Genomic DNA, 56372 nt, shown 5'->3' with positions numbered 1-56372 from the left:
ATCGGTTTGTTGCGCACCGAGTTTCTCTACATGGCGGAAGGGGGCTGGCCCGACAGCGAGCGCCAGCTGATCATGTACCGGGCCATCGCCGAGCAGCTCGACGGCAAGCCTTTGGTGATCCGCACCTTCGATTTTGGTGCCGACAAGAACCTGCCGGGCCTGGCGCAAGAGGAGCCCAACCCGGCCCTCGGCCTTCGGGCCATCCGGCTGGGACTGCAGCAGCCTGAGCGACTGCGCCAGCAGCTTCGTGCCATTGTCCGGTTAGCCGACGAGTTCCCGGTGCGATTGCTGCTGCCGATGATCAGCCTGCCGGAAGAGGTGGAGATGGTCCGCTCACTGCTGGACCAGGTCCAAAACGAGTGCCGGCTGGCCCCCCGCTTACCGGTGGGGGTGATGATCGAAACCCCGGCGGCGGCGATGAGCCTGGATCTGCTGGCACCGCTGGTGGACTTTGCCAGCATCGGCAGCAACGACCTGGCCCAGTATTGTCTGGCCGCCGACCGACTGCACGCCCGACTGACCCCCCACTACCCGGCTCTCAGCCCGCCGGTGTTGCGATTGCTGCAACACATCTGCCAGCAGGCCCAGGTCCATAAACTGCCGCTGTCCATCTGCGGCGAGCTCGGCGCCGATCTCAAGGCGATCGATCTGCTGTTGGCGATGGGGCTGCGCAGCTTCAGCATTCCCGCCCGCCAGTGTGGACCGGTGAAGCACCGGATGGCCCAATACCGTGACCAGTGGGGTCAGATCCTGCTGGACCAGGCCCTGGCCTGTGCCAGTAATGATGCCCTGAGCACGCTGTTAAACGATTGTGTTAACAATGGATTATCAGCTACCATTGAGGCTATCTCCAGTCCCCCAGCTCACCGCTCCGACTAGCACGTTACTAAGGGTATTTCATGGGTTTTCTCAGCCGCTTACGTCGCATCATCGCCAATCGTGATCTCCCCGCCGAAGGGGTCGAGATCCTGGCACCGGTCTCCGGCGAGCTGGTGCCGCTGGAGCAGGTGCCCGACGTGGTATTTTCCGAGAAGATCATCGGCGACGGCGTAGCCATCAACCCCCAGGGTGACACCGTGGTGGCCCCCATCGATGGCACCATCGGCCGTCTGTTCGACGCCAACCACGCCTTTTCGCTGGAATCGCCGCTGGGCCTGGAGCTGTTTGTCCACTTTGGCATCGACACCGTGGAGCTGGGTGGCGCGGGCTTTAAGCGCCTGGCGGAAGAGGGGCAGCAGGTGCGCGCCGGCGATCCCATCTTCCAGTTCGACCTGCCCTACCTGCAAGAGCACGCCCGCAGCGTGCTGACCCCGGTGATCATCGCCAACATGGAAGACGTGGAGACCCTGCAAAAACGCAGTGGCACCGTGGTGGCCGGCACCACGCCCATCTTCCAGGTCTCCATGCGCTCCTAACCCACGCCCTCAACGGGTCGCCAACTGTGGCGTGCCCTGTCGAACCTTCCGCTCTTCCCGTCGCGTCAGGTACAAACTGGCGCCAATCATCACCGCGGCACCCAGCCAAAGCTGACCCGGTGGCACCGTACCCATCACCCAGAACCCCACCAACACGTTAAACGGCAGCTTGGCCAGGTCGAACGGCTGGATGTAGGACGCCTCGGCGCTCTGGTAGGCCTTGGTCAGCGACAGCTGGGCCAGGCCAGTGAGCACCCCAGAAAGCAGCAACAGCGGCCACATCTGGGCTTCAGGCCAGGCCAACACCGGCGCCGCTACCATCAGGTTGAACGGCAGGGTCAGCACAAACAGGTAGAACACCACGGTGGTGGGCGATTCGCCCTGGCGCAGCTGCGACTTGGTGATCAGGGAATACACCGCCCAGCAGACGGCAGCCACCACCGGCAACAGCGCCGAGGGGTGAAAGTCCTCGCTCCAGGGCGCCAAAATCAGCATCGCCCCGGCAAAGCCAAACAAGGTGGCCAGGCCCCGTGGCGCATCCACCCGCTCCTTAAGGAACAGGGCAGAACCGACGGTGACAAACAGCGGCGAGGTCATCAGCAGTGCAATCGCCTGCCAGATGGGCACTGGGTAGGCCAGGGCCCAGAGCCAGAACTGGATGCCGGCCACAGCAACGGCCACCCGGAGTACATGCACCCCGGGTTGGCGGGTTTTGAGGCTGCGCAGCAGGCCCTGACGAGCCATCCAGGGCAACAACACCAGGGTGGCGATGCTGTACTGCACCAGGGCGACATTGGAAAACTGGTAGCCCATCACAAAGGCGATCCACTGGTTGGTGCTGTTGATGACGGCAAAGGCCAGGCCACTGAGCAACATCCAGAAGGCACCCCAGAGAGGGGAATGGGAAGACTGATCCATACAAACTCCACGTTGGATCAGGACAGACGCGGGCCTCGGCCGAATACTCGACCAAGGTGGTTGCCGCGTTCTCTTTCATCCGGACTGTCACCGTCGGCTCCGGAGTCACACCGGATCTGCTGTCCCCGGCCAGGCCGGGCGCTCGCGGGCTGCCCCTAAGGGATCACCGCCGGTAGGGAATTGCACCCTGCCCTGAGAATTCGACATGCCCACGAGGGGCTTGGCCATTCTACGCCCCCTGCCAAGGCGCAAACAAGCCAGGCCGGTCACATTTAGCCCGGCCATGGCCCCGCGTCTTGCGGCCCTGCCAAAGGCAATGCCACAATGCCAGCCAATCAGACCGTTAATTGGAGAGCACAGGGATGATCCTGTACGGAATCAAGTCCTGCGACACCGTTCGCAAGGCGCGCAAACATCTGGACCAACAAGGCTGCCAGCACAACTTCCACGACTTTCGCGAAGCCGGCCTGGACAGCGACACCCTGGCGCGCTGGCTAACCCAGGTGGAGTACACCACCTTGCTGAATACCCGCTCCACCAGCTGGCGTGCACTGGACGACAGCGACAAGCAGGATCTCGATCAGGCCAAGGCAGTGCGCCTGATGCTTGCCAACCCCACCCTGGTCAAGCGCCCGGTGCTGGAAGCCAGCGGTGCCGTATTGGTAGGCTTTAAGGCCGCCGACTACGACGCCTGGATCGCTCAGCATGGCTGAGTCCGAGGTACTACAGCTGGCCAAAGCGCTGATCGCTCGGCGCTCGGTCACCCCGGAGGACGCCGGCTGCCAGCAGATGATGGCCGAGTACCTGGCACCGCTGGGCTTTGATATTGAGTCGATGGTGTTTCACGACACCACCAACCTGTGGGCCCGCCGTGGTCAGGCCCGGCCGCTGTTCTGCTTCGCCGGCCACACCGACGTGGTGCCGCCGGGGGACGAACGCCAGTGGCACACGCCGCCGTTTGAGCCGGTGGTGAAGGACGGCATCTTGTACGGTCGCGGCGCGGCCGATATGAAGGGCTCGCTGGCCGCCGCTCTGGTGGCCACCCGACGCTTCGTCGAGGCCCACCCGGAGCATGCCGGTGCCATCGCCTTTCTCATCACCTCCGACGAAGAGGGGCCGTTCATCAACGGCACCATCAAGGTGGTGGAGACCCTGGAAGCGCGCAACGAGAAGATCGACTGGTGTATCGTCGGCGAGCCCTCCAGCACCAACAAGCTGGGGGACGTGGTCAAGAACGGTCGCCGTGGCAGTCTCACCGGCCAGCTGACCGTCAAAGGCGTGCAGGGCCACGTGGCCTACCCTCACCTGGCGGCCAACCCGGTGCACCTGGCGGCTCCAGCCCTGGCAGAGCTGGCCGACACCGTCTGGGATCAGGGCAACGCCTTCTTCCCACCCACCAGCTTCCAGATCGCCAACATCGCCGCCGGAACCGGTGCGCCTAATGTGATCCCCGGTGATCTGTCAGTCCAGTTCAACTTCCGTTTCTGCACCGAGAGCCGGGCCGACAACCTTAAGGTGCGGGTGATGGAGATCCTCGACCGCCACGGCCTGGAGTATGACCTGGACTGGGTGCTCAACGGTGAGCCCTTCCTGACCGACCACGGTGCCCTGCTACAGGCCACCGCCGAGGCGATCGAGGAGATCACCGGCTCCCCCACCGATCCCCAGACCACCGGCGGCACCTCCGACGGTCGCTTTATCGCCCCCACCGGGGCACAAGTGGTGGAGCTGGGCCCCTGCAACGCCACTATCCACAAGGTCAACGAGTGTGTCTCAGTGGACGACCTGGATGAGCTGGCGCTGTGTTACCAAAGGATCATGGAGAAGCTATTGTGCTGACCCCCTCGCAACTGCTGGGCCTGGATGATGAACACCTGGTGGACTGCCAGGGCCAGCGGCTGGAGCGGCGCACCGCCCGCGCCTTTGAGGCGATGGCCAAAGGCGCCAACGAAGCGGGCTTTGCCCTTAACATCTGCTCCGGCTGGCGCTCGTTTGAGCGTCAGCAGCGGATCTTCAACGGCAAGGCGCGGGGCGAACGCCCGCTGCAGGATGGTCAGGGACGTGCCTGTCAGGTGGAGCAGATGAGCGAGGCGGACATCCTCGACGCCATCCTGGCCTGGTCGGCACTGCCGGGCACCTCTCGTCATCATTGGGGCACGGATCTGGATGTCTACGACGGCAACCGGATCGAGGCCAGTGCACTGAAACTCGAGCCTTGGGAATACCAGGAAGGTGGGCCCTGCCACGAGCTGAGCCAGTGGCTGGAGCAGAACATGGCGGACTACGGCTTCTTTCGCCCCTACCGGGAGGATCTCGGTGGTGTGCGGCCCGAGCCCTGGCACCTGAGCTACCAGCCCTTAGCCGTGCCGGCGCTGAAGCAGTTTGATGCCCAGGCCCTGGCCGAGCTGCTGGAAGGCAGCGATCTGGCGCTCAAACAGAGCGTGCTGGCGCAGCTGCCGGGACTGATCGACCGCTACTGCTTTCGCATCGCCGAGGCCTGACGGGCCGCCAAGTCCGACAACACCCCCTGGTGCCGTGCTACCGCCTCGGCAACGGCCTCAGGCAACCACATCAGCTTGCGCGTGACCGGGTCCTCCAGCAGCCGCGCCGCCTGCGCCATCAACTCATCGACCTGCTGCTTCGATGCCTGGCTATCGGCTTTGTCCCTGAGTATCTCTGCCACTTTCGGCAGGCTGTCGGTCAGCTCCTCATGCGCCTGAGCCCCAGCCCAGATGCGATAGTGCGACATTACTGCATCGCCCCGTTGATTGAACCCGGCGCTGCCACCAAACTCCCGCTCGATACACTCGGCCGGCCCCAGCCCTGCCGTGCGGTGCTGACGCACCTGCTGATAGCACGCCACCCACTGGTCAATCTGGGCAGCACTGAGCTGCTGAGCAGCTTGAGTTGCCCAAGCCATGGACACCAGCATCAGGCTGAAAAGGCACAAACACAGACGCAGGCTCATTTGACCAAGGCCAGCACCGACTTGAACACCGGATCGTCACAACGCTCGGTCAGCTCAAACAGCGCCATCTCGATGCCGGTCAGGCTGGCGCCCAGTTGCTGCATCTTATCCAGCCCCAGCTGTCGGTTGGCCTCGGTGCGAGACGCCACGGCATCGATCACCACCTCCACCTGGAAGCCCTGCTCCAGCAGTTGCCGGGCGGACTGATAGACGCAGACGTGGGTTTCGATGCCGCACAGCAGCAACTGATTTCGGCCCAACTGGTTGATGGCGGCCAGCAGCTCCGGTTCGGCGCCGCAGCCAAAGGCCATCTTGTGGTAACAGGGCAAGCCCTCAAGCTCGGCCTGTAGCGTCGGATGGGTGGGCCCAAGCCCCTTGGGGTTTTGCTCAACCCACACCACAGGGAGATCCAATAGCCTGGCCCCGCGGATCAACACCGCCAACCGCTGGATCAGGCCCTCAGCATCCACCATCAGGCTGGCCAACTTGCCCTGCACATCGATCACCACCAGGGCACACTGTTCTCGTTTCAACATGATCAAACTCCCTCTGATCTCACTGATCCCATCCTCGCCAAGTTACTCGGATCGGCCAATTGCACCAAGGTAGTAGGCTAAAAACCCCGGTTCACTCGATAACCAAAGCTTTTTTTCACTCGAAACCGACTGGTCGAGCCAAATAATTACTCACTCTGCGCAAGGTTCTGATACTATGGGCGAGTGGCTGCGCACTGAAGCCTTGTCTCTGTATACGCCCCTACGCGGACTCTGCTGTAGATTTGCTCCAAAGCGCATGTGTTAAAGCCTTACCAGGCGCACTCGCCAGCCACGCTCCGCGCACGTTGCGCTTAATATTGATGTTATAGGAATATCCCCATGTCCCAGACTACCGGCACCGTTAAGTGGTTTAACGAAGAGAAAGGTTTTGGTTTTATCACTCCGGACAACGGCGGTGCTGACGTATTCGTACACTTCCGCGCTATCCAGTCCGACGGTTTCAAGACCCTGGCTGAAGGCCAAAAGGTTGCTTTCGACGTTGAGCAAGGCCAGAAAGGTCCTCAAGCGGCGAACGTTACCAAGGTGTAAGCACCCTGATTGAGAAAAAAGCCGGCATCTGCCGGCTTTTTTTCTGCCCGAAATTCCCTCGGCGGTATTGTCATCCCCCTGACAATAAGCTGTCACCGGATTGCAACCTGGCCGAGCCAAACTGCGCAGCGTATTCCATAGCAGCCGAGCGGCCGCTGTGAGTCAGCCTTATCTTCACTGCCTAGTTTGCCCCATGCCTTGCCTGGGGCTTTTTTCTGCCTGGTCCCAGGACGCCATCGACCGGTATCCCGGCCACTGGCCAATACGAGCCAACCACGCCTGGATCGCCGGATAGGCCTGCAACGCGAAACCGCCCTCGTCGGCCACGTGGGTATAAGCGTAAAGACTGATGTCCGCCAAACTGGGTTGCTGACCACACAGATAGGGCTGCTGGCTCAGCGCCTGCTCCATCACTGCCAGGGCCTTATGCCCACCCGCCTGCTTGGCCTGATGCTCCGCCTGTCGTTCTGGGGGCAGTCCCAAAAAACGCTGAATGTAGCGAGCTACTGCGATGTAGGGCTCGTGACTGTACTGCTCAAAGAACTGCCACTGCAGCATCCGGGCACGTGTCAGGGCATCGCCGGGCAACCACTGGGTGTCCTCGGCCAGGTAGTGAAGAATGGCGTTGGACTCCCACAAGGTCTCCGCAGCACCGTCGGCGTTTTGCCACTTGAGGATCGGCACCTTGGCGTTGGGGTTGAGCTTGATCAGCTCCTTAACTTCCCCTCCGACCACATCCACCCGTACCAGGGTCAGAGGCCGCTGTAGCAGCGATGCCAGCAGCAGCACCTTGTAGCAGTTACCGGAGTAGGGATCGCCGTACAGTGTCATCATCCTGATTCTTCCTTAACACGGGGTTTGGCCCAGCTTAACGCAACCCAAGGGCTGGGCGGTTTGACTTTCTCCAGTCAGCAACTATCCGTTAATCATGGAATAAACCAAGGGAATACCCCATCAATGAGCCAGCCTGGAGCGGCCGACACCTTTTGCGAGGAGTGTAATCAGCACTACCGGCTGGGCCGTGCCCGTGCCGGCCAGTCGTTGAAGTGTCGCCGTTGCGGCCACGCTCTGCGCCATGTGCCGCGCCAACCGCTGCAGGCACCTCTGGCCTTGGCCATCGCCGCCCTGTCACTGTTTCCCCTCATCTTCTGCTTCTCCTTCTTGGGAATCAGCCAGGGGGGCAACACCACCGCCATCGAGTTTTGGCAGACCACCAGTGGCCTGACCGAGGGTTACTACTACCTGGTGGCCACCCTGCTGGTGTTGGGGCTGATGCTGTTCCCGCTGATTGACCTGGTTATCATCGCCTACCTTTATGGACAGCTGGCGCTGGGACACAAACCGGAGCACGCCAAGCCTCTGCTGTTGGTGCATCATCAACTGCGCATGTGGCTGATGGTGGATGTGTTCCTGATCGGCGTGCTGGTGGCGCTGGTGAAGATCACCGCCTACGCCGATATCCAGTTTGGTCTCTCCTTCTGGGCCTTTTGCCTGTTCGTCTGCCTCTACCTGGCGACCCTGACCAGCGTCGACCGCCACTACCTGTACCAGCAGTGCCTGGGGCCATTGCAGACAGTCAATCCCGCGCCCAATCAGCCGCTTTGGCCCTGCAGCCACTGCCACCAGCTCAACCTGGAGCCCGGGCGATGCCGCCGCTGCCAGGCTTCCCTGCAGCAACGCAAGGCCGGTGGTTTGGAGCGGCCCCTGGCGTTCTTGCTGGCGGCGGTGGTGCTCTACATCCCCGCCAATGTGCACCCCATCATGACCACCTCCACCTTGGGGGTCGCCGAGCCCTCCACTATCCTCGGTGGCGTGGTGCTGCTATGGCAGTTGGAGGATTACCCCATCGCCCTGGTGATCTTCATTGCCAGCGTCTTTGTGCCTATTGCCAAGATGATCGCCATCGCCTGGTTGTGCTGGACGGTGTACCGGCGCCAGCCCCACTCACCGCAGGAGATGACCCGGATGTACCGCATTACCGAGTTCATTGGTCGCTGGTCGATGATCGATGTCTTTGTGGTGGCCCTACTGGCGGCGCTGATCCAGATCCAGGGGCTGGCCAACGTCACCCCGGGACCCGCCGCCGTCTCCTTCGCTGCCGTGGTGGTTTTGACCATGCTCGCCGCCGCCAGCTTTGACCCTCGCCTAATTTGGGACCACTGTGCCGATGCAAGCCATGGATAGCAAAAGCGTCAAACGAAACCGCATCGCCACCATCTGGCTGATCCCGGTGATCGCGGTATTGATAGGCCTGTGGATGGTGCTGAGCTTCTGGCTGCGCCAGGGGCCGATGATCGAACTGACGGTGGCCAACGCCGAAGGGCTGGAGGCGGGTAAAACCAAGATCCGCCTCCAGAGCGTGGAGATCGGCACCATCAAGACCATTGCCCTGGACAAAGAGCTGCGCGGTGCCGTGATCCAGGCTCGGATCAACAAGGAAGCCAGGGAGGCCCTGGTGGAGGATTCACTGTTCTGGGTGGTGAAACCCCGGGTTGGCCGCAGCGGTGTGAGCGGTCTGTCGACCCTGTTCTCCGGCGCCTACATCGAGCTCAAGCCCGGTACCAGCCGCAGGGAAAGGCGTAACTTCGAGCTGCAGGAGACACCGCCAGTGGCCGGCCCCGATACCCCAGGCACCCGCATTGAACTGATGAGCTTTCGCCGCCTGTCGGTCGGCGAAGGCACCAGCATCCGTTACCGCGGTTTCGAGGTGGGCAAGATAGAGAGTGTCACCTATCTGCCAGACCAGGACCAGGTGCGCTCCCAGGCCTTTATCTTCTCCCCCTTCGACGACCTGATCAATCAGCAAAGCCGTTTCTGGCAGGTGCCGGGGCTGGAGGTCAGCCTCTCGTCGGCGGGCCTGAATATGAGCATGGAATCACTGGATTCGCTGATTAACGGCAGCATCACCTTTGGTCTGCCAGAAGGCGTTAAAGCCGGCGGGCCGATCCAGGATGAGCACTCTTTTACCCTTTTTGCTGATCGCCAAGCGATGGAAGACAGTCGACTGGAGCATGACCTGGAGTACGTGCTGCTGTTCAACCAGTCGGTGGCCGGGCTGATGCAGGGCTCACCCGTCACCTATCGCGGCATTCAGATTGGAGAGGTGGAAGAGGTCCCCTGCCGCGCGCTCACAGAGATTGACGCGGTAACCGACTCTGGTGCTATCCCGGTGCTCATCGTTATCCAGTTGGATCGATTTGAGAGCGATCTGGATGCCAGCTTCAGCGAGGCCTGGCGCAGCAAGTTCGATAAGTGGGTGCAGAATGGCCTAAGAGCCACCCTCGGCACCAGCAACCTGCTGACCGGCGCTAAAGCGATCACCTTTGCCTTCGAAGACGAGCCCACCGACGTTTCAGAGCAAGTCGCCCTGGGGGAAATTCTGCCGTATCCAATCATCCCCACGGTAGAAAACGACTTTGGCGCCCTGGCCAGCAACCTCAATGCGGTCTTGGAGAAGATCGCCGAGCTGCCGATGGAGCCATTGCTGCTCAACACCAACCAACTGGTGGCAGACCTGGATAAGACAGTGAATGCCCTGACGGTGACCGCCGGAGAGGTCAATGGTTTGCTCTCCGAGACCCAGCAAGAGCAACTGATCCCCGAGCTGCGCAACACCCTGACCCAGCTCAACGAAACCCTTGCAGGGCTGGAACCCAATGCCCCCATCTACCACCAGCTGGAGCAAAGCCTGGCGGAGCTGAACCGGCTGATGAACCAGATGGAGCCACTGATGCACAGCCTGGGCCGCAAGCCTGACGCCCTGGTCTGGGGCGAGGACGCCCTGCCCGACCCTGAGATTGAGGTATCCCCATGAACCGGCTGCTAATCCTGATCGGCCTCTCTGCACTGCTGTGCGTCGGTTGCAGCAGCAACCCCTCGCCCAGTTACCACTCCCTCAGCGATCGGCCGCTCACTATGGCGTCGGTCAGCGACCGTCCCGGCGAGTTGTGGATCGAGCCGGTTCGGCTGGACAGCCAGGTGCGCCACGTGGGGCCGGTGTTGATGATGCCAGAGGGTCACCTGCACCTCAGTCGTCACCAGCTCTGGGCGGCCCCGCTGCAGGATCAGCTGCAGCGACTGACCCAGGAGAGCTTGCAAGCGGCGCTGCCGCAATGGCAGCAACACACCTCCCCATCTGCCTGGCGCCTGCGCATCGAGGTCAGTCGGTTGTTTGGCAGCCCCAATGGCGAGGTGTTTCTGACCGGGCAGTACAGCCTGTTTCAGGGTGACCAGTTGCAGTGGCAACAGAGCTTTCAGCACCAGGCCCAACAGGACCAGGCAGGCTACGTAGCGATGACCGAACAGATGAGGGCGTTGTGGCAGCAGCAGATGACCGTCATCGCCCAGCAACTGGCTTCCGCTCCGATTCAACCCTAGCCCGGCCCTGGCACCATCCGACCTAGGCCCCGCGATTAAACCGGAGCCTCCCCGCGAAGCCGCTATGCTTGAGTCTTCATCTGGACCTAAGGAGCGGCACCATGAATTGGCGCAAGCTATTCAAACCCAGCAGCAGGTACTCGGTTTCCACCCTGGTGGCGGTGGGGGTGGTGATCGGTGTGGTCGGCTATTTCGCCATGCAGCAGACCCTGCACGCCACCAGTACTGACGAGTTCTGCATGACCTGCCATAGCAATCATTCGCTTAAGGATGAGGTGCTGGCCTCGGCCCACGGCAACAACCGGGCCGGAGTGGTGGTGCAGTGTCAGCAGTGCCACATTGCCCAGGAGCCGTTCAACTACCTGGTGAAGAAGATCGTAGTGTCGAAGGATATCTGGGGCTATCTCACCATTGATGGCTTTAACACCCAGGAGTGGCTGGAGGCCAATCGGAAGGAGCAGGCGGATCTGGCGCTGGCCTACCTGAAGCGGATCGACTCCTCCACCTGCCAGAATTGCCACAACCAGGTGACCCAGGAGGCACCGGAGGCGATGAAGACCATGGCGGCGCGGATGCACGCCGCCAACTATAAAAAGGAACCGGACCAGCGCCGAACCTGCGTGGATTGCCACAAAGGGGTGGCGCACCCCTATCCCAAGGGGTGAGGCTACTCCGGAACTAACCACTCCACCTTGAAGTTGGCCTGGGGAGACTGGGCCAGGCGCTCGGTCAGCCAGGGCAGCAGATCGCGCATCTGCTGTTCCAGCTTCCAGGGGGGATTGATCACTATCATACCCGAGCCGGTCATGCCGCGCTCGCCGGTATCCGCCATCACGTTCATCTCGATCTGCAGGATCTTGCGCACCCCGCTGGCCTGCAGCTGCTTTTGTACCTGCTCGATGTCACGGCGATACACCACCGGATACCACAGGGCAAAGGTGCCGGTGGCCCAGCGCTTGATGCCCGCCAGAACGCCTTTGACCAGGTCGTTGTACTCGCCCTTGAGCTCGTACGGCGGGTCAATCAACACCACACCACGACGCTCCTTGGGCGGCAGGGCTGCCTTGAGCCGCTGGTAGCCATCCTCCTGGTAGACCCGGGCCCGGCGATCACCGGCAAACTCCTGCACCAGGCGCGGGTGGTCGGTGGGGTGCAATTCGGTCATCACCAGCCGATCCTGCTCTCTGAGCAGCTTGGCCGCCAGTAGCGGGCTGCCGGGGTAGTAGCGCAGGTTGCCACTGGGATTGAGGGCCTTCACTGCCGCCAGGTAAGGGTGCAGTGCTTCCGGGCAGTCTTGCTGCCATAGCCGGCCAATGCCATCGATGTACTCGCCGGTCTTCTCGGCATGCTCGGCACTGAGGTCATAGCGACCGGCCCCGGAGTGGGTATCGTGGTACACGAAGGGTTTCTCTTTGCCCTTCAGGGCTTCCAGGATCAGAGCCTGAACGCAGTGTTTGAGCACATCTGCATGGTTGCCAGCGTGGTAGCTGTGACGGTAGGAGAGCATGGGTCGCCTCAATTGCCGCAGGAAAGTGGGCGTATACTACTGCTTTTGCCACTGTCTCGCTTGCTTTTGCCGCCCATCCGGACGGCGATGAGCATAAAAACAGCCAGGGGCACCCGATTGGGTGCCCCTGGCGTGTGCAACACAAGTTTACTTCCGACGACGCAGGCGCAATGCCCCAGCGATACCCAGGAACATCGCCCCGAGGCTGCCTACCAATGGCCAAACCGAAGCGGTAGAGGGCAGATAGGCGATCTCTTCGATGACCACCTCTTCCACCGGCATCTGGCTCACCGCATGCACAACCTCAAAACGGTCGTTGGGGATAAAGAACTGCATCTCGTAACCACGAGGCAAGGTATCAAAGGCCACCTCATCGTTCACCTTGATGCGGTTATCCACCTTGACCGTCACCTCTTTCTTGGTGCCATCGTTGGCATGAACCAAGAGATCGGCCCGGTTATTGGGGCGCATCCGCACAAACTCGGCGATCATCTCGACATGCACCTCACCGTCGCGCATCACTACCGATTGACAGGCTTCCGCCGCATTCGGGAACTTGTCCAACACATCCTGGTGCCACTCGATGTCACTGCAATCCACCGCATGGGCAGAAAAGCTCATCACAGATAACAGGGCCGCCGCAGTCAGGCCTTGCTTGAACCATTTCATAATTCACTCCTAAATTCAGAAGGTTCTAAGACCCATCGAGGCGACGGGCCTGGACGATATACCGCTGTGGCGCATGACCTACGTAGTAAAACGGGTAACACGTAATCAAGGTTATTGAAGGTACTTCCATTGGCGCCATTACATGCACATCCTTGGGCTCGACTATCAACACATCAGAGATCTCAAACTGATGCGATTCCCCTGTCACGGTGGCGAGCTGGATCCGGTCACCCAGTTCCAACTCCCCTAACCGACGAAAAAAGCTGTCTCGGTGGGCGGCCAGCGACAGGTTATGGGTCCCATCCCACTGGCCACGGGTGGGCACCCGCCCTACCCCTTTGTTCAATATTCGCTCCTCGACCCCTTCGAACACCGCCACCGTCAAGTCGATACGTTCGATGGTGAGTAGCGCCATCGGGCTGTCGCTGCCCTGTTCCAGCGCTTGCTGGTAGTGAGTTTTACGACCGGCGGACCAGAGTGACTGATCGGGCTCTGGCACTGCCAACGCCGGTGTTTCGTCCTCGGCTGCCGAAGCCACGGGTTCACTGACAGCATCAACGCCCTGCTGGGCCTCGCTTTGCTCTGCCACCGCCGTCGCCGCCAGGGCCTGACGCATCTGCTCAAACTCTGCGATGCCCTCGCTCGCCCCAACCTGGGCATGAAGCCTGGACAGCAAAAAGGCCAGCATCGCCGCAGAGCCGATGCCCCAGCACACCCATTCCAGCCATCGCCCTAGCCGATTCGACACGCCATCCCGCCAACGCATTTTGTTTCAATATGTGTAAGGTTTAGTACACCACACCAGAATGGCGAGCCATTACAGAGCATTTATCCAACATGGAGCAGAAAGGCGGCAAGATACGGCAGGGTAAGGTAAAGGCGGGCCAAAGCGGCTGGCTCGACAGCCCAGCAGGGGCCGCGTAGGTTAGCTGTTGTACAGCAGGCGCTGCCAATGACGATGGCAGGTATCAGATCCTAGGTGCCAAAGCGGCTCTGAACCTCGCTGACATGGCTTTTTTCCATGTTGTGCCGACAACAAGGGTCAGTGGCGCAAAACCGATAGTCCAGCAGGAGGCTGGTAGATGACAGCAGACAGCCCGATTGTGGTCTCGGAGCGCAGTTGTGACGGCCCCTAAGGCAGAGTCCCGCTGGGACCAGGGCTGGTTGGTGCGCCTGACCGATCGCCTTCCCCACCCGTTTTGGCTATTCCTGCTGCTGTGGGCCAGCGTAGCCCTGCTCTCAACCTTGCTGGCCGGGCGAGGCGGCGTGGCCCACCCCAGCAGCGGCGAGTGGGTCACCATCCAGCCGTTGCTGTCCCAGTCCGGCCTGAGCTACACCCTGACCCACTTGATCAGCAACTTCGTCGAGTTTCGGCCCCTTGGCCTGGTACTGACCATGATGCTGGCACTGGGGGTGGTACAGCAAACCGGCCTGGCCGAGGCGGCGATGATCGCACTGCTGCGCCGCAGCGCCCGCGGCTGGATCACCCCCATGGTGGTGCTGGTCGGGATCATCGGCAACCTGGCATCGGATGCCGCCATCGTGCTGGTACCTCCCATCGCCGCAATGATGTTCCACTCGGTGGGCCGCTCACCCTTGGTGGGGGTGCTGGTTGGCTTCGTCTCCGTGTTCGCTGGCTTTACCGCCAATCTCTTTATCTCCGGCACCGATCTGCTGATCTCGGGGATCTCCACCGAGGTGGCGCAAAGCCTTGATCCCTCCGCGGTAGTGGCCCCCACCGCCAACTGGTACTTCATGTGCGCGTCGGTGCCATTGATTGTGCTGGTGATCACCTTGGTGACCCACAAGGTGGTGGAGCCGAGGATCGTCCCCATTCCGATAGAATCCATCGCCCCCAAGGGCCAGCAACCGACCCTGACCCCTGCCCAACGGCAGGGGCTGCGCAGCGCGGCCCTGGTGGCGATGCTCTACTTGGTTGGCTTAGTCGTGTTGGCGTTGTGGCCCGAGTCGGGCCTGCGAAATCCGCAGGGGGGCTGGCTGCCTTCGCCGGCACTGCGGGGCGTGGTACCCCTGCTGATGGGGTTCTTTCTGGCCACCGCCTGCGCCTACGGTCGACGCAGCGGAACCCTGGCCCATTGGGCGGATCTGCCGCGGATGATGGAGCAGGCAATCCGGGAGATGGCCCCCTTCCTGGTGCTGCTGTTCGTGGTGGCACAATTCATCGCCAGCTTCGAATGGACCAACCTGGCGGTGGTACTGGCGGTGCAGGGGGCCGAGGCGCTGTCGAGCTGGGCCATTGCACCGGAAACCACGCTGCTTCTGTTCATCCTGCTGACCGCCAGCCTCAACCTGCTGGTGTTTAGCGGTTCCGCTCAATGGTCACTGATGGCCCCGGTGTTCCTGCCGATGCTGATGCTCAGCGGCATAGAACCTGCCACCATTCAGGCTGCGTTTCGGCTGGCGGACTCCTCCACCAATGTGATCAGCCCGGTGAATCCCTACCTGCCGATGATCCTGCTCTACCTGCACCGCTACCAGCCCCGCTTCAGCCTGGGCTTGTTGCTCAGCAGTGCCCTGCCCTACAGCCTGGCCCTGTTGCTGTGCTGGACCGGATTGTTCCTGCTTTGGCAGCAGCTTCAGTGGCCATTGGGGATTGGCTAACAGAAACAAAAACGCCCGCCGACGAGAGTCAGGCGGGCGTTCCGTATTGGGTTTTTAACCCCGGGGATCTTTGTCGTTATCGTGGCCATCGGCCAAACGATTCGCCAATGCGTCAATCGCGCGATCCACCAAAGGGGATACAATGGGCACCAGCAACGCTGATACAACCAAGGACTTCACTATCATTTCGACCTCCAAGGTGCGTCAGTGTCGCACCTAGCATTAGACTTTAGTCTAATACTTATTGGACTTTTCGTCCTCTAATCATCGATCTTTTCACTGAATCGACGCTCAATCGCGTCGACAATAAACGCCCAAGCCGTTGAAAAGAAGGGACGAAGTAACCAAGTTAAGGGGATCGCCAACATACAGAGCAGCAAGGCATCGATCATTATTATTTTCTCCAACCTGCAAACAGAAGGCGACAAGGGTAAGGCGTTTACGGCTGGCGATGTTATCAGTCCCTTTTCGCAAAAAATACGGCATACCACCCGGGAAAACATAAATTATCTGCACTTAGTGTTTAAGCGCATGATTTTTATATTTAAAAGGCTATGTGATCCACATCTGATTATTATAATGTGGTGCCGAACCGCTAACATCCTGGCCCGCGGCTCGGCCCGCCGTCATCAGGGTGCAAGCTAACCCGACTGCCCTGGCGGGTAAAGCCTTTTTTATTTAACATTACTTATCAGACACTTAAGCTCAAATTGCCACATTTACAGGGCCATCTTATATATTTGCAGTAACTTCAACAGGTTACTCAAATAGCCCTCACCTCACTGAGCTCTAAACGGAAAACGCACAACAAGCTCGCGCTAGCCCCGCCAGTAACTCCTGATGAAACTGCACTTACGTTCAATAAAGTCAGGCTTATGGGTGCTCAAGCCTGAATATTAAAGAAATTTTTCTCGCACTATCCTATTTTTGTCTACCCTTAAAGGGTTCGCTTGGTTGCGGCTCAGCTCAGAATCCCCGAATCGGGGCTTTCTAGCCCCCCTACTGGGCGACACTCCTCCATTGACAACCCTTACGGTGCCCTAGGCGCCGTTTTTTTTTGCCGTCCGTGCGACCAGATATCAGTGGCAATTACGCGACACTTTACATAAATTTAACAATGAGATGAGCAGTGTTTAGGGGGAAAGATGGAGCGGATCTGGAATGGATGGAGCCGGCATACCCAGCCACTGCCCCCCAGTGCCTTCCCCCTGCTGGAACAGCGCCTGGGCTCACCGCAACTGCCGCCCCAGGCAACGCTGCAGGATGTCCTGGCCCTGTTGCCCCCCTCTCGCCTGCCTGAGCACCCCTGCTGGGACTGCACCCCCATGACCCGGCTGACCTTCAGCCGCGGCCAAAGCCTGCCGGATTGGATCGCCCTGAAGTCTGGACAACCCGGCCGGGTGCCCGACGCCGTGGCCCAGCCCGGTAACGACGATGAGCTGCGCCAATGCCTTAACCTGGCCAAAGAGATGGACCTGGATATCATCCCCTACGGAGGCGGTACCAGTGTCACCGGTCACGTCAGCCCCCGTCCGGGACAACGCCCGGTGCTGACCATCGCCATGGGCCGCTTCAACCGCTTGCTGCGGCTGGACAGTGAAAACCGCCTGGCCACCTTTGGTGCCGGGATCAGCGGCCCCCAACTGGAAGCCGCACTCAATGCCCAGGGCTATACCCTGGGTCATTTCCCCCAATCCTTTGAGTTTTCCACCCTCGGCGGCTGGGTTGCCACCCGCTCCAGCGGTCAACAGAGCCTGGGCTATGGTCGCATCGAGCAGCTGTTTGCTGGCGCGGTGGTACACACCCTGACCGATCGCTGGGTGCTGCCACCCTTACCCGCCAGCGCCGCCGGCCCCAACTGGCGGGAACTGCTACTGGGCTCAGAGGGTCGCTTAGGGATCCTGTCCCAGGTGACGGTGCGGGTGCAGCCCAAGCCGGCAAAGGAGCAGTTCTTTGTCAGTTTCCTGCCCGACTGGCGTCGGGCCAAACAGGCGGTGCAACAGCTGGTGCAGCAGGGTGTCCAGGCCAGCATGTTTCGCCTCAGCCACCCCAACGAGAGCGAAGTACAGTTGATGCTGTCGCTGTTCGAGCGTCGTCGGGCCTGGCTGTATCGGCTGTTGAAGCTGCGTGGGATCCAACAAGCGCCGGTGTTGCTGGTGTGGTCGGTCTCCTCCTCAGCCCGGCGTCCGGTTGGCACCATCAAGCGCGCCCTCAATGGCGCCGGCGCGGTCTGGCATAGCGCCAGCCTGGGCCGGAAATGGGCGAGCAAGCGATTTGACGCCCCCCATCTGCGCGACCCCCTGTGGCAGGCGGGCTACTGCCTGGATACCCTGGAAACCGCCATCGGCTGGGATCAACTGGAGCGGCTGCGCCAGACCATCGAGGCTGCCCTGAACAACGCGTTGACCGCACAAGGGCAACCTGTGCTGGTCTTCAGCCACATCAGCCATGTCTATCCGCAAGGCGCCAGCCTGTACGTCACCTACCTGTTCCCCTACGCCGGCTCTGCCGAGCAAGCCCTGGATCACTGGCAACGGCTCAAGCGGGCCGCCAGCGAAGCCATCGTTGCGGTGGGGGGCACCATCTCTCATCAGCACGGGGTGGGACAGGACCACAAGCCCTATCTCAGTGCCGAAATAGGCCAAACCGGACAGCAGGCGCTGGAGGCCCTGAGTCAGCAACTGGATCCGGATCAACGACTCAATCCCGGTGTGTTGCTGCCATGAGCCGGCCCAGCCTGACTGACGCGGTACAACGCAGTCTGGCCCAGTGCCAGGCACAGCAGCCCTGGGATCTGATTGTCATCGGTGGGGGTATCACCGGTGCCGGGATCCTGCGGGAAGGGGCGAGGCGGGGCTGGCGCTGCCTGTTGCTGGAGCGTGGCGACTTTGCCTCCGGCACCTCCAATTTCAGCTCAAAGATGGTGCACGGCGGGCTACGCTACCTGGCCCAGGGGCAATGGCGCCTGACCCGGGAGGCGGCCGCTTCCCGGGAGCAGCTGCGCCAACGCTGGCCGGATCTGATCACTCCCCTGCCCTATCTGTTTCTTCACCGCAGCAGCGACCCCACCCCGGCCTGGGCCATGGGGCTGGCCCTTAAGCTCTATCACTACTTTGCCCAGGCCCCGGCACTGCATCGTCCACGACGGCTGGATCTGGCCAGCCTGTCCAAGCTGCAGCCGGGCTTCTCCTTCAGTGCCTTCGAAAGCGCCCACCACTACTTCGACGCCGTCGCCGATGATGCCGCCCTGGTGCTGCGTACCCTGGAGGAGGCGGTCCAATACGGTGCGGCACTGCGTCACTACAGCCCGGTGACCGAGCTGATCCGAGACGGAGAGCAGATCACCGGTGTCGTCTGCCAGGACCAAACCTTACACGCCAGGATGGTGATCAACGCCGCCGGTGTCTGGGCAGACGGCTTGCACCCACTGCCAGAGAACCGGGTTATCCGTCCCCTGCGCGGTAGCCACCTGATGTTCCACCAACGGGATCTGCCCCTCAACGCCGCACTGACCCTGTATCACCCGGAAGATCGGCGCGTGGTGTTCTGCTACCCCTGGGCAGGTGCCAGCGTCCTCGGCACCACGGATCTGGATCATCTGGCCGATAAGGCCCAGCCGACCCAGATCAGTGAAGAGGAGCAGCGCTACCTGCTCAAGGTGCTGCCGCTACTGGGGATAACCAAGACCCCACCGCTACTGGCCAGTTGGTCCGGCTTGCGCCCGATCCTGGCCAACAGCGATGACAACCAGGCCCCCTCCGATGCCAGCCGGGAGCACCTGCTATGGCAGCAACCGGGGCTGATCAGCATCACTGGGGGCAAGCTCACCACCTTCGTGGCCATGGCCGAGGAAGCGCTCGCCCTGGCCCAGCAACAGGGGCTTCTGCCGACCCGCACCGCGCAAGCCGACCAGCCATTGCAAGGCCTGCCTCGCTGGGATGGCAGCCTTATTGGCGACAGCCTGGTGCATCGGCACGAGCTGGCCTACTGGGCCCGGCACGGTGCCATTGAGCAACTGTCCGATCTGCTTCTGCGCCGCACGCGACTGGGCTGGAGCCTGGGACAATCATTGCGGGACTACCAGCAGGAGATAGAGCAGCTGTGTAACGACGCCCTGGGCTGGAGCCAACCGCAATGGCAGCTGCAATGGCAGCAGTACTGGCAAGAGTTCGAACGCTGGCATGGTCCCGGTCATGGCTGATCCGGTCATTCTCGCCGTCGATGTGGGCACCCAGAGTGTCCGTGCCCTGCTGGTGGCGGCCAATGGCGAGATCCTGGGACAGGCCAAGGAGCCACTGAGTCCCCCCTACCTCAGCGAGTATCCTGGCTGGGCAGAGCTACCGGCAGAGCGGTTCTGGCAAGCGCTCTGTCACGCGGTTCGTGCCGCCCGGGCCCAGCATCCCAGCACATTGGTAGCCGCCCTGGCGCTGACCACCCAACGCAACAGCTACTTGGCACTGGATGCTAAGGGCGTGCCATTGGGGCCTGCCCTGCTGTGGCCGGACCAACGCCAGGTTCCCTCTCTACCGCCGCTGCCACAGCCCTGGCGCGCGCTGCTGGCGCTGCCCCCCTGGCATCAGCGCGTGGTAGAGGCCAGGCGCAAGGCACCAGCACTGCGCCTGGCCCATTACCGACCCAAGCAGTGGCAGCGCTGCCACACCCTGGCAACCCTGTCAGCCTACCTGACCCAGCGCCTGACGGGCCGTTGCGTTGACTCGCTGGCCAGCCAGGTGGGTTACCTGCCGTTTAACTATCACCAAAAAACCTGGTACCCGCAGGGCCACTGGCGCTGGGCCGCGTTCGGCCTGCATCCGGACCAGCTCTATCCGCTGCTCCCGCCAGGCAGCGAGGCCGGCACCCTCAATGTTCCCAGCCAACAGGCGTTGGGGCTGACACCGATGCCGGTACTGGTGACCGGCGGTGACAAGGCCTGCGAGGTACTCGGTTGTGGTGGCCAACATCGCGGTGTGCTCAACATCAGTCTGGGCAGCGCCATCAGCCTCAACCTCTACAGCCCAGACCCCATCAATGCCGGCTTGCTGATGCCGCCCTATCCCGCCGCCACCCCCGAGGGCTTTCTGACCGAACGGCTGCTGCCACAGGGCATGGCCATGCTGGACCAGCTTATCCAGCGTTACAGTGTCGGGCCGGGCCAGGCCAGCCTGCAAGCTGGCCTGGTTCACCCGCCAGCAGCGGCCTTGGTGGAGTCGCTGCGGGCACTGTGGCCCCGACTTGCGGGGGATGACGCGGCGATGGCGGAGCTGGACAGCCTGCACCATCAATGGGGATTGGCTGCCCTGTATCGCGCCGCTGTGGCGGTGATCCTGGAGACCATCCAGACCCAGGCACAGCAACTGGCCCGACGCCATCGAATCGTTCTGAGTCACTGCCGGGTTGCCGGCGGAGGCAGTCGCTCGCTGCCCCTGTTGCAGTGTCTGGCCAATCATCTGAACTTGCCTGTTCAGCGTATGCACACCAACGAGGCCTCGGCGCTGGGAGCCGCGGTGTGCGGCGCACTGGCCCTGGGCTGGCACCCCGACGTTGAAAGCGCCCAGCAGGCGATGTGCCACCCGCAAGCCGCGGTTCTGCCACACTCTGACTGAGCCGCCATAAGGAACCCCTATGCCCCGTCCCTCACGTTATGCTGAATCCGCCCTGTGGTTGTTAGCACCGCTGTTCTGGTTGCAGGGGCGCTGGGTACGCTGGCGCACCCCGCAATTGCCGGAAGCACCGGGCCCCCGGCTCGGCAGCCAGGGCGAGGGCAGCGCGTTGTCCTTGCTGATCTTGGGCGACTCCGCCGCTGCCGGGGTGGGGATCCCCCACCGCAACCACACCCTGGTGGGGCACCTGGTAAACCAGCTGGCCTGCCAGCATCGGGTCCAGTGGCAACTGTTGGCCCAGTCGGGCCTGACCACCGAGCAGGCCCTGCCGATGCTGGCCCAGGTACAGACGCCGCCGGACCTGGTCATCGTCTCCCTGGGGGTCAATGACATCCTCTCGGTGCGCTCTGCCCGGCGCTGGCAGGTGACCCTGTCTGAGCTGATCCAGTCACTGCAGCAACAGGGCCAACCGAAGATCCTGCTGACCGCATTGCCACCGATGGAGCGCTTTCCCCGCCTGCCCTGGCCTCTCAATGCCTGGCTGGGCATGCGCTGTCGCGGCTACAACCGGGCGCTGGTGCAGCTGATCCAGCAGCACAACGGGGTGCGCTTGCTGACCATCCCGGATCTGGACGCCGATCTGGCACCGGACCAGTTTCACCCCGGCCCCAATACCCACCGGCTCTGGGCCGATGCAGCGCTGTTGCACTGCAGCAGCTGAACCGACGCGCAACCACAAAAAAAGCAGGCCAGTGGCCTGCTTTTTTGGGTTTGCTCAAGGGGGTGATCAGATCCCGTCGCTCAGAAAATTCTGATCCATGGTCTCGCAGGGCTGCTCGCAGCCGGGCTTGCCGACGATACGGGCCGGTACGCCCACCACGGTAACGTGAGGCGGCACCGCATCCAGCACCACCGAGCCGGCGCCGATCTTGGCACCCTCGCCCACCTCGATGTTACCCAGTACCTTGGCACCGGCACCGATCATCACGCCGGTGCGGATCTTGGGATGACGGTCACCGGACTCATTGCCCGTGCCCCCCAGGGTGACGGATTGCAGGATCGAGACGTTGTCCTCAATCACCGCGGTTTCCCCCACCACGATGCCGGTGGCGTGATCGAACATCACCCCTTTGCCGATCTTGGCCGCCGGGTGGATATCGATGCCATACACCTCGGAGTTGCGGCTTTGCAGGAACAGCGCCAGCGACTCCCGCCCCCGGTTCCACAGGTAGTGGGCCAGTCGGTGTACCTGGATGGATTGGAAACCCTTGAGGTGCAGCAGGATGGTGAGTCGTTCCTTGATCGCCGGGTCACGGTGGTACACGGCGTCGATGTCAAAGGCGGCATTGCCGATGATGCTGGGGTCGTGGGTGTAGGCCTCTTCCAGCAGTTCACGCAGCACCATGGCGGACATCACTTCGTCCGCCACCTTGTTCGATAGGATAAAGCTCAAGGCCCCGCCCAGACTGGCGTGGCTCAAGATGCAGGTATGGACATAACTGGTCAGCAAAGGTTCCTGCCGGGTAACGAGTTCCGCTTCCCCGAGCAACTGCTGCCATATCCGATCTTTCATCCCTTACCTCTCAAAAAAACGCTATTGGCTAATAGAGTAAGGAATGCTGGGACGTATTGCAGTTTTTCTTAACGCAAATTGGCCCATGGTTATGGCATTTGCGACTTACGCCCCGCTAAACCGCGTGACGGAAGCACACCTTCAGGTGAATGGTTACCGCTTTAAGTACCAGGGTCCGGTCGATCACTCCCACCACCTTGCCCTCTTCCACCACCGGGTAGATCTTGGGTTTTTCACCCAGCATCTGGTCCGCCAGCGAGAGTACCGACGCCTCCGGGGCGACGGTCAGCACCTCGGTGCGCATCACATCGGCCACGGTGGCAGTGAGATCGCAGTGGTAGCTGCTTTTTAGCAGCAGCGAAAGGCAGTCCTTCTCCGAGGCAAAACCCAGCAGGTGTTGTTCGCCGTCCACCACCGGTGCGCCGGCCTGGCCAGCATCAAGCAGCCGTTCAACCGCCTGAGACAGCGGCATCTCGGCCGACAGCAATACCGGGTGACGATTCATATAGTCTTGGATTTTAACCGATTCCATTCTCACTCCCTCACATTTGGTGCAGCCATTTAAAGATAGTCCTTCGCGTCCCCAAGGACAGCGGAAAATGGCGATTGTCGCTAGCGATTTAACTGGCGTTCCACCAGCGGGGCCTGCCAGATGGCGATCACCTTATTGCCCTCCCCGTCGATGGCCGCTCGGTACATTCCCGGGGTGTTGAAGGGCATCGCCACCTCGCCGTTGGGGGCCACCGCAATGACTCCACCGTCGCCGCCGACCCCTTTGAGTTCACGCCCGATCACCCAGTCCGCCGCCTTGCTCAGGGGCTCATCCAGGTAGCGTACCCGGGCACAGATGTCTGCAGCAACGTTGTAGCGAATAAAGAACTCACCATGCCCTGTAGCGGATACGGCACAGCTTTGGTTATCGGCAAAGGTGCCGGCACCAATGATGGGGGAATCGCCGATCCGGCCCCAGCGTTTGGCGGTCATGCCGCCGGTGGAGGTGGCCGCCGCCAGATCGCCATTACGATCCAGTGCCACCGCACCCACCGTGCCACTGCGCTGATCCAGCGGCAACTGGTCCACCGAGGCCTGAGCCATCAGCTTGGCCTTGGCCCGCTCCAGGCTCTGGCGCCGGTGGGGGGTATTGAAATGATCGTTATCGACCCACTCCAGCCCCTGCTCACGGGCGAACTGGTCGGCCCCTTCGCCACTGAGCATCACATGGGGGGAATCGTTCATCACCGCTTGCGCGGCCAGGATGGGGTTCTTCACCCGGGTCACGCTGGCCACGGCACCGGCCTGACGGTCGCGGCCGGACATGATGGAGGCGTCCAACTCATGGCCACCCTCAAAGGTGTAGACGGCACCCACACCGGCGTTAAACAGCGGCGAGTCCTCCAGGATCACCACCGCCCGAGCCACTGCACCCAGGGCATCGCCGCCGGACTGCAGGTGGGTATAGCCCGCTGCCAGGGCGCGATCCAGGGTGGTGATCACCGCCTCCTGGGTCGCATCATCCATCGCTTGTGGGTCGATGGTGCCTGCGCCGGCGTGGATGGCAAAGGCGATGGGATTGACCTGACGGTTGCCATACCAGGCGGCGGTGATCCCGACCACCCCAATCAACGCCAGCAAACCGGCAATCCATAACTTTTTCATTGCAGTTCCTGCAGGTTAAAACACCATTGACTGGCTGCCCTTGGGCCGTTGCCAGAATTGTGGACTGGAGAAGGCGTATTGCCAGACCGGATAGAGCAGCAGAAGCACCACCACCAGGTGGACTGCCAGCGGAGTCAAACCCTCTACGCTGGGGGCCTTGAGGTAGACCATGATCGCCATGGTCAGGGAAAACTGGAAGGTGACAAACAGCACCGCGGCACAGGCCACCCCATACCAGCGAGGTACCAGAGGGTAATGGTAGGCGTAGCCCAGCGCCGGTGGGAACATGATGACGCCCACGCTCAGCAGCAGCCATTGCAGCATGCTCAAGCCCCCCGTCAACATCCAGGCTCCCACCTGACCGGCCATCATCATGGCCATCAACACCAGCAACACTCGCCAAATCAACATACTGCCACCTTGCGTACTTCAATTGTTCTATTTTTATCAAGGATATAGATTGGCTACAAACGGCTTAGCTTTTAAAATTACCTTCGAATCCTACGATGGGTCGATTTTACGCCGACCCAACCCAGCCGGAGAGCCCCTTTGCTTCGATACGCGACCGTCTTGCTGCTTTGCTGTTGCCTACTAGGGCAATACGCGGTCGCAGAGCCTGTAAAAGGCGAAAAGGGGCCCCAGCCTCAGCCTGCCCAGCAGGGTCAGGCGGCCCCCAGCGACGGTGGGCTGTCACTGAGTGTTACCGGCGGCACCCGCCGGCTGCGGGACAACGTCCGGGCTCACCTCTCGCCCCTGCCCACCAATCCGGCGGAGCGGGCCAGCTTCCTGTTTACCTACCAGGACAAGGCCCAGGAGGCGCTGCAGGCCCTGGGCTACTACCAGGGCACGCTTAATCCGACCATTGAACGCAAAGAGGGCAACTGGAGCCTGAGCCTGGAGCTGGAACCGGGTGAGCCGATGCGCTACCAGTTTGTCACCGTGCTGCTGGAGGGGGAGGCGCGCCAGGACCCGGCCTTTATCAACAAACTCAACAACCTCAAGATCCAACCCGGGGATGTGCTCAACCATGGCGATTACGAGAGCCTGAAGACCTCGCTCATCACCCTGGGGCTGATCCGTGGCTACTTTGACGGCGAGATGGTGCAAAACCGGCTGGAGCTGGACCGGGACAACAACATCGCCAACCTGGTGCTGCTGTACGACAGTGGCCGTCGCTATGGCCTGGGGGAGGTCACCTTCTGGGCCTCCGAGCTCAATCCCGATGTGCTGGAGAGCATGGTGCCCTTCGAGCCGGGCACTCCGTATCACAGCGATGAGATCGGCAAGCTCACCAACAGCCTGTTCAGCTCCGGTTACTTCCAGGACGTTAAGGTACTGCCCCACCCGGAACAGGCGGAAGACGGCCTGGTACCGGTGGAGGTGGGGATCGCCCCACCCCCTCGCCACTCGCTGCAGCTGGGTTTTGGTTTTGCCACCGACACCCAGTTTCGGATCTCCACCATCTGGCGTACCCCGGTGGTCAACCGCTATGGCCACAGCCAGGAGACCCGCGGTGAGCTGTCCCAGGTCAACCCCAAGCTCAGCTTTGATTACCGCATCCCCCTGTCTCACCCGCTCAATGACCAACTGCAGTTCCAGGCATTGGTCGGCCGGGAAGAGTTTGGCGACATCGACAGTAACCAGTACCAGGCCCAGATCGGCCGCAAACAGGTGAGTGAGAACGGTTGGACCCGCTCACTCTACCTGCGCGCCCTGTTGGAGGATTGGAGCCAGGACACCCTGGACCGCCGCGCCCACTATGCCATGCCGGGGATCAGCTTTACCCACACTCGCCGGGCCGGCCCACCGTTGGACCCTCGCACCGGTTTTCGCCAGACCTACCAGTTTGAGCACGGCGACAGCGCCCTGGGCTCAAGCCAGCGTATTACCCGCTTCCGCGCTCAGCTGAGGGCGGTGTTTACCCCCTACCGCAAGCACCGCATCGCCAGTCGACTGGACTTTGGTGTCAACGTCATCAACGACGACGAACTGGTGGATCTGGCACCCTCCCTGCGCTTCTTCGCCGGTGGTGACCAGTCCATCCGTGGCTTTGGCTACCAGACCCTGGGTCCTACCCGCACCGTTGAGGACGACGATGGCAACCAGACCACCATCAGCGTCGGTGGCCGCTACCTGCTGGTGGGCAGCCTGGAATACCAGTACTACTGGCGCGACAAGTGGCGCTTTGCCACCTTTGTCGACAGCGGTAACGCCTTCGACATCAATGAATCCGAGGCGATCGACGTGGTCACCTCGGTAGGTGTGGGTGCCCACTGGATCTCCCCCATCGGCCCAATCCGACTGGATGTGGGCTTTGGCGTCAGCGAACCGGATACCCCCTGGCGCATCCACGTCACCATCGGAGCAGAGCTATGAAACGACGTTGGCGCCTGCTGCTGGGCGCACTGCCACTGGCATTTCTGGTTATTCTGGCACTGGCCCTGGGCACCCCGCTGGGCAGTCGCCTGACCCTGATGACGGTGGACCGCCTACTGCCGATGATTGAACTCAAATATCAGGGCGGTACCCTCAACCAGGGAGTGGCGCTGTCGGCATTTCGCCTCGATCTGGACACCGTGGTGGTGGAGGTGGACGAGTTTGAGGCCCAGTGGCGCCTGCACTGCCTGTTCAAGGCCCGGGTCTGCGCCAAGCAACTTCGCGCCGATGGTATTCGCGTCTTTGTCGAGCTCAGCGACGAGCCGGATCCGGACGAGCCCCCCAAACCGCCGACCCCGGAAGGGCAGTACAGCGGCATCAATCTGCCCCTGGTGATCGAGGCTAACTGGGCTGATCTGGGCAACATCGATGTGCGGGTGGACGACATGCGCTTCGAGGTCACCCACCTGGCCGGCGAGGTCTACCTGGCGGACACCCTGTTGCGGGTCAGTCAGGCCGAGCTGTCCAAAGCCAACATCCTGATCCCCCTGGCGGAGGATGAGCCGACCGACACTCAGGTGGCTGAGGAGCCGGAGAGTGACAGCTGGGCTATGGCCAACCTGCCCAAGGTTACCCTGCCGTTCGAGCTGGTGCTGGACGACGTCACCCTGCGCCAGACCCATCTGCAGATCGGCGATCTGGACCAGCGCATCGCCCTGCTCAGCACCATCGGCCGCTGGCACCATACCGAGCTGGCGCTGCCGCAGCTGGAACTGGAGCACAACTGGGCCTCCGCCCAGGGGCACCTCAACCTGGCCTTTGAGCAGGGCTACCTGATTGACGCCGCCCTGGTAGGCACCCTGGGCCAGCTGCCCTGGTTGCCGCCGTCCGATCCCCTGCCCTTTACCCTGCGGGCCGAGCAGAGCCTGGCGGATCTGCGCTTTGCCCTGAAGACCGAGGGCGCACAGCAGGCCGAGGCCTTGGGTCAGCTGACCCTGGGGGATCCGGATCTGCCCTACCGCTTGTGGCTCCATGGCGACCAGCTGCAGTGGCCACTGCAGGGGGAAGCCCAGTGGCGCGCCAGCGATCTGGAGCTGGCCAGTGAGGGCTCCCTCAGCCACCAGAAAACCGCCGGCAGTGCCCAACTGCAGGTGCCCAATATCGGCGAGGCCGCGGTCAACCTGGTGGCAGTGCATGAACCCGGCCGGTTCCAGCTCTACCAGGGCGATCTCAGCGGCGATTTTGGCGATGCCCAGCTCAGCGGGGTATTGGAATACCATGATGGCCTGGCCTGGCACGCCGCTATCGACACCCAAGGGGTGGATCTCAGCCCACTGCTGCCGGAGGCCCCCCTCAAGCTGCATGGCGACCTGATCAGCGACGGCCACTGGAAGGACGACAGCTGGCACTTCGCGGTGAAGAACGCCGATGTGGAGGGGGAGTGGATGGACTATCCCCTCAAGATCGATGGCAATGCGGAGTTTCACTCCGATTGGCGCGGCGAAGCGGACAACCTGACGGTGCTGCTCAACGGCGCAGTCCTCGCCCTCGATGGCGGCATCATCGATGGCCAGTGGCAACTGAGCGGTCAGATCGCCAGTCAGGATCTGGGGCTCTGGCACAGCGAGCTTGAGGGGCAGGCCCAGGGAAGCATCCAGGTCAGTGGTGCGGCGGAGGACCCCAAGCTTCAGCTCAAGCTGGACAGCGAAAGCCTGGCCTTCGACCAGCTCGGCCTGGGCAATCTGTCCCTCGATGCCGACTACCAGCCCCGCTCGGATCACGGCTACCGGCTGGAGCTCGCCCTCAAGCAGATCCAGTGGGCCGACAGCGAATTGGGCCTGCTGCGCCTGCAAAGCCGCGGCAACCTGACCGAGCAATCCCTGTCGCTCAGCAGCGAGGGGCCGGCGCTCTCCACCCGCTTGATGCTGTCCGGTCAGTACGACCGCGAGCGACAACGTTGGGACGGCCTGTGGCAGGAGGGGATCATCCAGGGCCGCCACCATCGCTGGCAGATGGAGGCCAATACCTCACTGCAGCTGGAGTTGGCGCAACTGCAAGGGGTGATGGCGGCCCACTGCTGGCGCGGTGCCGACAGCCAGCTCTGTTTCAATGGCCCGTCGTTGCTCGGGCCCAAAGGGGCCCTGGCCCTGGCCATCGATCTGGACACCGAGACCCTGTTGCGCCCCTGGCTGCCCGACCGCATGTTGCCGGATTCCAGCATTCGGGGGGATCTGCACCTCAACTGGCAGCCGGGCCAGACCCCGCGGCTGCTGCTGAGCTTAGAAGACCGCGACGGCGAGCTGACCCTGCTGCGCGGAGCCGGCCTGCCGCGGGGCCAGCTCAACTGGCAAAGCGTCACCCTGGATCTGGCGCTGGACCCCTCTGGCGTCGAGCTCACCTCCCGGGCCCAGATCGACGACCGGCGCAGTCTGGATCTGGAGCTGCAACTGGGCAGCGAAGCCCCCTATCCCCTGTCTGGCCAGCTTAGCGGCGAAGCCCTGGAGCTGGCTCCCTACCTGGCCTGGTTCAGCCAGCTCAAGGAGGCCAGTGGCCTGCTGGACGGCGACGTGGAATTTGCAGGCACCCTGCGAGAGCCGGAGATCACCGGCTTGCTGACCCTGCGCGACGGGGTGGTGCGCACCGTCATCAACCCCACCGAGGTGGACGACATCAACCTCAGCCTCGACTTCCAGGGCCAACAAGCCCTGCTGGACGGTCAGATGCGGATGGGCGAAGGCACCGCCCGGGTGCAGGGGGAGATAGACTGGCGCGATACGGTGTTAGCACGGCTGGGGCTGGTTGGAGAGCGGCTCAGTGTGCTCTACCCGCCGCTGCTGGTGCTGGAGGCCAAGCCGGACTTGACCCTGGAGCTGAGTCCGGAGCGCCTGCGGATTGGCGGTGAACTGGCCTTCACCAGCGGCAGCCTGACCCTGGAATCCTTGCCCGAGGGGGCCGTCGACATCAGCGAAGACGTGGTCTACGTCGATAGCCGCTCCGAGGAGGTGCCACTGATCAGCCGCTACACCGAGATGGACGTACGGGTGATCCTCAGCAACAACATCTCGGTGCGCGCCCTGGGGGTGACCGGCGATCTGGGTGGCGATCTCAACCTGCGACTGCGACCGGGTCAGCCGCTGCAGATCTTCGGTGATCTGGCCCTGCAGAGGGGGCGCTTCCGCGCCTTTGGTCAACGCCTGGAGATCGACCGCGGTCAGATCACCTTCAATGGCCCGGCCAACCTGCCAAACCTGGATATCGCCGCTTCCCGCACCATCGATGCCGATGATGTCACCGCCGGCGTCCGGGTCACCGGCACACCCGCCTCACCGCAGCTGTCGCTGTTCTCCACCCCCTACCTGGAACAGCAGGAGATCCTCTCCTATCTGACCCGGGGCCAGGGCTTGAGTGCCTCTGATGGCAGCGGTGCACTGGCTACCTCGGCGGCACTGGCCTACGGCGTCAGTTCCACCGGCGGGGTGGTCACCACCATCGGCGAGGGGTTGGGCTTTAAGAACGTGTCATTGGATGCGGAGGGCGCCGGGGACGATACCCAGATCACCATCAGTGGCTACATCGGTGAGCGGCTGTTTTTGAAGTACGGCGTGGGGGTGTTTGAGTCCATCAGTGAACTGACGGTGCGGCTGGATCTGATCCCCAAGGTCTGGCTCGAAGCGGTCAGTGCCATCACCGACACCACTGAGCAGTCACTGGATCTGTTCTACGCCTTCGAGATCGATTAAGGCAGCCCGTCCCTGGGCTGCCCAGCTCAGAGGCATTCGCTGTCAGCGGCGGTAGGCCACGGCTCGCCAGCTGTGGTAGCGACGTACCTCTTGCTTAGCCTGGCTGTCGGCGTCAACGGTGGCCGTTTGGGCAGCCATACGAGCCTGGTAGGCCTTGCTGCCACCCATGTGGCTGCCGTGAGCCTGGGCCTGGGTGCTGGCCAGGGCCAGCAGGGAGATACAGATTGCGCGTTTCATGGTTTTCCTCGTTTTGTTCTTAGTGACTGTGTCTGAACCACAGTCAGTGCCGCGGCACTTTAACGGAAAACCCGGGCGAATAGGGGCTGCCTCCACGCTCGAAATCAACCCACCGCACGGCTCAACTCACAGCGCGACTGCACCCCACTATCGGATTGAATTCGGCTGAGCGTCGAAGCGATATTCCAGCTAGAACTAAAACGCAAAACGCCGCCGCCAGACCGGTATTCGCGGTCAGGCGGCGGCGCCAGATGGAGCCGAGTCGGACTTAGCTCAGCACACGCAGGGCGTGGTGGCCAACAAAGTTCAGACCCATGGCCACAAAACAGAAACTCATCAGTGCGCCGGGAACCATCAGGCACCACTCTTTCAGCATCACCTCATGGCGCGCATAGATGCACTGGTTCAGCAACCAGATGGTACTGGGTACCCCCAGCAGGGCCGAGATGGCGAAGGCGATAAACGCCTCGGTGCAGAACACGAACGGCGCAATCATGATCCCCTCGTTACCATGTGGGGTCTCACAATAGAGGGTAAAGAGAATGGCTGCGATAAACGACAACAGGGCCACGAACAACATACGTGCCGGGAGCCCGGTGGCAACTTCTGCTTTAGAAGGACTGATGTGCTTTTGCATGGCGGACTCGATTCCAAGGGCTCTACTACATGGGTCACACAAGACTGATAACCTGCGCAACATGGTGGCAACATTTCAAAATTCGCTGGTCCCTGCAAGCACCATGGGAACAAAGCGAGAGCTGTATGGCACTTTTCACCACCAATTGAGCAAACTTTGCTCCATCCCTGTTGGTGACGGCCTTTCTTGTCAACCCATTCTACTGTGTCGTTTGGAAAATCCCATTTGCGTTCAATACCCTGTGATAGACAGCATAAAATTTTCATTTTAGCGCGAGGTATCGGCACCAAACGTGAGAACCTAAGCACATCATCCGCCGGTAGAAACCCGTTATGAAAACCAAACTGACCAAACACGATGAAAAACAGCTGGCAGAGATCCTCGACCAGTGTGCCCGCCAGGGCGGCATGAACCTGCCCCAGGCCAAGGGCTTTCTGGCCCACCTGCATTGCCACCCCCGCACCCTGGATCCGGCCATGTGGAGCAGTGCCATCGCCGGAGTGGAGCCGGAGCAGGAGTATTGGCCGTTTGAGGCTGAGGTGATGGATCGGCTGTTCGTTCTCTACAACCAGATCCACGATCAGGTGCATCAGAAATCCCGGCTGATGCCGACGGCGATGCAGGAGCACCTGGAGGCGCTCAGCCGTCACGAGGTGCGCCAGCCCTTGCGTTACTGGCTGTCAGGCTTTCTCAACGGTTTCCTGTTCCTGAAAGAGGCCTGGAGCGAGATGCTCAGCGAGGAGCAGCTGGAAGAGGTGGAGTCCTGTGCTGCCCTGCTGGGCTATGTGGCGACCCTGGGTTCCGAAGAGGAGCATGCCCAGGCCTGGCGTGAAGGGGCCGACCCTCAACCGGATCAGCTGATCCAGGCAGTGGAGGAAGCGCTGGCCTACATGTACAGCTGGAGCCAGGTCGAGCGCGAAGACCAGGGTGATGCCACCCATTGAGCGCAAAAGGGCCGCATTGCGGCCCTTCAGATACCAAAAAGGGCACCCAGATGGGTGCCCTTTTTCGACCATAAAGCCGTTACTTATGCACGAACGAAGTCGATGTGAGTAACCTTAGGCTTGTACGGGTGACGCTGCATGGCTTGCGCCTTAACTTTCTCTTCCTTGCCGTCGATGACCAGGGTCAGAACGTCGGTGTAGAAAGCATCTTCTTCCTGAGCGTGCAGGATCTTGTCGTGGTCCAGCTCGATGGAAACCGGAGCAGCCTCACCACCGTAGATGATGGCCGGGATCAGACCAGCGTGACGCAGGCGGCGGCTCGCACCTTTCCCCGCATCGGTGCGGACTTTAGCTTCAAAAGTAAAAGACATGGTAACAACCTCTAAATCAATAAAAAGACGGGCCTTTGCGACCAAGGCCCGTTCTCTGCTTAAAAAAGCGGAGGGGAGTCTACCATAGCCCCCAGGGCCCAACAAGCCCGATACCATGTCATTGCAGCACGCGTCGCGCCGGTGGCCTCAGCCAGTGGGTGGAACCCGCTGCCACGGCCAGCTTGGCGGTTACCAGGCCCGCAGCGGTCCGGTATCTACATGGACAAACCCGGAGCGGGGATAGTAGCCCACGCCCCCCATCGCCAACTGGCGGGCCGCCAGACGGACCCGGTCAAGCTCTACCCCGGGCAGCACCAGATCCATCGCCATCGCACGGGTGTGAAAGCTGCGCTTGGCCACGCCACCGTTGCGCTCAGCCAGCATGGTGTTGGTCTTCATACTGCGGTAACCGGACACCACGTGGACCTCGCCCTGGTAGTCCAGCGCCTCGGTCAGGCGGTGTACCAGGTCGTACAGGCGGCGATCCATCGGTGCCACCTCATTGGCGCGATGATCGCGCAGCACCGCATCCAGGCTGGCCACCGCCTCGCTGTCATATTGATAATCGTGAAAGTAGAGCGCCGTTTGTCGCTCGCCGGTATGGCGGTTGTATAGGGTGAGCTCCCGCTGCTGCGGAGCCACCTCGGGCGCCGCCAGGCTGGCGCGGGCCAGGCTCGGTGCGCTGGCCAACAGGGCACCGGCCAGTGAGCCCCTTAACAAGCGGCGGCGCTGTGGACACAAATCTCCCATCGCGTTCCCCAATCTGTTCGGTTAACAGCCAGGAAACCTCAGTCTCCGGGCTTTTTTTGCGCAAATTACCAGCCCAAATTACAGGCTCAAGTGATAATTTCCTTCCAGATTGAGCTTAGGACGAGATTTAATCTTTAACCCACTGAATTATCGAACCTCAGTCACGCTGCTTTTTTAACAGAAACTGTGACCTCAATCCTCCCAGTGGTAGAGATCCTCACGAAACTGCGGCCGCCCCTTTTCGATCCAGGCGGTCCAGTAGACCAGATAGGTCGGCAAGGGATCGAGCGCCACCCAGCGGGAGTGGGGTTGCTGCTGCCAGCGGGCCACCTGCTCCTCCCCAGCCACTGAGCGGGTCAGCAACTGCTGGGCCAGCTCCTCCGCCGCCGCCACCCGCACACAGCCGGAGGAGTAGGCCCGGGAAGCCAGACCGAAGTGACTTTGCTGGGGCGTATCGTGCAGATAGATCGCCCGGCTGTTGGCCAGGTGAAACTTGTACTGACCTAAGGCATTACCGGGGCCCGGCTGCTGCCGCAGCCGATAGGGAAAGCCCTGCTGCGCCAGTTGCTGGATCTCCTCGGCGGAGAGCGGCAGCACCTCATCCTCCGGGCCAATCACCTCGTAGCGGTGGCGCTCGGCATAATCGATGTCTTTGGCCATGCGCGGTAGCAAATCGCGAAACAGGATGGAGCGCGGCACGTTCCAGCTGGGATTGAGCACCACGTAATTGAGCTCTGAATGCATGGTCGGCGTGGCCCGGGCCGGCAGGCCCACCACCACCTCGGTCTGCCACTGCCGTTCGCCCTGCTCATACCACACCAGTTCAAAGGCCGGAATGTTGACCCTCAGGTGACTGGGCTGCATAAACAGCGCATCGTGGCTTTGCCGGATCAGCGAGCGAGCCATCAGTTTGGCGCGCCGTTCAAAGGGTTGAATCAACCAGCCATAGGTTTGTGGGCCGATGATGCCGTCCGCCACCAGGCCGTGGCGCTGCTGAAATTGACGAACCGCCGCCACCATCATCGGATCGTAGACGTCGCTGCCAGTGTCACTGGCCAGGTCCTCCAACAGGTAGAGCTGTCGGCGTGCGGTGGTCACCTGGGGGGATTGCGCCCCCGGCTCCAGCAGCCCGGTCAGTGGCTGAGCTGAAATCAGCTCGCGTTGGGCCAGGTAGTCAAAGCGGGCTACGGCATTGCGGATTGCCAGGTAGTCGGTGACCTCCGGCTCAAGCGCCAGCACCCGTTCCATCAGCCTGCCCTGGTGTGCATCCCGGGCCAGGGCCCCGGTCAAACCGGGCCGTGGGTGCAGATCGAAGCGCTGGGACAGATCCAGCTTGCCGGCGGGGCGAGCTTCCAGCTCGCGCCAGAAGGCGTGCATCAACAGGTAGGTTTCGGTGTACAGGGGGCTCAGCTCGGCCCGCTCACCGGTGGCGATGATCTCGCGGTAGAGCTCGTCGAAGCGCGGGTCCAGATCCGCCGCCGCCAAAACCGCCAGCTGGGCCCGAAGTTCCCCGGCGGCCTGCTGCTGGCGATCACCGGCGAACCACAACGGTTCCCCCTGTGCCGGCGACAGCATCGCCATCAGCAAACCACCAAGAAAAAGCCACAAACGCATCGGTACTTCCCGTCTAACCCTTTGAAAATCGCGATTATGCACGACATAGACTGAGCTAGGCGACGATAAATTGACGGTTCTGCAACGGCACAGACATTTATTCTTTGTCAGCGGCCATCCATCCGATGCCGACCCATCCACCTAGCTATAGGACCGGATTACCCCTGACGGCCTTTCCCTTTGCCGCTCAAACTCTGGGCCGCCGGGCGCAATGTCGCCACCGCCGGTGCCAAGGTTGCGGTCTTCGTCAGGTGGGGGATCTCCGCCAGCAAGGGGGCAGGCATACGCTGGCGCAAGGTCTCCAGATTCTCCTGGTAATAGGCCATGTCCGGATCGACCCGGTTGGCCACCCACCCTGCCAGCGTCAGGCCATCCGCCTGGATCGCCTCCAGGGTGAGCAGAGCGTGATTCAGGCAACCCAGCTTCATGCCCACCACCAGGATCACCGGCCAGTCATGGAGCTTGACCCAATCCGGCAGGGTTTCTTGCTCATTCAGTGGCAGCCGCCAGCCCCCTGCTCCCTCCACCAGGCAAAGGTCGCATTGCGCCAGCTGTGGCAGCATTGGCGTCAGCCAATCCTCCAACCGGGCGACAGACAGCACCTCACCGGCCTGGGTTGCCGCGATGTGCGGGGCAATGGGCGGCGCCAGTGCGATGGGATTGAGCTGCTCGTAGGCCAGCGACATTCGGCTTGCCCCCTGCAGCGACAGTGCATCGGCATTTCTCAGCCCCTGGGGGGTTGGCTCGCAGCCAGCGGCGATCGGCTTCAGTCCCAGGGTGAGGCCCTGGCTGGCCTTCAGTAGCGCCGTACTGACCAGGGTTTTACCGACATCGGTGTCCGTACCGGTGACAAAGTAGATCATGCCTTGGCCTCCAACAGCCCTAATTGCCAGGTCAGTGGCAGTCCTTCGGCCTGCCGATGCTGTTCCAATACCCGCTGAACCCCCTGCCACCAGCTCCGTCCACGCAGACCAGGGTGGCGCTCAGCCAGGTGGTGCGCGCCGGTGCCCTTAAAGTGCGCCAGCAGGGCGCGAGGATCCTCAAAGTGCACCACCTCTTGCTGAGCGTGCACCGCCACCTGTTGCCAGCCTGCCTCGATGGCCGCCCGGGCCACCGCCTCAATGCTGAGAAAATGGCGACAGCCCAACGAACCGTTGGCCACCAGGGGGCGGAGCTCGGGGAAACAACCGGCTACCGGCACCGTGGCCAGCAGTTGAGCACCGGGACGGGCGGCCTGGCGCATCCCCGCCAGGGTGGCGGTCAGGTTCGAACACCATTGCAGTGACAGGTTGGCGGCCATCGCCGGTACCGAGCCGGGCTGCAGCGGCAGCGCCTGGATATCCGCCAACAATGCCTGCTGGATCCGGCCCCGGGCACGGCCCTGGCTGAGCATCGCCGGTGCCAGGTCCAGCGCCAGGTTACCCTCACCGGGCAGTTGCTCGGTCAGAAAACCGGTACCGGCTCCCAGATCCAGCCACCAATCGGCGGGCTGGGCGCGCTGCAGCAAGGCTCGCCCCACTCGCCGCTGCAACTGGGCGTGAGCGTCATAGTGCTTGGCGGCACCGGAGAAGCATTGGGCAACCCCCATCATAACGCCACCCCCAGTTGGTCCAGCAAACGGTCGATGTCTTCGGGCCGATGACCGGCGTTAAGCACCACTCGCAAGCGGGCCTGGCCACGGGGCACCGTCGGCGGCCGGATCGCCGGACACCAGATCCCCGCCTGCTTGAGGCGCTCCGACAGGGCCAGGGCGGCCTCCGAGGCCCCCACCAGGATCGGCTGGATCGGCGTTTGTGAACTGCCCAGTTGCCAGCCCAGTTGCTCTGCGCCCTGGCGAAAGCGCTGGATCAACTGAGCCATGTGCGCCCGCCGCTCGGGCTGAGTCAACTTGCCCAGCTGCTGGCGCACAAGCTCTGCCTGATCCGTCGGCATCGCAGTGGAATAGATGTAGTGGCGGGCCGATTGCTGCAGGGCATCAATCATCAGCTCCGAACCCAGCAATGCGGCACCCCCGGCCCCCATCGCCTTGCCAAAGGTGATGGTGAGCAGATCCGGGCGGGCCAACTCAGCCGCCCCCAGGCCGTGCTCGCCGAGGATGCCAAAGCCGTGGGCGTCATCCACCCAACTCAAGGCACCGTGCTTGCGACACAGCGCCACCAGCTCGGTCAATGGGGCCTGGTCGCCATCCATGGAGAACACCGATTCGGTAGCCACCAGGGTGTCGGCTTCCCCCTTGGCCAGCCAGCTTGCCAGGGTGGCCATGTCGTTGTGAGGGAAGCGACGCATGGTGGCAGGACTGGCCAGGGCAGCATCGACAATAGAGGCGTGGGCCAGCTTGTCCGCCAGCACCCGGTCGCCGGCCTGGAGCAGACTCAGCGGCGCAGAATTAGCGGCAAAGCCGGAGCTGAACAGCATCGCCGCCGGGTAGCCGGTGGCCTCACACAGGGCCTGTTCCAGCGCCCGGTGAGCCGGTTGGTAACCGCTTACCAAGGGCGACGCCCCGGCACCACGGCTGGCACCGGAGAACGAGGGATTACCGGGTTCAAACGCCAGACCCAGGTAGTCATTGCTGGCAAACTGCAGGTAGTCCCGGCCGTCCATGCGCACCGTTCTGGGTGACAGCGGCTGACAACAGACCCGCTGACGCCGCAAGCCCTGGGCCTGTTGCTGCGCCAGCGTTGATTGCCAGCGCTGTTGCCAAACCTCAGGGTGCGGCATTGTAGAACAGCGCGTCATCGGTACGGGGCTGAACCGGCTTGAGGTTTTCCAGGTGTGCCGGTGCGCCGGCTTCCGGCTCGATGCCCAGGCGGGCGAACAGGCGCATGTCGTCGTTCTCCCGCGGGTTAGCGGTGGTCAGCAACTTGCAGCCGTAGAAGATGGAGTTGGCGCCGGCGAAGAAGCACATCGCCTGCAGTTCATCGGACATCTTCTCGCGACCCGCCGACAAACGAACGTGGGAGGCAGGCATCAGGATCCGGGCCACGGCGATCGCCTTAACGAAGGTGATGGGGTCCAAGTCGTCCTGATCTGCCATCGGTGTGCCCGGCACCTTCACCAGCATGTTGATCGGCACGCTTTCCGGGTGCTTGGGCAGGGTCGCCAGCTGACGCAGCAGCTCGGCCCGATCCTCCGGCGCTTCGCCCATCCCCAGGATCCCGCCAGAGCAGACCTTCATGCCGGCACCGCGGACGTTCTCCAGGGTATTGAGGCGGTCGTCATAGCTGCGGGTGGAGATGATCTCGCCGTAAAACTCCGGCGAGGTATCCAGGTTGTGGTTGTAGTAATCCAGGCCCGCTTCCGCCAGGGCCTCGGCCTGCTCGGCGCTGAGCATCCCCAGGGTCATGCAGGTCTCCATCCCCATCGCCTTCACCTCCCGTACCATCTTCAGCACGTAAGGCATGTCCCGCTCCCGTGGGTTACGCCAGGCGGCGCCCATGCAGAAGCGGCTGGCACCGGCCGCCTTAGCCGCCTTGGCCTCGGTCAGTACCTTCTCCACCTCGATCAACTGCTCAGTCTCCAGCCCGGTGTGGTAGCGGGCGCTTTGCGGACAGTACTTGCAGTCCTCCGGGCAGGCACCGGTCTTGATGGAGAGCAGGCGCGAGATCTGAACCTGGTTAGGGGTAAAGTGAGCCCGGTGGACGGTTTGAGCCTGAAACAGCAGATCGTTCAGGGGCAGGTCGAGCAGGGCTTGAACCTCATCGCGGGTCCAATCGTGGCGGATGGCGGCCATGGCAAAATTCCATTGGTTTGATAACGGTTAACGTTGGCTAGGATAAGCCCAGAAGTTACACTGTCAACGCCGACCAGCGCACCACCTTTACCAATGGATAAAAATTATACAATGCACGCGGATATCTCCTTTGACCGGGACCACCTCTGGCATCCCTACACCTCCACCACCGAGCCCCTGCCCTGCTACCCGGTTGCCCGGGCCGAGGGGGTGGAGATCGAGCTGGAGGATGGCCGTCGCCTGATCGACGGCATGAGCAGCTGGTGGAGCACCATCCACGGCTACCAGCATCCGCTGCTGTCCCAGGCCGCCAAGGACCAGATCGACCGCATGAGCCATGTGATGTTTGGTGGCCTCACCCATGCCCCGGCCACGGAGCTGGGTAAGCGCTTGCTCAGCCTGGTGGACCCAAAGCTGGATAAGCTGTTTTTGGCGGACTCCGGCTCTGTGGCGGTGGAGGTAGCGCTGAAGATGGCGCTGCAATACCAGCAGGGGATCGGCCAGCAGGATAAGACCCGGTTGATGACCATCCGCGGTGGCTACCACGGTGACACCTTTGGAGCCATGAGCGTGTGCGACCCGGTAAACGGCATGCATGGTCTGTTTCGCCAGATGCTGCCCCAGGCCCACTTCCTGCCCCGGCCCAAAACCCAGCCTGGTGAGGTGCTGCACCCAGAGGATGCCGAGGCGTTGGCAACGGCGATGGCCCAGTTCAGTGATGAGACCGCGGCGGTGATCCTGGAGCCCTTGGTGCAAGGCGCCGGGGGCATGTACTTCTATGGGGCCAGCTACCTGGAGGCGCTGAAAGCGCACTGTGACCAGCACGGGATCCTGCTGATCTTTGATGAGATTGCAACCGGGTTTGGTCGCACCGGGGCGCTGTTTGCCTATGAGCACACCCAGGTGGTGCCAGATATCCTGTGCCTGGGCAAGGCGCTGACCGGCGGCACCATGACACTGGCGGCGACCCTGGCCAGCGACGCCGTCGCCCGGGGGGTGTGCCAATCCGAAGCGGGGGTGTTCATGCATGGGCCCACCTTTATGGGCAACCCGCTGGCCTGCGCCGTGGCCAACGCCAGCTTGAGCTTGCTGCAAACGGGAGAGTGGCGCGACCAGGTCGCGGCCATCGGCCAGCAGATGAGTGAGGAGTTGGCGCCCTGTCGTGAGCTTGATGAGGTGGCGGATGTGCGGGTGTTCGGTGCCATCGGCGTGGTGGAAACCCGGCGCCCGGTGGACAGCGCCAGGATCCAGGCCGCTTTCGTTGAGCAAGGCGTGTGGATCCGGCCCTTTGGCAAGCTGGTTTACATCATGCCGCCCTACATCATCTCAGCGGCACAGCTGAGCCGCCTGACCGGGGCTATCCAACACACCCTGGCTCGGCCAGAGCTGTACCGCTAGCGAGCCACCGCGACGACGCTTTAGCGGACCAACTCGCCGCGCAGCAGCTGCTCGACCAGCTCCGGCACCAGTTCGCCGGCCCGTCCCTGGCGATGGGTGTTGAACTGGCTGTGCACCTCGGAGGGTTCCAGGTTGATCTCCAGGGTGTGGGCGCCGGCGTGGTTAGCCATCTCGACGAAGCCGGCGGCGGGATAGACGGTGCCCGAGGTACCAATGCTGATGAACAGATCGCAACGCTCCAGCGCTTCGTAGATGCGGTCCAGGCCGATAGGCATCTCGCCAAACCAGACCACATGGGGACGCATCACGTTGCCAGGCTCGCAACAGGTACAGAGATTGTCCGGGCCAAAGGGCATCGCCAGGGGGAAGGTCTGCTGGGACTTGGGGCAGCGCCCTTTAACCAGCTCGCCGTGCATGTGCAGCACCCGACGGCTGCCGCCGCGCTCATGCAGGTTATCGATGTTCTGGGTCACCAGCAGCAGCTCACCGTCGAACTCCTGCTCCAGTCGCCCCAGTGCCTGGTGGGCCGGATTGGGCTCAACGTCTTTCTTCAGCTGAGTCCAGCGCTGATTGTAAAAGCGATTGACCAGATCGGGGTTTCGCCAGTAGCCCTCGGGGGTGGCCACGTCCTCCACCCGATGCTCCTCCCAAAGCCCATCTTCGGCGCGGAAGGTTTTCAGCCCGGATTCGGCAGAAATCCCTGCGCCGGTTAACACCACGATACGTTGATACATCCCTTCACGACTTCCTTAGGGTCCATCGACCTTTGCTGATGATTGTTGCCATCCCAAGCTGGGTAACGTACCCCGTTTTGCTCCCCCTGGGTATTGCACCATCGGCTAAGCAAAACGTCGTTTCACACCCAGTCTGTTCTGCTCGAACAACAGCTCAACACCTCGGGCCAAAGCGTCCCGGATGTGGCTAAACCTTTGTCATCACTAGTCTATAGAAAACTCTACAACCGCCAATGCCCATTGGCTTTACGGGGAAGGCCAATCTGAATGGGACACCCATCGGCACTTATGGATAAGTAAAACAGGTTCTAAAGACACAGATACAATACACCACGAAGCTGTTGGGTTTACACTGCAGTTGAGTATTCAATGGGTTGTGGCTAAGTCGGTAGGGGTCTTTCGCTTAAGTGATCCCGATTGCTTGGGGTGAATCGGCAATCGTTCGAACTCATACTCCACCTACGATGCAAGAAAATGAAGGTGGAGAAGCTGCTCCCCACAAGGGATCACAAGCTCATGGTGAGTTATCTGGTAGGTATCAAAGGTTGCTGCCGCAGAGTCCCTATACAAATGCAGCGCAGAGCCATTGCCATGTCTGATCATGACTCACATACCAGCTGGACGACCAGCAACTCTAGCCTGTCATGTAATCTCTCTGAGAGAGCCACGTCATCGCTTTTTTGTTGGTGAGAGCGCTAATCCCGCAGCTTTTTCTTCAGTGCCGCCAATTCGGCAATCGCTTTCTCGGGCGGCATCGGGTCAGGATTCATCTTGTTAAACTCTGCAAGCATTCGGAGGTTGTTGAAGTCAACTTTCTTTTGAACGACCAGGGCCCGGATCGTACTTAGGGCCGTCCCTTTGACTTCCACTTGCCCTCTCTGCCAGCGCCGAATTGATTCAGGGGATGTGTTCAGAAGGGCAGCCAGCTCTTGGGTCTCAAGCTCTCCTTGCTCTTTAATCAATCGAAGGAGATAAGCCCCTTCCGTGTTACCCCAGATGATGGGCCTTCCGCGCGTCTGTGCCATGGTGCAATCTTGGTGTCCTACTGGAACCGAGAATCATACATGAAAGCCATCCGTGGCGCTCCGGCTGCGGAATGTGGTTGTCACCTATCCCTATGGTTCAGGAAATCCAGAACGGCGAGCAGGATGCAGCCTGACACCACCACAAAAAGTAAAACCATGAAGTTAAGCACCATCTAGCCCCTCCAATAGCTCCAGCATATACATACAAGCCTCCCGGTGATGCTCCCAAGCGAAGGTCTCATACATACCAACAAGAGGGCTCAAGGTTCCCTCATCGAACCCGCTCTGATAGCAGATGAAGGATCCCACTTGGGCGCCGGACTTGCCCATGGCAAAACCTCCGGCCTTCCTCGTCAGCTCATTCCAAGTTTCAGCCTGTGTATGCTGGACGGCTGGCCCCCCAATAGAGGCCACCAGCAGGCCCGTCGCCGCTATCTTCTTCAACATCGAGTCGCCGCTCGATGGTCGGTGATATGCGGCCACTGGTTCCGTCTCTGAGCCTTCTGGCGCAGCTCCTGCAGCTCCTCCTCCGCCGCCTTAACTTTGCTCGCGAAGTTCCTGGCACTGGGGATCAAGTTCTTGGTCGAGTGGACAACCGACCGGAACCGCCACCCTTTCAGGCCCATCCAGAAGGACATCAGGGCCAGCTCCCGGCGCTCACAATAGATGTGATAGAGGGGGCTCTCCTGGTCGCTTCTGGTCACTTTAACGCAGTAGGTAGTGCCGGTGGTGAACTCCAGGGCGGACGCCAGAACGTTGCTTAGGGTGATGTTGGTGCTCACGGGGTCAACTCCTGCTCCAGAGTGAAGTGGAACTCAGCGTGGGCGCGCAATGTGTCGTCCAGATCGTAGGTGTGAACCGCCCCGGCAGCGCAATCACTACTGGGAACGAAACGCACATGGGTGACTTCTTCCCATTTGTCGAAGCGCGGGTCCAGCCATTGAAGCCCATTCCCCAACCATTGCGCCGAGTAGGTACAGCTGAAGTCAGCGGAGCGGAGCACGGTACCCACAGATTCAAATTCAGCAATGAATACGGTCCCAAGCTGCCCCTCCTGGTGTTGTTCGATGGGCTCCCCAAGTTGGTTATAAACCCAGACTGCATTGACCACTCCTTTTCCTGGCTCGCCATCTGTATCAGCACTGATCTCGCTACCTTCGACGATCAGGTTCCCCAGCGTTTCGCCTTCATAGCCCCAGGCGCGGAACTGTTCGCGAGTGCGTTCTAGGCCACGTTCTACTCCGTCCAGGCCTGCCACCTCATGGGCAAGATCCTTCACCTCTCGGAAAAAGTTATAGGTATCGAAATGCTGGGGAACGCCATCCACCAACAGGTTAAGGTTGATCCGGCGGCCGTCGAACATATCGACCAGCTCAGGGGTCATGGGGAAAGCTGCATCCGTTCTGCTCTCTCGCACTCCGGTTAATTCATCGAGGCGAACAGTGCAATCGCGGTTCCAGCCATCACAGGCAAAGGCGCGCCAGACCTGATCGAACTTGGCGGACAGCGGCATCACCAGGACGTCCCCTTCTTCATCTGATCGCCACGTCATCACCCAGCGTTCATGTGCTTCGACTTCTCCGTCAATGGCGATCACGTTGCCAGATAGAAACAAACCGCCGCGTTGCTCTAACACGTTGCCGCTGAACCCTTCACCCAGAGCTCCAACTGCATGATTGGTGGCGTCACACATGCCATCGCCGGTGGCGGTTTCAATACCGAAGCAATCCACAACTGCCGGTGGTGGGTTGGGGTTGGGGGTGGTGTTGTCGCTGGAGCATCCAGCGAGAACTCCAGCAAGTGCCAGGGCGGTAAGTGTCTTGTTCATCGTCTGCTCCCAAAAGTGGAAATGGTTATGTTTGGGCGACGACTTTACTACACTGTGTAGTAATTTAAATTGGTATTGTTGGCCTTTCTCGCCAATCGTGACAGGGCTCACAGTTCAATAATTGGGCTACGATAGCGTCGCGAGGTTAGCGGATTCAGCACAAAATGAAGCGCGCTGATTGACGGCCTAGGTGTCCAGCTATGTCTTAGTTGCTTGCAGCAAATGTCAGCGAACTTATCTTTGCGGCTAGTTGAGGCAGTCAGACCCTCACATGGAAGTCCCTATTTGCCGCTGTAGCCACCGCGACCAGCTAAAGGCATGGCTGCAGCCTGTTCCTGATCTACCTGCGTTTCCTAATTGCGAACCAAACTTGGAAGCAAATATCGAGTAAAGGCCTATCTTTCTGGCTTGGCCTTGTCATCCAAAAAAGGGGGGTAGTGAGCGTGATTGAGCGCTGACGGGCATACCTAAGTGCCTATGGTCTTAATATCAAAATATTTTGTTGAAATAGATACCTGCTTAGCTAATGGTTTTATCTTTGCCAGAAGATTCCTATAATGGCCTCAGCCATCGCTTGGGTGAGATGCCCTACTACAACGAGAACGACATGACAGACGAGAACCAGGCATTAAAGAAAGCGGGTTTGAAGGTTACCCTACCGCGGGTGAAGATCTTGGAACTGCTGCAGAACCCTCAGAACCAACACATCAGCGCAGAAGAGCTGTACAAGCTGCTGCTGGAGTCAGGAGAGGAGATTGGCCTGGCCACCGTATACCGGGTTCTCAACCAGTTTGATGATGCCGGTATTGTCTCTCGTCACCACTTCGAAAGCGGCAAGGCGGTGTTTGAGCTGGCCAGCCAGCACCACCACGACCACCTGGTTTGCCTCGATTGCGGCAAGGTGATCGAGTTCAGTGACGAGGTGATCGAGGCCCGTCAGCAGGAGATTGCGCTCAAGCACAACATCAAGCTGACCAACCACAGCCTCTACCTGTACGGCCACTGCACCAACGACAAGTGCGACCACAACACCTGAGTGTTGACCAGATAAAGAAAACGCCGGCTCATCGAAGCCGGCGTTTTTTATAGGTGCTAGGGGCTAGGGGCTAGGGGCTAGGGGCTAGGGGCTAGGGGCTAGGGGCTAGGGGCTAGGGGCTAGGGGCTAGGGGCTAGGGGCTAGGGGCTAGGCAGGCTAAACCGCCAATCTTCGACGTCAACGCTTTACCGATTCTTTCCCTAGCTCCTAGGAGGGCTATGCCCGCCCTAGTCCCTGCTCCTCCTTGGCTCTTCCTAGTACCTAGAAAGGCAAGGCCCGTCCCAGCACCTGCTCCATCTTGGCTCTTCCTAGGCTTTTCCCTAGTACCTAGCAGGGCTTTACCCGGCCTAGCACCTGCTCTTCTCCTGCTTTTCCCTAGTACCTAGAAGGGCATCGCCCGCCCTAGTACCTGCTCTTCTCCTGCTTTTCCCTAGTACCTAGCAGGGCATCGCCCGCCCATGTCCCTGCTCTTTCCCGGCTTTTCCTAGCTCCTAGCAGGGCTTCGCCCGCCCCAGTCCCTGCCCCTCCTCTGCTCTTCCCCGGCTCTACCTAGAACCTAGCAGGGCATCGCCCGCCCTAGCACCTGCCCTTCCTAGTACCTGCTCTCCTTGGCTCTTACCTAGCGCAGCCCGCACGATCCCAATAAAAAACGGACGCCGAGGCGTCCGTTTGTTCTGCTTGCTGGCGCTTAGCCGGCGATCTTGGCCCAGGAGTCACGCAGACCCACGGTGCGGTTGAACACCAGCTTGTCGGCGCTGCTGTCGCGGCTGTCGGCAGTGAAGTAACCGGTGCGTTCAAACTGGAACGCCTGCTCCGCTTGCGCCTGCTGCAACGCCGGCTCCACCTTGGCATTAGCCAGAACGGTCAGGGAGTCCGGGTTGAGGGTCTCGTGCAGCTCACCGGCACCGGGGTTGGGCACGTTGAACAGACGATCGTACAGACGTACCTCGGCATCCAGCGCGTGGGCGGTGGAGACCCAGTGGATCACGCCCTTGGGCTTAACGCCATCGGCCGGATCCACACCCAGGGTGTCCAGATCGACGCTGCAGAAGATGGTAGTCACCTTGCCGTCCGCGTCCTTCTCAACTCGCTCAGCGGTGATGACGTAGGCGCCACGCAGGCGAACCTTCTTGCCCAGCACCAGGCGCTTGAACTTCTTGTTCGCCTCTTCACGGAAGTCTTCCGCTTCGATGTACAGCTCACCGGAGAACGGCACCTCACGGCTGCCCATGGACTCGTCGGAGGGGTGGTTGGCGATGGTCAGGATCTCGCTCTGGCCCTGCGGGTAGTTCTCCAGCACCACCTTCACCGGCTCCAGCACCGCCATGGCACGGGGCGCGTTCTGGTTCAGGTCGTCACGGATGCAGGCTTCCAGCATCCCCATCTCAACGGTGTTGTCCATCTTGGTCACACCGATGCGCTTACAGAACTCCCGGATGGAGGCCGGGGTGTAACCACGGCGACGCAGACCGGAGATGGTGGGCATGCGCGGATCGTCCCAACCGGACACGTGACCGTCCACCACCAGCTGGTTCAGCTTGCGCTTGGACATCACGGTGTATTCCAGGTTCAGACGGCTGAACTCGTACTGGTGCGGCACCACGTCGATGGTGATGTTCTCCAGCACCCAGTCGTACAGACGACGGTTGTCCTGGAACTCCAGGGTACACAGCGAGTGGGTGATCCCCTCCAGTGCATCGGAGATGCAGTGGGTGAAATCGTACATCGGGTAGATGCACCACTTGTCACCGGTCTGGTGGTGGTGAGCGAACTTGATGCGGTACAGCACCGGGTCGCGCATCACCATGAAGGAGGAAGCCATGTCGATCTTGGCACGCAGACAGGCGGTGCCCTCTTCGAACTCACCGTTCTTCATCTTCTCGAACAGCGCCAGGTTCTCCTCCACCGGACGGTCCCGGTAGGGGCTGTTCTTACCCGGCTCCTTCAGGGTGCCACGGTAGGCGCGGATCTCATCCGGGCTCAGCTCGTCAACATAGGCCAGGCCCTTGTTGATCAGCTCAACGGCGTAGCTGTACAGCTGGTCGAAGTAGTTGGACGAGTAGCACACCTCGCCGTTCCACTGGAAGCCCAACCACTGGACGTCCTGTTTGATGGACTCGACGTATTCGATGTCCTCTTTCACCGGATTGGTGTCGTCAAAGCGCAGGTTGCACTGGCCCTGGTAGTCCTGGGCGATGCCAAAGTTCAGACAGATGGATTTGGCGTGACCGATGTGCAGATAGCCATTCGGCTCCGGCGGGAACCGGGTGTGAATGCTGCTGTGCTTACCGGAAGCCAGATCCCCGTCGATGATGTTGCGGATAAAGTTGCTAGGACGTACTTCAGTGTCCGGCTGGCTCATGCCCATCCTCCGAGGAAAAAACAGATATAAGGGCGGTATGTTCCTACAAGTTTAGGACCTTGGCAACTGACTAAAACAAGGATTTGACCGCTGTGACGGGGACAAAGCCGTTTTCGCGCAGATCTTGGCCTGGTAAAGGGGCCATAGCGGGCTTTGCTTGCTGCTTCAGGGCCGACAGCCCCTGTCGCTGGCAGCGCATCCGGGTACGCAGTGGGCTCTGCAGCGACAAAACAAAAGCGCCAGCACACCGGGGGTGTGGCTGGCGCTTGCGCCGGGTTGCGGCTGACTCAGTTTGCCTGGGTCAAGGCCCCGGGCAGATGGTGGGCAATGCCCTTGTGGCAATCGATGCAGGTTACCCCACCGTCGGCCAACACCTCGTGGAACTGGGCCGCGGTTTCCGATTGCTGGGCCGGGTCCATCCGCTCGACGTTATGGCAGCTGCGGCACTCACGGGAGTCGGTCTTCTCCATCACATCCCAGACCTGCTGAGCCAGGGCCAGACGATGCTGCTCAAAGTCTTCCTTGGTCTTGTACTTGCCGGTCAGCTGGGTGGTGATGTGGGACGCCGCGCTGGTGCCCTTAACCCAGACCTTGGCAAAGAAGGTCTTGGGAATGTGGCAATCGTGGCAGGTCACGACCACGCCGCTGCGGGTGTTGAAGTGGGCTGATTCGTTGTGCCATTCATCCATCACCCAGCGAGAGGGGCTGTTGTGACAGCTGGTACAGAACTCGTCGGTGCTGGACATCTCCATCGACACCTCAAAGCCCACCCAGGCAAGGATACCCAGGATCACGGCCAGCAGGCCGCCGAGCGGGATCCCAAACCGCCACCAGGGCGAGGAAGGCACCGACCAGACGCTCTTCTTTTGCTCCGTCATGCTTACTCCTTAGCCAGATCGGTTTGCGGTTTGTTGTGTGCCAGGTACTTGTGGCAATCGATACAGGTGCGGTAACCCTCTGCTGACGGGTCCGATTCCATCATGCGCTTGTGCATGGTGGCCGCCATCCGCTTCTGCTTGTCAAAGTCCATCCGCTCGACTTTGTGGCAGCTGCGGCATTCGCGGGAGTCGTTGCCTCGCATCTCCTCCCAGACGCTCTCCACCATCACGTGGCGGGCCGCCTCGAACTTCTCGCGGGTGTTGTAATCACCCTTGATGGTGTAGAACACCTCTTTCATGGCGGTGATCTTCCGCCACATCTTGGGGACAAACTCTTTGGCCACGTGGCAATCGGCACAGGTCACCATCACACCGGAGCCGGTGTTGTAGTGGGTGTGATCCGGCCACTCCTCGGCAGCAAACTTACTGGGGCCGTGACACTGGACACAGAACTCGTCTGAGCTGGTTTCGTGGATCACCACGTTGAAGCCCACGGTTCCCAGGGCGCCGGCGACAAAAAACAGCAGCCCCCCGATGGGGATACCGAGTCGCCATTTGGCACCGGGCTTTTGCCACAGGCGACGCCAGCCGCCGTTTTCCTTGCTCATTATGCTCACCTCAATGCGTTACTTCTGAGTGCTTGTTGTCCCGTTTTTTTTCTACCTCGATCAAAAAGGCAGCCTATCAGGCTGCCTTTGTTAATTAATCTAATCGCTCACGCGTTTTGTTACCAGCTTTTAACGCATCGTAACGGGAATGTCACCAACCGAAGGCTTGGGTCGACCCGCCGCTTTGCGCATTGCCAGCACCGCCAGGGCAAACACCACCAGCACCACCAGCACCACCGGCAGTCCGGCCAAACCGAAGCTCACCAGCTGGTAATAGCTGACCGCGACGCCATAGCCCAGGCCGAAGGTCCAAACCGCGGAGAAGGCGGTCCAGCCGCGGCCCAGCTCGCCGGCGATGGCGCCCAGCACCGCCGCGCAGGGGGTGTAGAGCAGGATAAACAGCAGGTAGGCCACCGCCGCGGTCTGGGTGACAAACGCCGCCTCCAGGTTGCCCAGGCTGGCACTTTCAAAGCCGTGCTCCTCGCCCATCTCTTCCAGGTTGGACAGGTCACCGATATCAATGCCCAGCGGGTCAGCCAGGTCGATGCCCAGCATCTCCTCGGGGATGGTCAGCAGCGCCTCTACGAAGATCTCGCCCAGGTGGAAGCCCTCTTCCTCTTCGCCTTCACCGCCGTAGAGGCTGTTGAGGGTGCCGACTACGGCTTCCTTGGCGAAGATCCCGGTGATGATCCCCACGGTCGCCGGCCAGTTGTCCTGCTCAATCCCCATCGGCTTGAACACCGGAGTAACGGTTTGCGCAGCGACCGCCAGCAGGGACTCGTCGGTGTCTTCGTGGCCGATGGTGCCATCGGTGCCCAGGGTGTTCACAAAGCTCAGCAGGGTCACCACGATGACGATCACCTTACCGGCACCCAGCACGAACTGGCGGGTACGCATCCAGGTGCGGTCGAGGATGGCTCGGGCGCTGGGCCACTCGTAGTTAGGCAGCTCCATCACCGCGTGGCCGGCCTTGCCCGGCAGCAGGGTAAAACGCAGCACCAGGCCGGTGAAGATGGCCGCTGCGATACCCACCAGGTAAAGCACGAACACCAGGTTCTGGCCGTTGCTCTGGAAGAAGGCCGCTGCAAACAGCGCATACACCGGCAAGCGGGCGCCACAGGACATGAACGGCGCCATCATCGCGGTCATGATGCGTTGACGCTTGTACTCCAGGGTACGGGTGGCGGTGATCGCAGGAACGTTACAGCCAAAGCCGACAATCAGCGGCACAAAGGCCTTACCCGGCAAGCCCAGCTTGTTCATCGCCCCTTCCACCACGAAGGCGGCACGGGCCAGGTAACCGGAGGTCTCCAGGATGCCCAATGCGAAGAACAGGAAGGCCACCACCGGGATAAAGGTGGCGACAGTCTGGATACCCATGCCCAGACCGTTGGCCAGCAGGCCGATCAGCCAATCCGGCAGGCCGATTGACTCGTACACCATGGCGGCACCGTCGACAAAGAGTGCGCCGGCCATGATGTCGAAGAAATCAATAAAGGCCGCCCCCATGTGGATGGCGAACACGAAGGTGAGGTACATCATCAGCAGGAACACCGGGATCCCGGCGAACGGATGCAGTACCACAGAATCAAGCTTCTCGGTCCAACCGGTGGCTTGGCTGGCCTGGGACTGCACCGCCTTGAGGGTGTCATCCACCCACTGGTGACGCACCTGGCTCAGTTGCTGCAGCAGATCCGCATCGCCCTGTTGCGCCAACTCAGCCAGTGCCAGGGCGCGATCGTCCCCGCTCAGCTTGGCTTCCAGCTCGCTGCCGTAGTTCAGCTGCCAGGATGCCGAGTTGGTGCTGGTCAGGCTGTTGAGCGCTGCCAGTACCTGTTGCCGGCTTTTCGGATCACGGGCAGAGATCGGCAGGATCTTGCACTGGAAGCGCTGCTCCAGGGTTGCCAACGCGGTGTCAGAGAGGACACCCGCGGCGGCATCCCACTTGTTGAGCAGCACCAGCATCGGCTTGCCCAGCTCACGCAGTTGGGTAGTCAGGTAGAGATGACGCTCCAGCTGACAGGCATCCACCACGTTAACCAGCGCATCGTACTGCTTGGCCAGCAGCACCTGGCGGGCAATTGCCTCGTCTTCCGGGCCGGTATGGGCGCTGAGATCATACAGACCGGGCAGGTCAATCAGCTTGGCGCTGCCTTTGTCCAGGGTCAGGTCGTGGGCGCTTTGACCCACGGTCACCCCGGCCCAGTTGCCCACCTTGGCGTTGGCGCCGGTGAGCAGGTTGAACAGGGTGGATTTACCGGAGTTGGGGTTGCCTACCAGGGCAAAATGAAACTGTGTGGACATCAGGACTGGGCCACCTTCACGGAGTCAGCGAGCTGCGCGGTCAGGCACAGGCTGCCACCTTTGATTTTCAACTGCAGCGAACGGCCGAACGGGGCACGTCTCACCACTTCTACACCGGCACCGGGGACGAAACCCAGCGCGCTCATCTTGGCAATCAGCCCCGAATCCAGGCCATCCGGTAACAGTGAAACCACCTTTACCTTGTCTCCGCTACGTGCTTCCGATAGCGTCATGATCCACCTCACAGAAAATGCTAATCGCTCTCATTTAGAACCAGTATATCCCCCGATTCGGCGATATAGCATGACCCAGATCCAACTTTTCGTTATCGAAAAACTCACTTTTTCATCGAGCAAGATTGCCTGCCTGGCTACGGACCAAAGGTCAATACATCCAGCTCCGATTTTTCTGAAATTTGTCTAATGCCCGCCCCTCGCCCAAACGGCAGAGACAAAAAAAGCCCCCGCAATGGCGGGGGCTTCTTCAACAATTCAGTGCGAACTTACTTGGCACGGTCGTGAGCGATCTTGCCTTTGTGGCAGTCGATACAGGTGCGGTAGTTCTCAGCAGACGGGTCGGAGTCCATCATGCGCTTGTGCATGGTGGCGGCCATACGGGACTGCTTCTCGAAGTCCATCTTCTCAACCTTGTGGCAGCTGCGGCAGGTGTGAGAGTCGGTAGCGCTCATGTGAGCAACGGTACGCTCCTGCATCAGCTTCTTGTGGTCAGCGTAGGCTTCCGGGCTGTTGTAGTCGCCCTTCAGCTGCCAGAACACCTCTTCCATGGCGGTGATCTTACGCCACATCTTCGGCAGGAACTCTTTCGGCACGTGACAGTCAGCACAAGCTACGTCCATACCGGAGCGGCTCTTGCCGTGCGGGCTGTTGTGGTACTCTTCCGCGGCGTAGCTCGGTACGTGACAGTTCACGCAGAACGCTTCGGTGGAGGTGGCGTGCATAACGGTGTTGAAACCGGCGGTGCCCACAACACCAGCAGCCAAGAACAGGAAGGCACCAAACGGAATGCCCAGCAGCCACTTGGACTTAGGCTTGTTCCACAGCTTGGCCCAGCCGCTCTTGTTTTGATTGTTGTCTTGCATCTCTCATCCCCTACAAGGTACGGCGTTACACGATACGAAACCCGCAACACCAAAATTCTGATGTCGGAATTGTATAGAGCTGCAATTTATAAATTGATGATTCACATCACGTTTCTAATTCTTCGCTGCAACCTTTTTGCGAAACCCCTACTCCAACCGCGTTTCCGCCAGTCCAGGTGAAAGTTGTTCGCTTCGCCTTTGGTCCAATTCCAATCGAGCGCAACCCTTACAACCCTCTGTAATTCCTACCGATATCTCGACTGAACTCGACTCATTTTCTCCCATTCGAATGTTGCTCAATTTTTACGAGCTGCTAACATTGTCACAACAGCTGTGGGGTTAAACACCCGCTGAGTCCAACACAAGTCGGCGCCCAGTGCAGAGCCGATGAGGATGCAGGGAATGTGTGAGCAACTAATGAGGCGACTTGGGCGGGTCCTGAGCTCGTGCGCCTGGACTCTGGTTCTGGCCACTGGCCTGGCGCAAGCGGCTTGGGACGATATGCCCGAGGAGGAGTACCTCGAGATCGTCACGGAAAAGTTCAAAGAGGGGAACTACTCCCCCAAAGGCGCCGATAACTGTCTGATGTGCCACCGCCGCAGTGCCAAAGTGATGGCGCTGTTTGACGGTGCCCATGGCCGAACCGGGCCGGAAGCCAGCCCAATGCACCCGGAGCAGCTGCAGTGCGAGGCCTGTCACGGGCCCCAGGGCAATCACAACCGCGGTGGCCGCGAGCCTATGCTTACCTTCGGCCCCGACGCCAAACTCCCCGCCGAAGCCCAGAACAGTGTCTGCCTTAGCTGCCACAAACAGGGTGACCAATCCGCCTGGCACGGCAGCATCCACGACATCGAAGCCCTGCCCTGCTCACAGTGCCATGAGGTGCACGCCGCCCACGATCCCAGTCGCGACCGCGAGGCCGCTACCGAGAATTGTCTCAGCTGCCACCAGGAGCAGCGGGCCCAGATCCACATGCGCAGCAGCCACCCCATTCGCACCGGCCAACTGGGCTGCACCGACTGTCACAACCCCCACGGCAGTCTCAATGAAGCGATGCTGTCTCAGCATTCGGTCAATGACAACTGTTACAGCTGTCATGCCGATCTTCGTGGCCCCTTTGTTTGGGAGCATGCCCCGGTCGCCGAGGACTGCAGCAGTTGTCACAACGTCCACGGCAGCATCAATGAGGCGATGCTCAACAGCCGCCAGCCGCTGCTGTGTCAGAGCTGCCACGCCAGCGTGCATACCGGCACCCCGGTGTACCAGTCGGGTCAGGACGCCTTTGGCGGAGGCCGAAGCTGTCTCAACTGCCACAACATGGTGCACGGCTCCAATCACCCCTCAGGCAAGCTGTTACAGCGCTAGGACGGCCCTATGAAGACGACCAAACGCCTTACTGTCTCTGCCCTAAGCCTGCTGCTCAGCCCACCGCTGCTGGCGATCGATTTCTCATTGGAGAACGCCAACCGGGACAAGGTGGCGGTGGAGAACTGGGAGTGCAAGCAGTGTAAGCCTGCCGAGGGTACCAGCGGCCACTTTGAAGTCGGCGCCGTGAACGCAGACATCGAAGATATCCATTCCGCCAACACCCTGGGTACCGACCGCGACGGCCTGTCGCTGCGCGCCGGTGCCGACATCTCCCACTGGAGCAGCAACGACATTCGCTGGCTGTTCAACGCCTCGGATCTGGGCCTGGATGTGGCGGAAGCCCATGCCAGCGGTGGCCGTGCCGGCGACTTCTCTGCCCGCCTGGGCTACCGGGGGCTGGCCAAGTGGGATGCCACGGTACTCAGCCCCTTCCTTATTAATGACAACCGCTTCACCCTGGGCAACGATTGGGTCAATGGCGCCACCACCAGTGCCATGACCGGACTCGATGATGCGTTGTCACCGGTGGATCTGAAGATAAAGCGAGACCTGCTGTCACTGAACCTGGATAAGTACTTCAACAACATCCGTACCTATGCCGGGATAGAGCAGACCCAGCGGCGCGGGCGCAAACGGGCCAGCAGCAGCTTGATCACCAACTCAGTGGCCTTGCCCCTGCGGGTGGAAGACCGCACCACCGACTTCGTCGTCGGCCTGGATGTGGCCGGTGGCCCATGGCAACTGGACTTTGGTTACCTGGGCAGCCGCTACCGCAACGACGTGGATTCGCTCTATTGGCAAAACCCCTACACCGCTACCTTCGGCAGCGCCACCGCCGCTCTGCAATCGGTGGCACCGGATAACGACGCCGACCAGTTCCACCTGCGTGGCAGTTGGGCCCGGGGCATCCATGTGGTCAGTGGCCAGATCGTGTATGGACGCCACAAGCAGGACGCGGCGCTGTTGCCGGCCACCATTAACGGCCCCAGCCCCGAGCTGCCCGGCAGCAGTGCCGATCTCAAGGTCGATCGCATCGATGCGGATCTGCGCTATCGCCTCAAGGTCGGTCGCAAGGGCGCACTGCAGCTGCAATACGGCTACCAGGACCGGGACTACGACAGCCCCAACTGGTTTTATCCCCAAATCAATACCGACAGCGTACCGGCAGCGGATCGCCTGCCTTATTACCCCAGTCATGAACGCCAGGACCTGGAAGCCAAGTTCAACTACCGCTTTACCAGCGGCTTCAGCGGCGAGCTTGGCTACCGCTACCGCACCGAGGATTGGGAGAATCAGCGGGTCGATAGCGCCGACACCCACCGTTACTGGGGTAAGTTGCGCTTCAAGCGTTGGCAGAAACTGCAGATCTGGCTCGAGCTGGCCGGGGAGAACCGCGAGGCCGACAACTACCTGGACCCGGTAGATGCCAACGGCACCAGCAACCCGGCACTGCGCCAGTACCACCTGGCGGACCGGGACCGGGCCGAAGGAAAGATCGTGTTCCAGTATCGTCCACTGGAGGCCCTCACTCTTGCCCTGACCCTCGAGGGAATGGAGGAGGACTACGACGACCAGATCGGATTGGATGAGGTCACCCGCAGTGGCTACAACTTCGACGTCGGTTGGTTCCAGGAAGACTACAACCTCTACTTTTTCTACAACGACTACCGCACCAAGACCCGGCTGGATGGCAGTAACTTCAGCTCCACCTGGCGAGCGCTGCAAGACGACGAAGCCCAGAGCATTGGCATCGGTGGCGAATACACCGGGTTGTTCGATGCCCTCAGCGTGGGCCTGGACGCGGTCTACGCCGACAGCGATGGCCTGACACAACTTGAGCAGGGCCTGACCGGCCGCTACGGCGATGTCAGCGCCAGCCGCACCACCGTCGATATATACGCCCGCTACCAACTGAGTGAGCAATCCAGCGTGCAGCTAGACCTGTTGATGCAGAAGTACGACGACAGCGATTACCTGTACCACGGACTGGAAGCGGACAGCATAGGGAACGTTCTGTTCTTCCCCGATTTCTCCCACGACTACAGCGACTACCGCATCGGGGTAAGTTACCGACATGACTTCTGAACGACCGGATCCACGCCCGCCCGTACCGGCAGGAGAGAGAGCAATGACCCACGCAAACAACAACTGGAAAGGACGCGCCGGTCTGCTGGCGATGGCTCTGCTGGCCCTCAGCGCCTGTAATGACGGCGACGATGGCGCCCCAGGAGAACCCGGTCCGGAGACCCCGCCTCCGGCGCTGGAGATCACCGAACTGAACATCGAGATGCAAAACACAGGCTATACCGAGTCCGGTCAGATCTCGGTGGAGTTCCTGGTCACCAACCAATCTGGTGAGGGCGTTATCGGCCTGCAAAGTGCCACCATCCTGGCCGCCCAGCTGCTGCCAGCGGGCTTCACTGGTGCGGGTAACTCCACGGAATGGCGCTTCCTGGCCTCGGAAACCTGCCGGCTCAGCGCCGAATGCCTCGGTGAATGGGAAGACCTGCGCAACGGCTTCTATCGCTACGTTACCGCCGCTACAGTCACATCGGCCGAAGGCGTCACCTTTGATGCCAACGCCACCCAACGGGTGGTGGTTAAGGTGGGCGGGGATGCCATCCCCGGCAATGAGGTGATCCCGCCGGTGGTTAACCAGCATGTCGACTTCACCGGCGACGGCAGCGATGCCCTGCCCTACAGCCGCGACATGGTGGAAACCGCCGCCTGTAATGCCTGCCATACCGACATCTCTACCGTCCGTCACGGCGGCAACTACACCGAGATGGAAACCTGTGTGATCTGCCACGCCGACAACCGCATCTCCAATCCTGAAAACGTGATGACCGGCCTGTCGCACCGATTCCACGCCGAAAGTGGCCTGGCCCAGTTCACCAACTGTGAAAGCTGTCACGCCCAAGAGGAGCCGCTGGCAGATGCGCT

Annotated in this window: 54 protein-coding genes and 1 riboswitch (2 of these 55 cut by a window edge); of the genes, 23 read left to right on the top strand and 31 right to left on the bottom strand. The window is 61.1% G+C overall.

The genetic code is table 11. The features are described 5' to 3' along the window. Together ptsP and crr are read left to right on the top strand one after the other, a co-directional pair. On the top strand, nucleotides 1-879 hold the 3' portion of the coding sequence (ptsP, locus tag BUC04_RS19240) for a phosphoenolpyruvate--protein phosphotransferase (protein ID WP_067664774.1). It extends 831 nt beyond the left edge of the window; the window shows 879 of its 1710 coding nt (coding positions 832-1710); its start codon lies beyond the left edge, outside the window; its stop codon occupies nucleotides 877-879. 20 nt (nucleotides 880-899) lie between these two features. Beyond that, entirely contained in the window at nucleotides 900-1415 is a 516-nt protein-coding gene (crr, locus tag BUC04_RS19235; RefSeq protein WP_067664772.1) for a PTS glucose transporter subunit IIA, read from the top strand. Nucleotides 1416-1424: 9 nt separating this feature from the next. On the opposite strand, the gene BUC04_RS19230 is transcribed toward crr, so the two are convergent. Then, a complete protein-coding gene (locus tag BUC04_RS19230) occupies nucleotides 1425-2333 on the bottom strand; it encodes a DMT family transporter (protein WP_067664770.1) in 909 nt (302 codons plus the stop codon). Nucleotides 2334-2396: 63 nt separating this feature from the next. Continuing rightward, nucleotides 2397-2537: riboswitch (FMN riboswitch) on the bottom strand. Nucleotides 2538-2695: 158 nt separating this feature from the next. Here BUC04_RS19230 and BUC04_RS19225 point away from each other — a divergent pair. From BUC04_RS19225 to BUC04_RS19215, 3 genes are read left to right on the top strand one after another with little or no spacing between them, the layout of a single operon-like run. Next, complete coding sequence (locus BUC04_RS19225) at nucleotides 2696-3046, top strand: ArsC family reductase (protein WP_067664768.1); 351 nt, start codon at nucleotides 2696-2698, stop codon at nucleotides 3044-3046. Beyond that, nucleotides 3039-4172 (top strand): succinyl-diaminopimelate desuccinylase, encoded by a 1134-nt coding sequence (dapE, locus tag BUC04_RS19220; RefSeq protein ID WP_067664766.1) that lies wholly within the window; start codon nucleotides 3039-3041, stop codon nucleotides 4170-4172. Before BUC04_RS19225 ends, dapE begins: the two co-directional genes overlap by 8 nt. Further along, nucleotides 4166-4834 (top strand): M15 family metallopeptidase, encoded by a 669-nt coding sequence (locus tag BUC04_RS19215; protein WP_067664764.1) that lies wholly within the window; start codon nucleotides 4166-4168, stop codon nucleotides 4832-4834. The genes dapE and BUC04_RS19215 overlap by 7 nt, the downstream gene beginning before the upstream one ends. Here the strand turns inward: BUC04_RS19215 and BUC04_RS19210 are convergent. Together BUC04_RS19210 and BUC04_RS19205 are read right to left on the bottom strand one after the other, a co-directional pair. Continuing rightward, complete coding sequence (locus tag BUC04_RS19210; protein WP_143165801.1) at nucleotides 4807-5253, bottom strand: hypothetical protein; 447 nt, start codon at nucleotides 5251-5253, stop codon at nucleotides 4807-4809. The genes BUC04_RS19215 and BUC04_RS19210 overlap by 28 nt on opposite strands. A gap of 44 nt (nucleotides 5254-5297) precedes the next feature. After that, complete coding sequence (locus tag BUC04_RS19205) at nucleotides 5298-5837, bottom strand: hydrolase (RefSeq protein WP_067664760.1); 540 nt, start codon at nucleotides 5835-5837, stop codon at nucleotides 5298-5300. A 339-nt stretch (nucleotides 5838-6176) separates the two neighbouring features. Between BUC04_RS19205 and cspE the strand changes: the two genes are divergently transcribed. Then, nucleotides 6177-6386 carry a transcription antiterminator/RNA stability regulator CspE gene (gene cspE / locus BUC04_RS19200; RefSeq protein ID WP_067664758.1) on the top strand — a complete coding sequence of 70 codons (210 nt, stop codon included), beginning with the start codon at nucleotides 6177-6179 and terminating at the stop codon, nucleotides 6384-6386. A gap of 174 nt (nucleotides 6387-6560) precedes the next feature. Here cspE and BUC04_RS19195 read toward each other — a convergent pair whose 3' ends face one another. Then, complete coding sequence (locus BUC04_RS19195; RefSeq protein ID WP_073326100.1) at nucleotides 6561-7217, bottom strand: glutathione S-transferase family protein; 657 nt, start codon at nucleotides 7215-7217, stop codon at nucleotides 6561-6563. Between the two features lie 126 nt (nucleotides 7218-7343). Here BUC04_RS19195 and BUC04_RS19190 point away from each other — a divergent pair, with 126 nt between their 5' ends. From BUC04_RS19190 to BUC04_RS19175, 4 genes are all read left to right on the top strand, one after another. Continuing rightward, on the top strand, nucleotides 7344-8570 hold the full coding sequence (locus tag BUC04_RS19190; RefSeq protein ID WP_067664753.1) for a paraquat-inducible protein A: 1227 nt from the start codon (nucleotides 7344-7346) through the stop codon (nucleotides 8568-8570). Continuing rightward, the gene (gene pqiB, locus BUC04_RS19185; protein ID WP_159437709.1) at nucleotides 8563-10200 is read left to right on the top strand and encodes an intermembrane transport protein PqiB; all 1638 of its coding nucleotides are present in this window, start codon (nucleotides 8563-8565) and stop codon (nucleotides 10198-10200) included. Before BUC04_RS19190 ends, pqiB begins: the two co-directional genes overlap by 8 nt. Then, complete coding sequence (locus BUC04_RS19180; protein WP_067664750.1) at nucleotides 10197-10763, top strand: PqiC family protein; 567 nt, start codon at nucleotides 10197-10199, stop codon at nucleotides 10761-10763. The genes pqiB and BUC04_RS19180 overlap by 4 nt, the downstream gene beginning before the upstream one ends. A 101-nt stretch (nucleotides 10764-10864) precedes the next feature. Continuing rightward, nucleotides 10865-11428 carry a NapC/NirT family cytochrome c gene (locus BUC04_RS19175; protein WP_067664748.1) on the top strand — a complete coding sequence of 188 codons (564 nt, stop codon included), beginning with the start codon at nucleotides 10865-10867 and terminating at the stop codon, nucleotides 11426-11428. A 2-nt stretch (nucleotides 11429-11430) separates the two neighbouring features. On the opposite strand, the gene BUC04_RS19170 is transcribed toward BUC04_RS19175, so the two are convergent. The 3 genes from BUC04_RS19170 to BUC04_RS19160 form a co-directional block, all read right to left on the bottom strand. Continuing rightward, nucleotides 11431-12270: a 23S rRNA (adenine(2030)-N(6))-methyltransferase RlmJ gene (locus tag BUC04_RS19170; protein ID WP_067664746.1), complete on the bottom strand. Its 840-nt coding sequence runs from the start codon at nucleotides 12268-12270 to the stop codon at nucleotides 11431-11433. A gap of 147 nt (nucleotides 12271-12417) precedes the next feature. After that, entirely contained in the window at nucleotides 12418-12939 is a 522-nt protein-coding gene (locus tag BUC04_RS19165; protein ID WP_067664744.1) for a hypothetical protein, read from the bottom strand. A gap of 25 nt (nucleotides 12940-12964) precedes the next feature. Further along, a complete protein-coding gene (locus tag BUC04_RS19160) occupies nucleotides 12965-13687 on the bottom strand; it encodes a class D sortase (protein ID WP_159437708.1) in 723 nt (240 codons plus the stop codon). 374 nt (nucleotides 13688-14061) lie between these two features. Between BUC04_RS19160 and BUC04_RS19155 the strand changes: the two genes are divergently transcribed. The 5 genes from BUC04_RS19155 to BUC04_RS19135 all read left to right on the top strand — a co-directional run bounded on the left by BUC04_RS19155 (nucleotide 14062) and on the right by BUC04_RS19135 (nucleotide 21882). Beyond that, nucleotides 14062-15561 carry an AbgT family transporter gene (locus BUC04_RS19155; protein WP_067664740.1) on the top strand — a complete coding sequence of 500 codons (1500 nt, stop codon included), beginning with the start codon at nucleotides 14062-14064 and terminating at the stop codon, nucleotides 15559-15561. Between the two features lie 1145 nt (nucleotides 15562-16706). Continuing rightward, nucleotides 16707-18287 carry an FAD-binding oxidoreductase gene (locus BUC04_RS19150; RefSeq protein ID WP_067664738.1) on the top strand — a complete coding sequence of 527 codons (1581 nt, stop codon included), beginning with the start codon at nucleotides 16707-16709 and terminating at the stop codon, nucleotides 18285-18287. Continuing rightward, the gene (locus BUC04_RS19145; protein WP_067664736.1) at nucleotides 18284-19762 is read left to right on the top strand and encodes a glycerol-3-phosphate dehydrogenase/oxidase; all 1479 of its coding nucleotides are present in this window, start codon (nucleotides 18284-18286) and stop codon (nucleotides 19760-19762) included. Before BUC04_RS19150 ends, BUC04_RS19145 begins: the two co-directional genes overlap by 4 nt. Then, a complete protein-coding gene (locus BUC04_RS19140) occupies nucleotides 19755-21164 on the top strand; it encodes an FGGY family carbohydrate kinase (RefSeq protein ID WP_159437707.1) in 1410 nt (469 codons plus the stop codon). The genes BUC04_RS19145 and BUC04_RS19140 overlap by 8 nt, the downstream gene beginning before the upstream one ends. A gap of 19 nt (nucleotides 21165-21183) precedes the next feature. Then, entirely contained in the window at nucleotides 21184-21882 is a 699-nt protein-coding gene (locus tag BUC04_RS19135) for an SGNH/GDSL hydrolase family protein (RefSeq protein ID WP_067664732.1), read from the top strand. Between the two features lie 66 nt (nucleotides 21883-21948). On the opposite strand, the gene cysE is transcribed toward BUC04_RS19135, so the two are convergent. The 4 genes from cysE to BUC04_RS19115 form a co-directional block, all read right to left on the bottom strand. After that, nucleotides 21949-22734 carry a serine O-acetyltransferase gene (cysE, locus tag BUC04_RS19130; protein ID WP_067664730.1) on the bottom strand — a complete coding sequence of 262 codons (786 nt, stop codon included), beginning with the start codon at nucleotides 22732-22734 and terminating at the stop codon, nucleotides 21949-21951. A 115-nt stretch (nucleotides 22735-22849) separates the two neighbouring features. Beyond that, the gene (locus BUC04_RS19125) at nucleotides 22850-23266 is read right to left on the bottom strand and encodes a CBS domain-containing protein (protein WP_067664728.1); all 417 of its coding nucleotides are present in this window, start codon (nucleotides 23264-23266) and stop codon (nucleotides 22850-22852) included. 80 nt (nucleotides 23267-23346) lie between these two features. Beyond that, the gene (locus BUC04_RS19120) at nucleotides 23347-24390 is read right to left on the bottom strand and encodes an isoaspartyl peptidase/L-asparaginase family protein (protein WP_067664726.1); all 1044 of its coding nucleotides are present in this window, start codon (nucleotides 24388-24390) and stop codon (nucleotides 23347-23349) included. 15 nt (nucleotides 24391-24405) lie between these two features. Further along, nucleotides 24406-24801, bottom strand: coding sequence for a hypothetical protein (locus BUC04_RS19115; RefSeq protein WP_067664724.1), 396 nt, complete (start codon nucleotides 24799-24801; stop codon nucleotides 24406-24408). 138 nt (nucleotides 24802-24939) lie between these two features. On the opposite strand from BUC04_RS19115, the gene BUC04_RS19110 reads away from it, so the two are divergent. Together BUC04_RS19110 and tamB are read left to right on the top strand one after the other, a co-directional pair. Further along, nucleotides 24940-26766, top strand: a complete 1827-nt coding sequence (locus BUC04_RS19110; protein WP_143165800.1) for an autotransporter assembly complex protein TamA — start codon at nucleotides 24940-24942, stop codon at nucleotides 26764-26766. After that, nucleotides 26763-30506 (top strand): autotransporter assembly complex protein TamB, encoded by a 3744-nt coding sequence (gene tamB / locus BUC04_RS19105; protein ID WP_067664720.1) that lies wholly within the window; start codon nucleotides 26763-26765, stop codon nucleotides 30504-30506. The genes BUC04_RS19110 and tamB overlap by 4 nt, the downstream gene beginning before the upstream one ends. A 42-nt stretch (nucleotides 30507-30548) precedes the next feature. Here tamB and BUC04_RS19100 read toward each other — a convergent pair whose 3' ends face one another. Continuing rightward, nucleotides 30549-30743 carry a hypothetical protein gene (locus BUC04_RS19100; protein ID WP_067664718.1) on the bottom strand — a complete coding sequence of 65 codons (195 nt, stop codon included), beginning with the start codon at nucleotides 30741-30743 and terminating at the stop codon, nucleotides 30549-30551. A gap of 268 nt (nucleotides 30744-31011) precedes the next feature. Continuing rightward, nucleotides 31012-31239 (bottom strand): hypothetical protein, encoded by a 228-nt coding sequence (locus BUC04_RS23755; protein ID WP_143165799.1) that lies wholly within the window; start codon nucleotides 31237-31239, stop codon nucleotides 31012-31014. A 473-nt stretch (nucleotides 31240-31712) separates the two neighbouring features. On the opposite strand from BUC04_RS23755, the gene BUC04_RS19090 reads away from it, so the two are divergent. Further along, nucleotides 31713-32324: a UPF0149 family protein gene (locus BUC04_RS19090; protein WP_067664714.1), complete on the top strand. Its 612-nt coding sequence runs from the start codon at nucleotides 31713-31715 to the stop codon at nucleotides 32322-32324. Between the two features lie 83 nt (nucleotides 32325-32407). Here the strand turns inward: BUC04_RS19090 and rplY are convergent, their stop codons facing one another. From rplY to bioB, 7 genes are all read right to left on the bottom strand, one after another. Continuing rightward, nucleotides 32408-32695, bottom strand: coding sequence for a 50S ribosomal protein L25 (gene rplY / locus BUC04_RS19085; RefSeq protein WP_067664712.1), 288 nt, complete (start codon nucleotides 32693-32695; stop codon nucleotides 32408-32410). A gap of 189 nt (nucleotides 32696-32884) precedes the next feature. After that, nucleotides 32885-33445 (bottom strand): peptidoglycan L,D-endopeptidase MepK, encoded by a 561-nt coding sequence (locus BUC04_RS19080; protein ID WP_067664710.1) that lies wholly within the window; start codon nucleotides 33443-33445, stop codon nucleotides 32885-32887. A 192-nt stretch (nucleotides 33446-33637) separates the two neighbouring features. Then, the gene (locus BUC04_RS19075; protein ID WP_067664709.1) at nucleotides 33638-35059 is read right to left on the bottom strand and encodes a L,D-transpeptidase family protein; all 1422 of its coding nucleotides are present in this window, start codon (nucleotides 35057-35059) and stop codon (nucleotides 33638-33640) included. A gap of 158 nt (nucleotides 35060-35217) precedes the next feature. Further along, nucleotides 35218-35922, bottom strand: a complete 705-nt coding sequence (gene bioD, locus BUC04_RS19070; RefSeq protein ID WP_067664707.1) for a dethiobiotin synthase — start codon at nucleotides 35920-35922, stop codon at nucleotides 35218-35220. Then, nucleotides 35919-36650, bottom strand: coding sequence for a methyltransferase domain-containing protein (locus BUC04_RS19065; RefSeq protein WP_067664705.1), 732 nt, complete (start codon nucleotides 36648-36650; stop codon nucleotides 35919-35921). The genes bioD and BUC04_RS19065 overlap by 4 nt, the downstream gene beginning before the upstream one ends. Continuing rightward, nucleotides 36647-37777, bottom strand: a complete 1131-nt coding sequence (locus BUC04_RS19060; protein ID WP_067664703.1) for an aminotransferase class I/II-fold pyridoxal phosphate-dependent enzyme — start codon at nucleotides 37775-37777, stop codon at nucleotides 36647-36649. Before BUC04_RS19060 ends, BUC04_RS19065 begins: the two co-directional genes overlap by 4 nt. Beyond that, nucleotides 37764-38789 (bottom strand): biotin synthase BioB, encoded by a 1026-nt coding sequence (gene bioB, locus BUC04_RS19055; RefSeq protein ID WP_067664701.1) that lies wholly within the window; start codon nucleotides 38787-38789, stop codon nucleotides 37764-37766. The genes BUC04_RS19060 and bioB overlap by 14 nt, the downstream gene beginning before the upstream one ends. Nucleotides 38790-38900: 111 nt before the next feature. On the opposite strand from bioB, the gene bioA reads away from it, so the two are divergent. Further along, the gene (gene bioA, locus BUC04_RS19050) at nucleotides 38901-40187 is read left to right on the top strand and encodes an adenosylmethionine--8-amino-7-oxononanoate transaminase (RefSeq protein ID WP_067664699.1); all 1287 of its coding nucleotides are present in this window, start codon (nucleotides 38901-38903) and stop codon (nucleotides 40185-40187) included. A gap of 20 nt (nucleotides 40188-40207) precedes the next feature. Here bioA and cobB read toward each other — a convergent pair whose 3' ends face one another. The 5 genes from cobB to BUC04_RS19025 form a co-directional block, all read right to left on the bottom strand. Continuing rightward, nucleotides 40208-40921 carry a Sir2 family NAD+-dependent deacetylase gene (cobB, locus tag BUC04_RS19045; protein ID WP_067664698.1) on the bottom strand — a complete coding sequence of 238 codons (714 nt, stop codon included), beginning with the start codon at nucleotides 40919-40921 and terminating at the stop codon, nucleotides 40208-40210. A gap of 695 nt (nucleotides 40922-41616) precedes the next feature. Then, nucleotides 41617-41946 carry a DeoR family transcriptional regulator gene (locus BUC04_RS19040; RefSeq protein ID WP_067664696.1) on the bottom strand — a complete coding sequence of 110 codons (330 nt, stop codon included), beginning with the start codon at nucleotides 41944-41946 and terminating at the stop codon, nucleotides 41617-41619. 162 nt (nucleotides 41947-42108) lie between these two features. Continuing rightward, nucleotides 42109-42393 (bottom strand): hypothetical protein, encoded by a 285-nt coding sequence (locus tag BUC04_RS19035; protein WP_067664694.1) that lies wholly within the window; start codon nucleotides 42391-42393, stop codon nucleotides 42109-42111. Next, on the bottom strand, nucleotides 42387-42728 hold the full coding sequence (locus tag BUC04_RS19030) for a hypothetical protein (RefSeq protein ID WP_067664692.1): 342 nt from the start codon (nucleotides 42726-42728) through the stop codon (nucleotides 42387-42389). Before BUC04_RS19030 ends, BUC04_RS19035 begins: the two co-directional genes overlap by 7 nt. Next, nucleotides 42725-43774 carry a hypothetical protein gene (locus BUC04_RS19025; protein ID WP_067664690.1) on the bottom strand — a complete coding sequence of 350 codons (1050 nt, stop codon included), beginning with the start codon at nucleotides 43772-43774 and terminating at the stop codon, nucleotides 42725-42727. The genes BUC04_RS19030 and BUC04_RS19025 overlap by 4 nt, the downstream gene beginning before the upstream one ends. A gap of 607 nt (nucleotides 43775-44381) precedes the next feature. Here BUC04_RS19025 and fur point away from each other — a divergent pair. Continuing rightward, entirely contained in the window at nucleotides 44382-44810 is a 429-nt protein-coding gene (gene fur, locus BUC04_RS19020) for a ferric iron uptake transcriptional regulator (protein WP_067664870.1), read from the top strand. A gap of 688 nt (nucleotides 44811-45498) precedes the next feature. Here the strand turns inward: fur and glnS are convergent. From glnS to BUC04_RS18990, 6 genes are all read right to left on the bottom strand, one after another. Then, a complete protein-coding gene (gene glnS / locus BUC04_RS19015; RefSeq protein WP_067660126.1) occupies nucleotides 45499-47172 on the bottom strand; it encodes a glutamine--tRNA ligase in 1674 nt (557 codons plus the stop codon). Nucleotides 47173-47459: 287 nt separating this feature from the next. After that, entirely contained in the window at nucleotides 47460-48050 is a 591-nt protein-coding gene (locus BUC04_RS19010) for a NapC/NirT family cytochrome c (protein WP_067659902.1), read from the bottom strand. Between the two features lie 2 nt (nucleotides 48051-48052). Further along, nucleotides 48053-48658, bottom strand: coding sequence for a NapC/NirT family cytochrome c (locus BUC04_RS19005; RefSeq protein ID WP_067659905.1), 606 nt, complete (start codon nucleotides 48656-48658; stop codon nucleotides 48053-48055). Nucleotides 48659-48787: 129 nt separating this feature from the next. Next, nucleotides 48788-50962 carry a ferrous iron transport protein B gene (gene feoB / locus BUC04_RS19000; RefSeq protein ID WP_067659908.1) on the bottom strand — a complete coding sequence of 725 codons (2175 nt, stop codon included), beginning with the start codon at nucleotides 50960-50962 and terminating at the stop codon, nucleotides 48788-48790. Beyond that, nucleotides 50962-51195, bottom strand: a complete 234-nt coding sequence (locus tag BUC04_RS18995; protein ID WP_067659911.1) for a FeoA family protein — start codon at nucleotides 51193-51195, stop codon at nucleotides 50962-50964. Before BUC04_RS18995 ends, feoB begins: the two co-directional genes overlap by 1 nt. A 269-nt stretch (nucleotides 51196-51464) precedes the next feature. Next, nucleotides 51465-52061, bottom strand: coding sequence for a NapC/NirT family cytochrome c (locus tag BUC04_RS18990; protein ID WP_067659913.1), 597 nt, complete (start codon nucleotides 52059-52061; stop codon nucleotides 51465-51467). Nucleotides 52062-52478: 417 nt separating this feature from the next. On the opposite strand from BUC04_RS18990, the gene BUC04_RS18985 reads away from it, so the two are divergent. The 3 genes in view from BUC04_RS18985 to BUC04_RS18975 are tightly spaced (at most 43 nt apart) and all read left to right on the top strand, a layout consistent with a single transcriptional unit that may run on beyond the window. Then, nucleotides 52479-53426 (top strand): DmsE family decaheme c-type cytochrome, encoded by a 948-nt coding sequence (locus BUC04_RS18985; RefSeq protein ID WP_143165798.1) that lies wholly within the window; start codon nucleotides 52479-52481, stop codon nucleotides 53424-53426. Nucleotides 53427-53435: 9 nt separating this feature from the next. Beyond that, nucleotides 53436-55514, top strand: a complete 2079-nt coding sequence (locus BUC04_RS18980) for an MtrB/PioB family decaheme-associated outer membrane protein (RefSeq protein ID WP_067659919.1) — start codon at nucleotides 53436-53438, stop codon at nucleotides 55512-55514. 43 nt (nucleotides 55515-55557) lie between these two features. After that, a protein-coding gene (locus BUC04_RS18975; protein ID WP_067659922.1) for an OmcA/MtrC family decaheme c-type cytochrome crosses the window boundary here: on the top strand, nucleotides 55558-56372 show its 5' end (the start). It continues 1141 nt past the right edge of the window; only the first 815 of its 1956 coding nucleotides appear in the window; its start codon is at nucleotides 55558-55560; the stop codon falls past the right edge of the window.

Source organism: Ferrimonas marina (genome assembly GCF_900129905.1).
In the GTDB taxonomy this organism is placed as follows: domain Bacteria; phylum Pseudomonadota; class Gammaproteobacteria; order Enterobacterales; family Shewanellaceae; genus Ferrimonas; species Ferrimonas marina.
The sequence above is the reverse complement of the archived record's forward strand: the minus strand, read 5'-3'. Positions and strand labels throughout refer to the sequence as shown.

Bases quoted from the DNA above. Each gene is read 5' to 3' on its own strand.
- crr (WP_067664772.1), top strand. From the start codon at position 900: ATGGGTTTTCTCAGCCGCTTACGTCGCATCATCGCCAATCGTGATCTC.
- BUC04_RS19230 (WP_067664770.1), bottom strand. From the start codon at position 2,333: ATGGATCAGTCTTCCCATTCCCCTCTCTGGGGTGCCTTCTGGATGTTG.
- BUC04_RS19225 (WP_067664768.1), top strand. From the start codon at position 2,696: ATGATCCTGTACGGAATCAAGTCCTGCGACACCGTTCGCAAGGCGCGC.
- dapE (WP_067664766.1), top strand. From the start codon at position 3,039: ATGGCTGAGTCCGAGGTACTACAGCTGGCCAAAGCGCTGATCGCTCGG.
- BUC04_RS19210 (WP_143165801.1), bottom strand. From the start codon at position 5,253: ATGGCTTGGGCAACTCAAGCTGCTCAGCAGCTCAGTGCTGCCCAGATT.
- BUC04_RS19205 (WP_067664760.1), bottom strand. From the start codon at position 5,837: ATGTTGAAACGAGAACAGTGTGCCCTGGTGGTGATCGATGTGCAGGGC.
- cspE (WP_067664758.1), top strand. From the start codon at position 6,177: ATGTCCCAGACTACCGGCACCGTTAAGTGGTTTAACGAAGAGAAAGGT.
- BUC04_RS19195 (WP_073326100.1), bottom strand. From the start codon at position 7,217: ATGACACTGTACGGCGATCCCTACTCCGGTAACTGCTACAAGGTGCTG.
- BUC04_RS19190 (WP_067664753.1), top strand. From the start codon at position 7,344: ATGAGCCAGCCTGGAGCGGCCGACACCTTTTGCGAGGAGTGTAATCAG.
- pqiB (WP_159437709.1), top strand. From the start codon at position 8,563: ATGGATAGCAAAAGCGTCAAACGAAACCGCATCGCCACCATCTGGCTG.
- BUC04_RS19180 (WP_067664750.1), top strand. From the start codon at position 10,197: ATGAACCGGCTGCTAATCCTGATCGGCCTCTCTGCACTGCTGTGCGTC.
- BUC04_RS19175 (WP_067664748.1), top strand. From the start codon at position 10,865: ATGAATTGGCGCAAGCTATTCAAACCCAGCAGCAGGTACTCGGTTTCC.
- BUC04_RS19170 (WP_067664746.1), bottom strand. From the start codon at position 12,270: ATGCTCTCCTACCGTCACAGCTACCACGCTGGCAACCATGCAGATGTG.
- BUC04_RS19165 (WP_067664744.1), bottom strand. From the start codon at position 12,939: ATGAAATGGTTCAAGCAAGGCCTGACTGCGGCGGCCCTGTTATCTGTG.
- BUC04_RS19150 (WP_067664738.1), top strand. From the start codon at position 16,707: ATGGAGCGGATCTGGAATGGATGGAGCCGGCATACCCAGCCACTGCCC.
- BUC04_RS19145 (WP_067664736.1), top strand. From the start codon at position 18,284: ATGAGCCGGCCCAGCCTGACTGACGCGGTACAACGCAGTCTGGCCCAG.
- BUC04_RS19140 (WP_159437707.1), top strand. From the start codon at position 19,755: ATGGCTGATCCGGTCATTCTCGCCGTCGATGTGGGCACCCAGAGTGTC.
- BUC04_RS19135 (WP_067664732.1), top strand. From the start codon at position 21,184: ATGCCCCGTCCCTCACGTTATGCTGAATCCGCCCTGTGGTTGTTAGCA.
- cysE (WP_067664730.1), bottom strand. From the start codon at position 22,734: ATGAAAGATCGGATATGGCAGCAGTTGCTCGGGGAAGCGGAACTCGTT.
- BUC04_RS19125 (WP_067664728.1), bottom strand. From the start codon at position 23,266: ATGGAATCGGTTAAAATCCAAGACTATATGAATCGTCACCCGGTATTG.
- BUC04_RS19120 (WP_067664726.1), bottom strand. From the start codon at position 24,390: ATGAAAAAGTTATGGATTGCCGGTTTGCTGGCGTTGATTGGGGTGGTC.
- BUC04_RS19115 (WP_067664724.1), bottom strand. From the start codon at position 24,801: ATGTTGATTTGGCGAGTGTTGCTGGTGTTGATGGCCATGATGATGGCC.
- tamB (WP_067664720.1), top strand. From the start codon at position 26,763: ATGAAACGACGTTGGCGCCTGCTGCTGGGCGCACTGCCACTGGCATTT.
- BUC04_RS19100 (WP_067664718.1), bottom strand. From the start codon at position 30,743: ATGAAACGCGCAATCTGTATCTCCCTGCTGGCCCTGGCCAGCACCCAG.
- BUC04_RS23755 (WP_143165799.1), bottom strand. From the start codon at position 31,239: ATGATTGCGCCGTTCGTGTTCTGCACCGAGGCGTTTATCGCCTTCGCC.
- BUC04_RS19090 (WP_067664714.1), top strand. From the start codon at position 31,713: ATGAAAACCAAACTGACCAAACACGATGAAAAACAGCTGGCAGAGATC.
- rplY (WP_067664712.1), bottom strand. From the start codon at position 32,695: ATGTCTTTTACTTTTGAAGCTAAAGTCCGCACCGATGCGGGGAAAGGT.
- BUC04_RS19080 (WP_067664710.1), bottom strand. From the start codon at position 33,445: ATGGGAGATTTGTGTCCACAGCGCCGCCGCTTGTTAAGGGGCTCACTG.
- BUC04_RS19075 (WP_067664709.1), bottom strand. From the start codon at position 35,059: ATGCGTTTGTGGCTTTTTCTTGGTGGTTTGCTGATGGCGATGCTGTCG.
- bioD (WP_067664707.1), bottom strand. From the start codon at position 35,922: ATGATCTACTTTGTCACCGGTACGGACACCGATGTCGGTAAAACCCTG.
- BUC04_RS19065 (WP_067664705.1), bottom strand. From the start codon at position 36,650: ATGATGGGGGTTGCCCAATGCTTCTCCGGTGCCGCCAAGCACTATGAC.
- BUC04_RS19060 (WP_067664703.1), bottom strand. From the start codon at position 37,777: ATGCCGCACCCTGAGGTTTGGCAACAGCGCTGGCAATCAACGCTGGCG.
- bioB (WP_067664701.1), bottom strand. From the start codon at position 38,789: ATGGCCGCCATCCGCCACGATTGGACCCGCGATGAGGTTCAAGCCCTG.
- bioA (WP_067664699.1), top strand. From the start codon at position 38,901: ATGCACGCGGATATCTCCTTTGACCGGGACCACCTCTGGCATCCCTAC.
- cobB (WP_067664698.1), bottom strand. From the start codon at position 40,921: ATGTATCAACGTATCGTGGTGTTAACCGGCGCAGGGATTTCTGCCGAA.
- BUC04_RS19040 (WP_067664696.1), bottom strand. From the start codon at position 41,946: ATGGCACAGACGCGCGGAAGGCCCATCATCTGGGGTAACACGGAAGGG.
- BUC04_RS19035 (WP_067664694.1), bottom strand. From the start codon at position 42,393: ATGTTGAAGAAGATAGCGGCGACGGGCCTGCTGGTGGCCTCTATTGGG.
- BUC04_RS19025 (WP_067664690.1), bottom strand. From the start codon at position 43,774: ATGAACAAGACACTTACCGCCCTGGCACTTGCTGGAGTTCTCGCTGGA.
- fur (WP_067664870.1), top strand. From the start codon at position 44,382: ATGACAGACGAGAACCAGGCATTAAAGAAAGCGGGTTTGAAGGTTACC.
- glnS (WP_067660126.1), bottom strand. From the start codon at position 47,172: ATGAGCCAGCCGGACACTGAAGTACGTCCTAGCAACTTTATCCGCAAC.
- BUC04_RS19010 (WP_067659902.1), bottom strand. From the start codon at position 48,050: ATGACGGAGCAAAAGAAGAGCGTCTGGTCGGTGCCTTCCTCGCCCTGG.
- BUC04_RS19005 (WP_067659905.1), bottom strand. From the start codon at position 48,658: ATGAGCAAGGAAAACGGCGGCTGGCGTCGCCTGTGGCAAAAGCCCGGT.
- feoB (WP_067659908.1), bottom strand. From the start codon at position 50,962: ATGTCCACACAGTTTCATTTTGCCCTGGTAGGCAACCCCAACTCCGGT.
- BUC04_RS18995 (WP_067659911.1), bottom strand. From the start codon at position 51,195: ATGACGCTATCGGAAGCACGTAGCGGAGACAAGGTAAAGGTGGTTTCA.
- BUC04_RS18990 (WP_067659913.1), bottom strand. From the start codon at position 52,061: ATGCAAGACAACAATCAAAACAAGAGCGGCTGGGCCAAGCTGTGGAAC.
- BUC04_RS18985 (WP_143165798.1), top strand. From the start codon at position 52,479: ATGAGGCGACTTGGGCGGGTCCTGAGCTCGTGCGCCTGGACTCTGGTT.
- BUC04_RS18980 (WP_067659919.1), top strand. From the start codon at position 53,436: ATGAAGACGACCAAACGCCTTACTGTCTCTGCCCTAAGCCTGCTGCTC.